This window comes from Pelagivirga sediminicola (assembly GCF_003072125.1).
Classification (GTDB): domain Bacteria; phylum Pseudomonadota; class Alphaproteobacteria; order Rhodobacterales; family Rhodobacteraceae; genus Roseovarius; species Roseovarius sediminicola.
Genome location: NZ_QCYH01000011.1, coordinates 1 through 57,479, shown reverse-complemented (window position 1 = coordinate 57,479; position 57,479 = coordinate 1). Strand labels below are relative to the sequence as shown.

The following is a 57,479-nucleotide window of genomic DNA, read 5'->3' as shown; positions in this document are numbered from 1 at the left end:
GTCGTTCCTTCATCCGCGCAGGTGCCCTCGGCACCGCCGCCACGGCACTGGCCGCGCCGGCCATCGCGCAGGGCAACATCACATGGCGCATGGTCACCACATGGCCGAAAAACTTCCCCGGTCTGGGCGTCGGCGCGCAGCGTCTGGCCGACCGGATCACCGCCGCATCCGGCGGGCGCCTGACGGTGCAGGTCTATTCCGCGGGCGAGCTGGTGCCGCCCCTGCAAAGCCTTGACGCCGTGATCGACGGCACCGCCGAGATGAGCCACGGCGCCGCCTATTACTGGCAGAACAAATCCCCTGCCCTGTCGTTTTTCACCGGCGTTCCCTACGGCATGACCACGGGCGAGCTGACGGCGTGGGTCCGGTTCATGGGCGGTCAGGAAATCTGGGACGAGATTTACGACCAGTTCGGCGTGCAGGGTTTCCTGTCCGGCAACACCGGCAACCAGACCGGCGGCTGGTTCCGCGACGAGCTGACCAGTCTCGAGTCGGTCAAGGGCCTGCGCTTCCGCACGCCCGGTCTGGGTGGTCAGGTCTGGGAAAAACTGGGCGCGACCGTCACCAACATGGCGGCGGGCGAGATTTTCCAGGCGCTGCAATCGGGCACGCTGGACGCCGCCGAATTTGTCGGCCCCTATAACGATCTGGCGCTCGGTTTCCATCAGGTCGCGAAAAACTACTACATGCCCAGCTTTGTGGAGCCGGGTCTGGCGACCGAGCTGGTCGTTGACAAGACCAAGTATCAGGAGCTGCCCGCCGATCTTCAGGCGATCATCCGCGATGTGTCACAGGCCGAATACGATCAGGTCTCCGCCGATTTCATCGCCAACGATCCCCGCGCGCTGAAAACGCTGGTGGAGGATCACGGCGTGCAGGTGCGCGATTTCCCCGCCGACATCATGGAAGCGGGCGCCAAAGCCTCCAAGGAGGTTCTGGACGGTCTGCTGGGCAGCGACGATCCGCTGGTGAAGAAAACCGCCGAAAGCTTTGTCGACTCGCTGAAAATCACCCGCGTGCGGACCGAGCGGATCGACAGCAAGTTCCAGGAAGCGCGCGAGCTTTACCTGGATCTCTAAGCAGCGTCAGATGGTTAAGCGAAAGGCCCGGCAGTGATGCCGGGCCTCTTCCGCGGGCGACGGTTCTGGATGGCCGGACATTGCACTGCTTGGAAAAACAAAATGCCCCGGCCGCGATGGCCGGGGCATTGTTCCGGATCGTCCGGATCAGGCCTTTTTGCGTCTCACAAATGCCAAGCTGCCGAGACCAAGCAGAAGCAGCGGAAGGCCAGCCGGCAGCGGCACCGGCGACACCTCGATGCTCACGCCGCCGCGGTTGTCCTTGATGTAATCATCATAGATGAAAAAGCCGACATCCTGATCGGTGTCCAGCGTGAACTTGGCCAGAATCGTGTTCTTCACATCATCGAACGCCAGCGCGCCGGTGCCGAAGAACGTGCCATCAGTCGCCCGTGACTGATTCACAAGGTTGACCGCAGAGGGGTTGATCGGACCGTAGGACGAGATTCCGACCTTGCCCGTGTCCGTAATGCTTTCAGGCAGGAAGAACGCAAAGGAGAACTCGAACCCTTTGGTGCAGTTCGCGCCATCCGCGTCGCATCCGCTGCTTGTCCGCCAGCGCGACCAGGAGTTGAAGAAATCCTCGGTTGGCTTGATCACGTAGGAACCCGCGGAAAACGACTGCGAGACATATGTCGCGTCGGTCGTTTGCGTATCTTTTCCGTCCAGTTAAAAGCCGGAGCCGGTGCTGTAAAGCATGCCGGCGTTGCTGCCTGGGCCAAACGTCGAATCAAGCTCGATCGTCACGGCCGACGCCGCCATCGGCATAACCGCCACTGCCGCGGCCAGAACGTAATTTTTCATCTAAACTTCCCCAATACTGATAAGGTGACTCGGAAACATCAACGCCTCTTAACATAAGCCAATTGTTAACAAAAGATTAATAACGATCCCTGCGAACCATTGTTTGCCGCGCGTCATCCTATCCTGCAATCAGCCTTGGCAGCCATGTGACGATGCCGGGGAACGCGAACAAAAGCGCGATGGCAAGGATTTGCAGCCCCACAAACGGGATGATGCCGCGGTAGATCGCCCATGTCGGCAGGTCCGGCGGCGCCACTCCGCGCAGGTAGAACAGCGCGAAGCCGAAGGGCGGGGTCAGGAAGGATGTCTGCAGGTTCACCCCCACCAGCACGCCCAGCCAGATCGGATCGACATCCATCATCAGCAGCACCGGCGCGGTGATCGGGATGACGATGAAGATGATCTCGAACGTGTCGAGGATGAAGCCGAGCAGGAACATGATCGCCATGACCATCGCCACCGCCATCAGGCGGCCGCCGGGCAGCGTGCTGAGGAACTCGTGCACCAGGTTGTCGCCGCCCATCAGGCGGAACACGACCGAGAATACCGACGCGCCCAGGAGCACGATGAACACCATCGAGGTGATCGTCGCGGTCGCGATCACCGTCTCGCGCAGGATGGTGAATGACAGCCGCCAGCGCAGCGCCGCCAGCACCATCGCGCCCACGGCGCCCACCGATGCCGCCTCGGTCGGGGTGGCGATACCGCCGAGGATCGACCCTAGCACGGCCAGGATCAGCAACAGTGGCGGGATCAGGGCCGAGAATACCTCGCGCAGCAGATTGGCCTTTTCCTCGGCCGGGACGGGCGTCGCGGGGCAGGATTCGGGGTCGGTGATCGCCTTGAAGATGGTATAGGCGAGGTAGAGCCCCACCAGCATGAAGCCCGGCAGCAGCGCCCCGGCAAAGAGATCCCCGACAGACACCGGCACGGGCGCATAATTGCCCTTGGCCATCTGCACCTGGCTGTTGATGCCCGACAGCATGTCGCCCATGAAGATGAGGACAGTGGAGGGCGGCACGATTTGCCCCAAGGTTCCGCTGGCGCAGATCACGCCCGTCGACAGCTTGGGATCATAGCCCGCGCGCAGCATCGCGGGCAGCGAGATCAGGCCCATCGTCACCACCGTCGCGCCGACAACCCCGGTCGAGGCGGCCAGCATCGCACCGACGAGGATCACCGAAATCCCCAGACCCCCGCGCAGGTTGCCAAAGAGCTTGCCCATGGTCAGCAGGAGTTGCTCGGCAATGCGCGAGCGCTCCAGCATGACGCCCATGAAGATGAAGAGCGGCACGGCGACCAGCACCTCGCTGGTCATGAAGCCGATATAGCGGTTCGGCAGCGCGCCGAAATTGCTGGGATCGAACACGCCGAAAAACCAGCCGACGGCGCCGAACATCAGCGACACACCCGCCAGCGTGAACGCCACCGGATAGCCCAGCAGCAGAAAGCCGATGATGCCGAAGAACATCAGTCCGGCGAGGATTTCGCCGATCAGGACGGGATCCATCAATGCATTCCTTCGATGGCTGCAGCCTCGGCATCGGCGCCCGTCTCGGGATAGCGTATCGCGGCCGGCACCAGATCGCGCCGCCCGGCCAGCACCAGAACGGACCGGCAGATCAGCGCGACACCCTGCAGCGCCAGCAGCGCGGCAAAGGCGATGATGAAGGATTTCAGGATATAAAGCCCCGGCATCCCGCCGACATTCGCCGACCCTTCGGCATAGGACCACGAGCGGCGCACGAAGGGCAGCGAATAGATCAGCACGACGCCCGTGAACGGCAGCAGGAACAGCACCGTGCCGAACAGGTCCACCAGCGCGCGGGTGCGTATCCGCGCCGGGCGATAGAAGATGTCCACGCGCACATGATCGTCGCGCATCAGCGCAAATCCGGCGACGGCGGTGAACATCGCGCCGCTCAGCCAGATGTAAAGGTCCTGCATCCACAGGAAGCTGACGCCGAAGACATAACGCTGAACAACGACCGTGAAGCACACCAGAACGATGCCCAGCGACAGCCACGAGAACACCTGACCGATCAGCCAGTTGATCCGGCAGATGCCGGAGGCGAGCAGCGCGATCAGTCGCAACATGTCATCAGGCCCTCCGGGTTATGTCGCAAGCCTTGTGCCGCAACCCTGCGCCGCGTTTAAACGGGTCGGGCGGGTTTCGTCAACTCTGCGCGCGGCGGGGGCGGTTTTGGAACATCGTCACGCGCGGGCGGCGTTTCGGCGCCGGAATGTCACGAAGTTGCAGCCATTTGCGGTCAGTTTTGCCGATCTTCGGCAGGGCGCTTTCCAAGCGGCGCGTAATTTGGCAAATACCATGCAAGCGACGCAGGAAGGCTGAAAACATGGCAGTGCACGAGACGCAAGGTTCGGACAGGGTGCTGACGCATCTGCAACGTCTTGAGGCCGAAAGCATCCACATCATGCGCGAGGTAGTGGCGAATGCCGACAATCCCGTCATGCTGTATTCCGTGGGCAAGGATTCCGCCTGCATGCTGCATCTGGCGAAAAAGGCGTTCTATCCCTCGCCCCCGCCCTTCCCCTTGCTGCATGTCGACACCACGTGGAAATTCCGCGACATGTATGCGCTGCGCGAGCGTGCCGCCGAGGATGCGGGCATGAAGCTTTTGGTGCATCAGAACCCCGAGGCGGTGGAGAAGGGCATCAACCCCTTCGATCATGGCGGGCTGCACACCGACATGTGGAAAACCGACGGGCTGAAACAGGCTCTGACAAAGTATGATTTCGACGTCGCCTTCGGCGGCGCCCGCCGGGACGAGGAGAAATCCCGCGCCAAGGAGCGGGTTTTTTCCTTCCGCACCGCCAATCACCGCTGGGATCCGAAAAACCAGCGGCCGGAGCTTTGGAAGCTGTATAACACCCGCAAATCCAAGGGCGAGAGCATCCGTGTCTTCCCCCTGTCCAACTGGACGGAGCTGGACATCTGGCAGTACATCCACCTTGAGCAGATCGAGATTGTGCCGCTCTATTACTCCGCCCCGCGCCCGACTGTGATCCGCGACGGGATGCTGCTGATGGTCGATGACGAGCGTTTCCCCCTGAACGGGGAGGAGCCGGTGACGCGCTCGATCCGGTTCCGCACGCTGGGCTGTTACCCTCTGACCGGCGCTGTCGAAAGCACGGCGGCCACCCTGCCCGAGATCATCCAGGAAATGCTGCTGACCACCACGTCCGAGCGGCAGGGCCGCGCCATCGACCACGATCAGGCCGCGTCGATGGAGAAGAAAAAGCAAGAGGGGTATTTCTGATGTGCGCCGCCGCCAAGGATGCCGTCTACGTCACCGAGGATCTGATTGCCTCGGACATCGACGCCTATCTGGACAAACACCAGCACAAGACGATGCTGCGCTTCATCACCTGCGGGTCGGTCGATGATGGTAAATCGACGCTGATCGGTCGGCTGCTCTATGACAGCAAGATGATCTTCGAGGATCAGCTGGCCTCGCTGGAAAACGACAGCAAGGTTAGCGGGACGCAGGGACAAAACATCGACTTTGCCCTGCTGGTCGATGGTCTGGCGGCCGAGCGCGAGCAGGGCATCACCATCGACGTCGCCTATCGCTTTTTCTCGACCGACAAGCGCAAATTCATCGTCGCCGACACGCCGGGGCACGAGCAGTACACCCGAAACATGGTGACTGGCGCCTCGACCGCCGATCTGGCCGTGATCCTGATCGACGCGCGGCAGGGCGTGCTGACCCAGACGCGGCGCCATTCCTATCTGGTTAATCTCTTGGGCATCAAGAACGTCGTTCTGGCGGTCAACAAGATGGATCTGGTCGACTACAGCCAGGAACGGTTTTACGAGATCGTCAAGGAATACTCGCATTTTGCCGAACAGATCGGCCTGACCACCTTCCTGCCGATCCCGATTTCCGGGCTGGCGGGCGACAATATCGTCACCCAGTCGGAAAATACGCCGTGGTATCAGGGCCCGCCCCTGCTGACCCATCTGGAGGAGGCGCCGCTGAACGTGGCGCAGATGCAGGACCGCCCGCTGCGCATGGCGGTGCAATGGGTCAACCGGCCCAACCTCGATTTTCGGGGATTTTCGGGGCAGATCGGCTCGGGCACCGTGCGCCCCGGCGACGGCATCCGCGTGCTGCCCTCAGGCAAGACAAGCCGCGTGAAATCCATCGTCACTTATGATGGCGAGCTGGACAGGGCGGTTGCCGGGCAATCGGTGACGTTAACCTTTACGGACGAAATCGACTGCTCGCGCGGCGACGTGATCGTGCAGGCCGATGCGCCTTGCGAGGTGGCCGATCAGTTCGAGGCGACATTGGTCTGGATGGGCGAGGCGGAAATGCTGCCGGGCCGTCCCTACCTGCTGAAAATCGGGACCCAGACGATGACGGCGACCGTGACCGAGCCGAAATACGAGGTGAACGTCAACACGCTGGAACATCTGGCCTCCAGCACGCTCAGCCTGAACGCGATCGGCGTGGTGAATATCTCGACCGACCGCGCGATCCCGTTCGAGGCCTATAGCGACAACCCCGACCTTGGCGGATTCATCCTGATTGACCGGATCAGCAACGCGACCGTTGCTGCCGGCATGGTGCATTTCGCCCTGCGCCGCAGCCAGAACATCCATTGGCAGGCGCTGGACGTCGACCGCGAGGCGCATGCCAGTGCCAAAAACCAGACGGCCAAGGTGGTGTGGTTCACCGGCCTGTCAGGCTCCGGCAAATCCACGATTGCCAATATCGTGGAGAAGAAACTTCACGCGATGGGCAAGCATACGTTCCTTCTGGACGGTGACAACGTGCGCCACGGGCTGAACCGCGATCTGGGCTTTACCGATGCAGACCGGGTGGAAAACATCCGCCGCGTCGGCGAGGTGGCGCGCCTGATGACCGATGCGGGGCTGATCGTGCTGACCGCCTTCATCTCGCCCTTCCGCTCCGAGCGGCGCATGGTGCGCGACATGATGGAAGAGGGCGAGTTTATCGAGGTGTTCGTCGATACGCCCTTGGAAGTGGCCGAGGCGCGCGACGTCAAGGGCCTTTATAAAAAGGCGCGGGCGGGCAATCTGAAGAACTTTACCGGCATCGACAGCCCGTATGAGACGCCCGAGACGGCGGAACTGACCGTCAACACCGTCGATCTGACCGCCGAGGAGGCCGCCGAGCGGGTCGTCGCGGCGCTGATCGGGCAGTAGGGCGAGACAGCGTCAGGACGGCAGGGGAAACTTCAGCTTCAGGTGCAGCCCGCCTGACGCGAAATCGACGTCCACCTCGCCGTCCAGCTGCTGTTCGGCCTGCCCGCGGATCAGGACGAAGCCAAAGCCGGTCTCGCCCGGCGGCTCGACGGCGGGTCCGCCGGTCTCGGCCCAGTCCAGCAGCACATGGCCGTCCTCTTGCGCCCATGTCACCTTGACCCGGCCGGCGCGGCGGGACAGCGCGCCGTATTTGGCCGCATTGGTGGCCAGCTCGTGCATGATCATGCCCACGGCCAGCGCCTGCGCCGGCTGAAGCTGCACGGCGGGGCCCTCCATGGTGCTGCTTTCGGCGCCGAAGGGGGACAGCTCCTGCGCCGCGATGTCGCGCAGGCCGACGGCGGTCCATGCGGTTTCCGACAGCAGCCCATAGGCGCGCGCCATTCCGTGCAGACGGTTCGTCAGCGTCTCGACCACGTCGGTCGGCACGTTCTTGCCGCGCAGCGACGTGCGCACGATCGACGACACCACCGCAAGCATGTTGCGCACGCGGTGGTTCAGCTCCTCGATCAGCACCTTTTGCTGGGCCTCCGCCTCGGCCAGGTGGGTGATGTCCACCAGCGTGACGACCGCGCCCTCCACCTTGTCCTGCGCGCCGGACAGATAGGGCGTGATGCGCACCAGATAGCTGGACTTGCCCTCGTACCGGTGCAGCCGATGGGTCAGCACCGTGCCGGTCTGAAGCACCTGATCGATATGCGTGTTCAGTTCGGGATAATCGCTGACGCTGGCCAGCTCGGACAGGGGGCGCCCCACATCGGCGGCGCGCAGCGCGAACAGCGCGGCGGCGGCGGGGGTGAAGCTGCGGATCGACAGGTTGGCATCCAGAAACACGGTGGCGATCTGCGTGGCCTCGAACAGGTTGCGCATGTCGGTGTTGGCGCGGTCCAGCTCCTCGATCTTGCCGCTCAGCTCGGCGTTGATGGTGTTCAGCTCCTCGTTGAGCGATTGCATCTCTTCGCGGGAGGCTTCCAGCTCTTCGTTGGTGGATTGCGCCTCTTCGTTGACGGAAACCAGCTCCTCGTTGGAGGATTTCAGCTCTTCCAGCGCGGTCTCGTATTCCTCGACGGTAGATTGCAGCCGCTCGCGCATCTCGCGAACCTCGTCCTCGGCGGCCTCGGTGCTGCGGTCGGCATCGGCGCCGCCGTGCTGTGCGCCCGTGTCATCCGTGATCTGGAACAGCACCATGAACAGACGCTCGCCCAGACCATGGCCGCGCAGCGGCTCGACCTTGACGGTCAGGCGCTGGCGCTGACCGGTGGGCGCCGTGACGGTGATGTTGGCGCGCTGCGCCGGACGCTCGTTTTCGACCACCTGCCGCAGCAGCGCGCGCAGCTCAAGGCGCATGTTCTTGGGCACCATGTCCAGCAGATGATTGGTCGGCTCTCCGCGCGGCAGTTCCAGCAGGCCACCCGTGCCGCCCGAGGCAAAGACGATCTCGCCGGTCTGGCGGACGACGGCATGGGCGGGGGTGTGGCGGTCCAGGATATGCCGCTCGACCTTGTGGCGCAGCTGGATGCCCGACAATCCCTCGGGGCGGTCATTGCCCGCGCTGCCCGATGTGCTGCGCTGCGTCAGCTCGCCGGGGGACCAGTGCCGGCTGGGATGGTCCTTGGCCTGAAAGATGCGGTGCTTCTTGTCGATGGTGTCGAACAGGTTGCTGTAATGGCTGATGCTTTCGGACGTGCCGAGGAACAGGTAGCCGCCGGGTTTCAGCGCATAATGAAAGGTGGGGATGATCTGTTGCTGCAGTTCGGGGCCGAAATAGATCAGCAGGTTGCGGCAGGACACCATGTCCATCCGCGAAAAGGGCGGATCGCCGATCACGTTATGCGGCGAGAAGATGCACATCTCGCGCACCTTCTTGCAGACCATGTAGCTGGCCCCGTCGCGCACGAAATACCGCTCCAGCCGCTCGGCGCTGACACCGCGCAGCAGTTGCTCGGGATAGCGCGCCTGGCGGGCGATGGACAGGGCCGGATCGTCGATGTCGGTGCCGAAGATCTGCACGGGGGGCGCCTCGGTATCGGTGCCCATATGCTCGTGCAGCAGGATCGCCAGCGAATAGACCTCCTCGCCGGTGGTGCAGGCAGGCACCCAGATGCGCACGGGCGCGGCGGCGCTGCGGTCCTTGCAGATCTCGGGGATGACGGCGGTCTCCAGCGCGGCGAAGGCATCGGCATCGCGAAAGAAGTTGGTCACGCTGATCAGCAGATCGCGGAACAGCGCCGTCACCTCCTCGGTATCGCTGTCCAGCAGATCGCAATAGGCGGCCAGATCGGGGATGCGCCGCACCTGCATGCGCCGCGCGACCCGGCGAAAGAAGGTCTTGCTCTTGTAGCCCGAGAAATCATGCCCCGACACCTCGCGCAGTTTGCGGCTGATGCGGGCCTGCACGTCGCGCGGGCGCGCCGTGCCGTCCTTTCCCGCCGCCAGAACCAGCGCATCCAGCGTGGCGCGGCCCTCGCGGATCTCGATCAGCTTGGCGGGCATGTCGGCGGGGGGCAGGGCAAAATCGACAAGCCCCGTGGCGATGGCGCTTTGCGGCATTTCGGGGTTCAGCGGCGCATGGCCGTTCTCGACCTGCGCCATGGTGATGCCGCCGTTTTCCTTGATCACCTTGACGCCCAGCGTGCCGTCACCGGCGCCGCCCGACAGCACGATGGCGACGGCGTTTTCCTTCTGATCCTCGGCCAGCGCGGCAAAGAACAGATCGATCGGCTTGCGCTCGCGCGAATTGGGATCGTCGCCGGTCAGCTTCAGGCGGCCATCCTCGACCGTCAGCAAGACCGCTTCGGGCATGACATAGACGGTGCCGACCTCGATCGCGGCGCCATCCTCGGCGATCCTGATGGTCATCTCGGTCTTTTGGGCCAGCACCGTCTGCAGCAGGCTTTCGCGGTCCGGGTTCAGGTGGGTGACGACGATGAACGCCATGCCGCTGTCCTTCGGCACCGCGTTCAGCAGCTGTGACACCGCCGCGATCCCGCCGGCCGACGCGCCGATGCCGACGATGAGGGGCATATCGTTATCCATCGGGCCAGACTAGGGACAAGCGGTTGTGAACGCCATAGGGATTCTACCCCCGCGCAAGCAGCCCCGCACGGATGCGCGCGGCGCGCCGGACGCTGGTCAGCGCGGCGCCGAGCGCGACGATCCACAGCGCGGCGGTCAACACGGTGCCGGGCGCCGCGAAAAGCGGCTCGAACAGGGCGATCAGGGCCGCAATCGTGATGGCCGCCATGCGCTGCGGCTTGGCCATGGGGCCGGTGAAATCGGGCGCAAGGCCTATACTCGCGCCCAGCTCGCGGGTATAGGCGGCCAGCACCGCCATCGCACCCGCCGCCAGCCCCAGCGCCGGATGCCCCGCGCCGATCCCCGCCCCGAAAAGGATCAGCAGATCCGACACCCGGTCCGGCCACTCGTTCCACAAGGGGCCGTCAGGCGCGCTTTGCCCCGCCTCGACGGCGACCATGCCGTCAAAGAGGTTGCAAAGCAGCCGGATCTGGCACCCCAGCGCGCCTAGGATCAGCAGCGCGGCGTCCGCCCCTGCCCCGCCCGTCCGGGCGGTGCCGGCAAAGGCGAGCGCGGCCACCAGCGCCGCGACCATGCTGGCCTGCGATATGGCGTTGGGCGCCGCGCCGCGCGCGGCCAGCAGGGCGGCGCCGCGGGCGGCCCATTTCGTGTCCCGGCTGCCCAGAGGGCGGCGGTTTTTCAGATCAGCCATTCCAGGTCCTTCCCGCGCGGTGCTGCCGCAAGATGTTGTAGGCAAAGATATAACACAGCGACACCGCCAGCGGCACCGCCACCGTGTGCCCCACCTCGGGCGTGCCCGCCGCCAGATGCGCCGTGACCAGCAGCAGCGCCGAGCCGCAGATCGCCGCCAGCGGCGGCACCCAATAGCCCAGCAAACGCCTCAGACGCGGGCGCATCCAGTCGACCGAGCGTTTCAGCCCCAGCGTCAGCAGCCCCGAGATCGCGCCCTGCACCAGCGCGGCCAGCAGCATCGCGCGCGGCCCGTGCGCGGCATTGGCGAAGGCGGCCCAGCCCCCCATTGCCGCGACCCCCACCGCGACATGCAGCGGCGTCGAGGCCATGAGCCGCGCGAGGGTCAATGCACGTCCCAGTAAAAGCGCACGATGTGGAAAAAGATCGGCGCCGAGAAGATCACCGAATCCAGCCGGTCGATGAACCCGCCATGCCCGGCAATCAGGTGGCCCCAATCCTTGACCCCCCGGTCGCGTTTGATCGCCGACATGACGAGTCCGCCGAAGAACCCCATCAGCGTGATCACCAGCGACAGGCCGAACGCCTGCACCACCGTGAACGGCGTGATCCAGAACAGCGCCGCGCCCAGCACGCTGGCGCTGAGCACGCCGCCCACCAGCCCCTCCAGAGTCTTGGAGGGCGACAGGTTCGGCGCGATCTTGCGCCGGCCCAGCAGCTTGCCCCAGACATATTGCAGCACGTCCGACGATTGCACCACGACGATCAGGAAAAAGATCAGGAAGAGGTTGCGCCCCTCGTATCCGGGGATCTGGAGGCTCAGCAGCGCGGGCACGTGGCTGACGCAGAAGACGGCGATCATCAGCGCCCATTGCGCCTCGGATACGGCGATCAGGAAGTTCTCGGTCTGCCCGCGCAGCGCCGACAGGATCGGCATGAAGAGGAACGCATAGACCGGGATCATGATGGAGTAGAGCCCATACCAGCCGATTCCGACCAGTATGTATTGCAGCGGCAGCACGACGAACACGGCCGCCACCAGCGCCCAGTGATCGGCGGCGCGCGTGTTGGTCAGCGTCAGGAATTCGCGCAGCGCCGCGAAGGAGCAGAGCGCGAACAGGATCACCACCCCCGCGGCGCCGAAGGCGAAGGCCAGCGCGATGACCGCCACCATGACCCACCACGCATTGATGCGCGCCGTCAGGTTCTGGATCGTCAGATCGCCGGGCGCGGCGCGGCGCTTCAGCACTTGCGCCGCCGCCGTGGCGATCAGCAGCACGGCCAGAACGCAGGCCAGAAGGATGATGAAATGCGTGTCCATGGTCAGCCCTTTTCACTTGGCGCGAGTGCGGTCAGCGCCGCCTCGGCGCGGCGCAGGAAATCTGCCTTGTCCTCGCCGCCGCTCAGCCGCATCGGCGCGCCGAAGGTGACGGTGCAGATCAGCGGCACAGGCACCAGCGCGCCCTTGGGCATCACCCGGTTGAGGTTGTCGATCCAGACCGGCACCATGTCGATGTCGGGGTTCTGCGCGGCAAGGTGATAAAGGCCCGACTTGAACGGCAAAAGCCGCTCGCCTCCCATGTTGCGCGTGCCTTCGGGAAACAGGATCAGGCTGTCGCCCGCGGCCAGCGCATTGCCCATCTGCAGCACCGGATCGGCGGTGCGCGTATCGGGGTTGCGGTCGATCAGGACGGCGTTGAACACGTCGCGCCCGATGAACCGGCGCAGCGGCGAGGCCAGCCAGTAATCGGCCCCCGCCACGGGGCGCGTGCGGCGGCGCAGGGCGCGCGGCAGGACGGTCCAGACCAGCACGAAATCACCGTGGCTGTTGTGGTTGGCGAAATAGATGCGCTGGCCCGGCACCGGCGCGACGCCCTGCCAGATGCCGCGCACGGCGGTGACGGCGCGGGCGAACCCGGCGATCAGCATCGCGGCGGCGCGCGCGGCGACGCTCATCCGGCGGCCAGCGCCGCGGCGACCGCATCGAGCAGCATCTGCGCCTCGGCCTGCCGCATCACCAGCGGCGGGCGGATCTTCAGCATGTTGCCCGCGGGCCCTGTCGCGCTGATCAGCACGCCGTTCTGGCGCATGTGGTTCACGACCTGCCGCGCGCGGGCGCCGTCAGGCTGGCCGTCGCGGGTGAAATCGGCCGCAACGAACAGCCCGCAGCCGCGCAGGTTGCCGAAATCCTCGCGCCCCTCCGCCAGATCCTGCAGACCGGCCTTCAGCCATCCGCCGACGACGCGCGAATTTTCCTGCAGGCCCTCATCCTCGATCACGTCCAGCACGGCCATGCCGGCGGCGCAGGCCACCGGATTGCCGCCGAAGGTGTTGAAATAGCGCGCCTTCTCGCCGAAATCCTGCACCAGTTCGGGGCGCATCGCGACGCCGGAGACGGGAAAGCCGTTGCCCATCGGCTTGCCCATCGTCACCATGTCCGGCACCACACCGTGCCGCTGAAAGCCCCAGAACGCATCGCCGGTGCGCGCGAAACCCGGCTGCACCTCGTCGGCGATGAAGATGCCGCCCTCGGCGCGGATCAGCTCCACCGCGGGGGCAAGGAACCCTGCGGGATCTGGAAACAGCCCATCGCTGGAAAACACCGTGTCGCAGATGAAGGCCGCAGGCTCGGTCCCGCCTGCGCGCATCTCCGCGATCGCGCGCGCCAGATCGGCGGCCATCCGCGCGCCCTGATCGGGGCCGCCATCGGGCGCGTCGATCAGCCGGACGCGCGCGCCGCGCGGGACATAGTCGCCCAGCGAGGGCGACAGCTCGGACACCGCCTCGGTCACGCCGTGATAGGCGTTGCGCGTGGCGATGATACCCTGCCGCCCCAGATGCGCGCGCGTGATGCGCAGCGCCAGGTCGTTCGCCTCGGACCCGGTGCAGGTGAACATCACATGCCCCAGCGCGTCCGGCATCGTGGCGAGCAGCCGCTCGGCATAGTCCACCGGCGCATCGTGCAGATAACGCGTATGGGTGTTCAGCACGCCCGCCTGCGCGGCGATGGCGGCGGTCACATGCGGGTGGCAATGGCCGACCGACACGACGTTGTTATAGGCATCCAGATACCGCTTGCCGCCCTTGTCCCACAGCCAGACGCCCTCGCCGCGCACGGGATGCAGCGGCTGCTCGTAAAAGAGGCGGTAGGCCGGGCCGAGGGCCTTCTGGCGGCGGGCGATCAGCGCGGCCTCCGCCTCGCTCAGACCGTCGGCGCTGCCATCATAGGCATTGACCATCGTCATGACGTTGCTCTCCTTTTCAGGCACGCACGCGCGCGGCTTCGCGCAGGGCGGCGGCGGGCGCGCCCGGCGCCATGGCGTCCAGCGCGCTGAGGCCGCGCCGCGATGCGGCGGTGTTGCGCAGGATATAGTCCGCATTCTGGGGATAGCGCCGCGCGCGCCAGGCGCCCAGTGTCAGGGTCGTCAGGTGGCGCAGGCGGATCAGGTCGGGCAAAAGCGCGATCTCTTCCTCCTCCAGCGGCATGATGCGGCTATAGCCGCGGATCATCCGGGTGATATGCGCCAGCGGGTCCGGCCCCGCGACAATCTGATACGAGCAGGCAACCGCCAGATCGCAGGCGACCGGCGTGTGCACCATGTCGCCGAAATCGATGATGCCGGTCGGCCGTGTGGCGCGGGCCGCATCGACCAGCAGGTTGTGCGGGTTGAAGTCATTATGCACCACCTGCGCGCGCAGATGCGGCAGCTGCGGCGCAATGTCGGCATCGAACCGGTCCAGAAGCGCGGTCAGGCGGGCGCGCAGATCGTCCTCTGCCACCGCCTCCAGCATGGGGCGCAGGCGGTGGGCCTGCTTGATGTCCCATTGCAGCTCGTGCCCCGCGGCGGGGTGAAAGAACCCGCGCATCGCCCGCGTCAGCCGGCCCAGCAGAACGCCCAGATCCTCGTGCATGGCGGGCGCCGCCTCGGCCCCGGCCAGAACCGTGCCGGGCAGATAGCCCAGCAGGCGCACGACATGCGACTGCCCCGCCGCGCCGCTGATGATCTCGCTCGCCGCGCCCGACAGGGACGCATGAACGCGCGGCACCGGCAGGGTGGGATCGACGGCGGCCAGATGGATCAGCACCTGCGTCTGCATGTCCGTCACGGCGCGATCCTCGGCGGCGTTCGTGATCTTGAGCAGCGCCTCTTCGCCGCCGTCCAGACGGATGCGGAAATTGGCGTCCTTCTCGGCGCTCAGCTGGCGGATGTCGCCGGTGATGCCATAAAGATCGCGCGCCAGATCCGCCGCGCCCGCCAGCGTGATGGCCGGAGCGTCCTGAGCCAGCAGATCGGCATCCCCCATGGGGGATGCGGGCGGCGCCAGGTCGATGACGGGGGGCAGGGCCGTGCCAAGGGACGCGGCGCGCATCACGCGTCTGCCGCCTCCGTGCCGCACCACTCGGCGATGAACAGCGCCATGGCGGCTGTGATCCGCTTGACCGATTCAAGGCTGACACATTCGTCGATGCCGTGGATGTTGCGCGATTTCGGCCCATAGCACAGCGCCGGGATCTTGTTGTAGAGCGCATAGACCCGCGTATCCAGATACCCCGCCGTCATGAACGATTCCAGCGGCGCGCCGATCGCGCTCTCATGCGCGCGGCCCAGCACCGCCTCGGCCTCGGTCCCCGGCTCCAGCACATAGCCCTCGGCGTGAAAGCCGTTGAAGACCACCTTGGGCGGGTTGTTGGACAGGAAGCTGTCCTTTTGCGCAAAGGCGGCGATGCGCTCGGTGATCTCGCGGGCCGCGTCATCGGCGCTGCGCCCCGGATAGATCGAAACGCGGCAGTCGATGTTGCACCACGACGGCACGGACGAGGCCCAGTCGCCGCCCTCGATCTTGCCGATATTGAGGTTGATGGGATGCGCCTCGTCCTCGAAATGGGGATGCTCGCCCTTCTCGGCGTTCCAGTCCTCCTCCATCTCGCGCAGCACGGCCATGATGCGGGTGGCGCCGTCGATGGCATTCGCGCCCTCGCCCATCTCGCGCACATGCACGGGCACACCGCGCACTTGCACCTGAAACCACAGAACGCCGGTATTGGCGCGCACCAGCATTTCCTCTTCGGGCTCGGGGATGAAGACGGCATCGGCGGTATAGCCTTGCAGGAAGGTCTGCAGCGCGCCGTTGCCGGTGCTTTCCTCCTCGACGACCGATTGCACATAGACCGTCGCGGCAGGTTGCAGCCCGATCCGGCGCAGCGCATCCAGCGCAAATATGTTGGCGGCGGCCCCTGCCTTCATGTCGCCGGCGCCGCGGCCATACATCCAGTCGCCCTCGATCCTGGCGGAAAAGGGCGCGTCCGACCACATGTCGTGCAGCCCTTCGGGCACCACGTCCAGATGCGATTGCAGGATCAGCGAGCGGCCCTTTTCCTCGCGCGGGCGGTGGATGCCGACGACGATGGGCGCGTCGGAATGATCGTCCGAGAACTTGGAGCCGCCGGGATGGGCCGCGATCGCCTCGCGGTCCATGTAAAAGCGGTCCATCGCATAGCCGCGCGATTGCAGCGCGCGATGCACGAAATCCTGAATGGGGTGCTCGTGCCCGCGCAGCGAGGGCATGCGCACCAGCTCCTGGGTAAAGGCGATCTGATCATCAAAACCGTCGGCGACGGCCTGAATGATCTTGTCTTGCAGGTCTGCTTGCAGTGCCATTTTCTGTCCTTTCGCCGGTTACAGCATCGCTTCGATCAGGTAGGGGCCGGGCTCCTTCGCGGCGTCCTCGATGGCCTGCATCAGCTCGGCCACATCCTCGACCCGGCGGCCCGGCACGCCCATGCCCTTGGCCATCGCCACGAAATCCAAGTGAGGCCGGTCAAGGTTCAGCATCGACAGCGCATCGGGGCCCGGCTGCGCGCCGACATTGTGCAGCTCGCCCTTGAGGATCTCATAGGCGCGGTTGGCCAGGATGATCGTGGTCACGTTGGACCCTTCGCGCGCCTGCGTCCAGAGGCCCTGAATGGTGTACATCGCCGAGCCGTCGGCCTGTATCGTGATCACCGGGCGGTCCGGGCAGGCAATGGCCGCGCCCGCCGACAGCGGGATGCCGATGCCGATGGACCCGCCGGTCAGCGACAGCCACGAATTGGGCCGCGCCGCGTCGCCCGCGGGATAGGTATCGCCGCCGGACGACACGGCCTCGTCGATGATGATCGCATCCTCGGGCAGCGCGTTGGCCAGCGCGGCCCCGATGTTCTTCAGCGTGATCGCCCCCCCTTGGGGCCGCGCGGGCACGAGCCTGTCCTGCACCTTGGCGGGCGCCGCGCCGAGGCGGTCCGCCAGCGCGGCGATTGTGGCGGGGCCATCGCCATCGACACTGCACAGCGTAACAGTGTCGCAATTTTCGGGCAGCAGCAGGCTGGGCCGGCCGGGATAGGCAAAGAACGCGACGGGCGGCACCGTCTCGATCAGGATGGCGCGGGCGTAGGGCGCGAGCGTCTCCAGCGCCATGTTGATCGGATAGGGGATCTTGGCCAGTGCCGCGCGGCCCTGCCCCCGCTCGATCCGCCGGTTCGACGTGGGCGCCAGCAGATCCGCGCCCGTCTTGTCCGCGATGCCGCGCAGCTGCGCCAGCGCGCTCGTGTCCTCCAGCACCGAATTTCCGGCAATGATGAGGGTCCGCTGGCCCGACTCCAGTGCCGCGACGGCGGCGCTCAGCGCGTCCTCGTCCAGCGGCGCGGGGCCGTCCGGGGCAATCGCCCCGGCCATCTGCCCGCCCTCGTCCCAGCCGATATCGGCCGGCGCGATCAGCGAGGCAACGCGCCCCGGCCGGCCCTTGGTCACGGCCAGCGCCTGCATCGCGTCGGCGGCGAAACTGCCCGCATCAGTGCCCGATTTCACCCAGTCCGAGAAGGGCGCACAGGCCGCCTCGACATCCGCCGAGAGCGGCGCGTCATATTGCTGGTGGCGCAGCGCGTGATCGCCCACGAGGTTCAGCACCGGCACGCGCCCCTTGCGCGCGTTGTGCAGGTTCGCGGCGGCGTTGGCGAAACCGGGCGCAAGATGCAGCAGCGTCACCGCAGGCTTGCCCGCCATGCGCGCATAACCGTCGGCGGCGCCGGTCACGACCCCCTCGAACAGGCCCAGAACGCAATGCATCAGCTTGGTGCGGTCCAGCGCATCGACGAACTGCATCTCGGAGGTGCCGGGATTGGCGAAACACACATCGACGCCGCCCTTGTGCAGGCTGCGCACGACGCTTTCGGCGCCATTCATCGTCTTGGGTGTATCGGTCATCTTGTCGCCTCGCGAAAACTGGTCAGGAAGGATCGGGCATTGTCGGCCAGCGACGGGCCCAGATACCCCCCTTCCTGCACCAGCACGGTGGGCAGGTCCAGCGCGGCGAGGCGGCGCGCCATTTCGGCAAAGCCTTCGGGATAGACCTGCACCGCCGCCAGCGGATCGTCGGCGGCCATGTCGAAGCCCAGCGAGACAACCAGCGCCTCGGCGCCGAAACCGCGGATCGCCTCCAGCGCGCGGTCCAGCGCGGCCAGCACATCGTCCTGGCTGGCGCCCTGCTCCAGCAGGATGTTCAGCGACGCGCCTTCGCCCTCGCCCTCGCCGGTCTCATCGGCATGGCCCAGATAGAAGGTGGGATAGGTCGCCGGATCGGGATGCAGCGAGACAAAGAAGATGTCGCCGCGCGCGTAGAGGATATCGAGCGAGCCGTTGCCGGTATGCACATCGACATCGATCAGCGCGACCTTGCCATAGGTCTTGCGCAGCCGCTCGGCCGCGATGCAGGCGTTGTTGAAGAAACAGAACCCGTTGGCGCAATCGCGCATCGCATGGTGGCCCGGCGGCCGGCACAGCGCATAGGACGCGCGCGCGTCCTGCGCCACCGCATCGGCGGCGCTGATCGCCGACTGCGCAGACCAATAGGCCGCATCCCACGTCCCGGCGGTCAGCGGCGTCGAGGTGTCGGTCATCCACCAGCCCAGCTGGCCGTGAATATCCTTCGGCTCCTTGCCGCGGCGCAGACCGGGATGCATCGTCGGGATCGCCAGCGCATCCGGCCCGGCGCTTTCGACGAAACGCGCATGGGCGTCCGGCAGGAAATCGACATAGTCCGGATTGTGCACCGCCTTGATCGGGTCCAGCCCGTTATCGGCGGGGGCGGTTATGGCGAAATCATTCGCCAGCAGCATGTCGCGCAGGATCTCGGCGCGCTGCGGCTGTTCCTGATGCGGCATCGCGGCGCCGCGGCGAAAATAGGTTGTCGGCGCATGGCCCAGCTGGCGCGCGTCAAAGAAGACTTTCATCACTTCGGTCCTTTCGCAACCACCCCTTCGGGCGGGATCGACACAGTAATCGCAGGTTTGATTTCGCCGTTCAATCACAATGATGCATCATGCGTCAAAATCTGAAGGCCCCCCGGAATTGGTTAAGGAAAAGGGTGGAAGTCGGCAAAGAAAACGGTATTCTGCGGGACACAAAGAAGAAACTGCCAACCATAACCGACAGGGAAGACAGATGTTCAAACCAATGAAACTTGCCGTTGCGGCGCTGGCGCTGGTGCTGGCCGGACCGCTGGCGGCGCAGGACGGCGAGCCGCAATCGGGCGGCACGCTCAACGTCGTGGTGCAGCCTGAGCCGCCCAGCCTGATGATCGGTCTCATCCAGAACGGCCCGACCCAGATGGTCGCCGGCGACATCTACGAGAGCTTTCTGCGCTACAATTTCGACCTGACGCCCGAACCGCAGCTGGCCGAATCGTGGGAGATTTCCGACGACGGCAAGACCTACACCTTCCATCTGCGCGAAGGCGTGGTTTTCCATGACGGCGAGCCGTTCACCTCCGAGGATGCGAAATTCTCGATCGACGTGTTCCTGCGCGAGACGCACAGCCGCATGCGCACCTATCTGGAGCATGTCGAAAGCATCGAAACCCCCGACGATCACACCATCGTCTTCAACCTCAAGAACCCCTTCGGCCCCTTCCTCGGCATCTTCGAGACCGGCACGGCCCCGATGCTGCCGAAGCATATCTACGAGGGCACCGATTTCGCCAACAACCCGGCCAACAACACGCCCATCGGCACCGGCCCCTTCAAGTTCGATGAGTGGGTCAAGGGCAGCTATATCCACTTCGTCAAGAACGAAGACTATTACATGGACGGCTTGCCCTACGTGGACGAGGTCTATTACCACATCATCCCCGACGCGGCCTCGCGCGCGGTGGCCTATGAAACCGGCAAGGTCGATGTGCTGTCCGGCGGCTCGATCGAGAATTTCGACGTGCCGCGCGTGCGCGAGATGGACAATACCTGCGTCACCGAAAAGGGTTTCGAGTATTTCGGCCCCCATTCGTGGATCTGGATCAACCTGAACAACAAGCCGCTGGATGACCTGAAGGTGCGTCAGGCGATGATGCACGCGCTGGACCGCCAGTTCGCGCGCGATGCGCTGTGGAACGGTCTGGGCAAGGTCGCGACCGGCCCCGTGTCCTCGGCGACCAAGTTCTATGCCGAGGATACGCCCGACATCGGCTATGATCCCGAAAAGGCCAAGGCGCTGCTGGAGGAATCCAGCTATGATGGCGAGACGATCCGCCTTCTGGGCCTGCCCTACGGCGAGACGTGGCAGCGTTGGGCCGAAGCGGTCAAGCAGAACCTGACCGAGATCGGCATGAGTGTCGAGATCGTCCCCTCGGACGTGGCGGGCTGGAACCAGAAGGTGTCGGACCGCGATTTCGATCTGGCCTTCACCTATCTCTACCAGTACGGCGATCCGGCGCTTGGCGTCTCGCGCTCCTACATGGGCGACAATGCCGAGCCGGGCAGCCCGTGGAACAACGTCGCCAACTACCAGAACCCCGAGCTGGACAAGCTCTGGGACGAGGCCGCGCTGATGGCCGACCCCGAAGAGCGCCGCGCGGCCTACAAGACCATCCAGGATCAGATCGTCTCGGACGTGCCGAACCTGTGGCTGCTGGAGCTGGGCTTTCCGACCATCTATCGCTGCAACATCAAGAACCCGGTCAACACCGCGTTCGGCGTGAATGACGGCTTCCGGTTCGTCTGGATCGACCAGAAATAAGGGTTTCGGCCCTCCGGTCCGGGGCGCTGCGGTGTCCCGGACCCATCTGACACTCAACGAACGGGGCAGCAAGCGTGGTACGTTTCATCCTGGGCAGGTTGGTCAAGGCGGTCTTCATCCTTCTGGCCATTCTTGTCTTCAACTTCCTGCTGATCCATGCCGCCCCCGGCGATCCCGCCGCCGTCATGGCAGGCGAGGCCGGCGCCGCGGACGAGAAATTCCTCGCCGATCTGCGCCAGCGCTTCGGCCTTGACCAGCCGCTTTATGTGCAGCTTTGGATCTATATCAAGGGCGCGGTGCAGCTCGACCTTGGCTATTCCTTCCGCCAGCAGATGCCGGTGGCCGAGCTGATCGGCGACCGCCTGCCGGCCACCCTGCTGCTGACCGGTGTCGCCTTCGTTCTGTCGCTGGTGCTGGGCGTCGTGGCGGGCGTTGCCGCCTCCGCCCGTCAGGGCAGCTGGGGCGACACGATCATTTCCACCCTCGCGCTGCTCTTCTATGCCACCCCGCTCTTCTGGGTCGCGCTGATGGCGGCGCTGGTGTTCTCGGTCTGGCTGGGCTGGCTGCCCGGCTTTGGCTATTCCACCATCGGCGCGGGCTATACCGGCCTCGCGCATGTGCTGGACGTGGCCAAGCATCTGGTGCTGCCCGCCACCACGCTGGGCCTGTTTTTCACCGCGATCTACATGCGCATGACCCGCGCCTCGATGCTGGAGGTCAGCCGCCTCGATTTCGTGAAAACCGCCCGCGCCAAGGGCCTCAAGCGCCGCGTGATCCAGCGCCGGCACATCCTGCGCAACGCGCTGCTGCCGGTGATTACCCTCGCGGGACTGCAAGCGGGCCAGATTTTCGGCGGCGCGATCCTGACCGAGACGGTGTTTGCATGGCCCGGCATCGGCCGCCTGATGTTCGAGGCGATCAACCAGCGCGACTATAACGTCATCCTCGGCGTCTTCTACATATCGGCGGCCATGGTGCTGCTGTTCAACCTGATCACCGATGTCGTCTATGTCATCATCGACCCGCGCATAAGGCTGACGGCATGAGGGATTTCTGGAAACGCTTCCGCTATAACCGCGGCGCCGTCATCGGCCTGTTCATTCTGGCCCTTGTCATCATTACCGCCATCCTCGCGCCCATCGTCTTTCCGCAAAGCCCGTGGAAGATGGTGCAGCGCCCGTTCCTGCCCCCGTTCGAGCAGGAAGGATTGCTGCTGGGCACCGATGCGCTGGGGCGCGACGTGCTGGCCGGGCTGGCGCATGGCGCCTATGTCAGCCTTCTGGTCGGGCTGGTGTCCACCATCGTGGCGCTGGCCATCGGCGTGCCGGTGGGCGCCTGCGCCGGGTATTTCGCCGGGCGCATCGACGACGCGCTGATGCGCTTTACCGAGTTCTTCCAGACGATCCCCAGCTTCGCGCTGGCCATCGTGCTTCTGGCGATCTTCCAGCCCAGCCTGACCTTCGTCATCATCGCCATCGCGGTCGTCTCATGGCCCCCCGTCGCGCGCCTCGTGCGCGGCGAGGTCCTGAGCCTTCGCACCCGCGAATTCGTCGAGGCGGCAACGCTCTCGGGCCTTGGCAACACGCAGATCATCCTGCGCCACATCCTGCCGAACGCCCTGCCCCCGATCATCGTGCTGGCCTCGCTGATGATCGCCCAGGCGATCCTGCTGGAAAGCTCGCTGTCCTTCCTCGGGCTGGGTGATCCCAACATCATGTCATGGGGTTACATGATCGGCGCCGCGCGCACCGTCATCCGCACCGCATGGTGGCTGTCCTTCCTGCCCGGCATGGCGATCCTCTTGACCGTGCTGGCGCTGAACCTGATCGGCGAGGGCCTGAATGACGCGCTCAACCCCCGTTTGACGAGGAAATCCGAATGAGCCTGCTGCAAATCCGCGACCTTGCCATCGCCCTGCCCGAAGGCGCCGATCGCAAATATGCCGCGCAGAACATCAATTTCGACCTCGATAAGGGCGAGATTCTCTGCATCGTCGGCGAATCCGGGTCCGGTAAATCCATGTCCGCCAACGCGGTCATGGGCCTGCTGCCGCAGGGCGTCAAACCCGTGGATGGCACGATCACCTTTGACGGCAGGCCGATCCTTGGCCTTTCGGAAAAAGAGATGCTGAAACTGCGCGGCAGCCGCATTTCGATGATCTTTCAGGAACCGCTGAGCGCGCTCAATCCCCTGATGCGCGTCGGCGCCCAGATCGCCGAAGTGTTCGAGGCGCATGGCGCCCTTACCGGCACCGAGCGCCGCAAGCGCGCGCTGGAGCTCTTGCACGAGGTCGGCATCCCGGACCCCGATGCGGCGATCCGCGCCTATCCCTTCCAGCTGTCCGGCGGGCAGCGCCAGCGCGTGATGATCGCCATGGCGCTGGCGCTGGAGCCCGATATCCTGATCGCGGACGAGCCGACGACGGCGCTCGACGTGACCACGCAGGCGCAGATCCTGAAACTGATCGAGGATCTGCGCCAAAAGCGCGGCATGGCCGTCATCTTCATCACCCATGATTTCGGCGTGGTTGCCGACATCGCCGACCGCGTCATCGTCATGCAGACCGGCAAGATCGTCGAATCCGGCACCGCGGACGAGGTGCTCTTGAGGCCCCAGCACCCCTATACCCGCGCCCTGATCGACGCGATTCCCCGCCTGACCCAGCGGAAAGAGGCCGAGGAGCAGACGCGCGCGCCCATCCTGACCGTCGAGGGGCTGCAGAAAACCTTCTCCACCGGCTCTGGCAAGCTGTTCGGCAAGCGCCGCGTGGTCAAGGCGGGGCAGGACGTCAGCTTCGAGCTGTTCGCCGGGGAAACCATCGGCATCGTGGGCGAATCCGGCTCGGGCAAATCCACCGTGGGCCGCTGCCTCGTGCGGCTTCTGACGCCCGATGGCGGGCGCGTCATGGTGGACGGCGCCGACATTGCCCATATGTCCGGCACCGAGCTGCGCGAGAGGCGCCGCAACCTTCAGATGATCTTTCAGGATCCCTATTCCTCGCTCAACCCCCGCGCCCGCGTGTCCCGCATCCTGACCGAGGGGCTGATCGCCTACGGCACGCCCAAGCGCGAGGCGCAGGAAAAGGCGCGCGAGCTGCTGGAGCTGGTCGGCCTTGACGCCTCGGCCATGAACCGGTTTCCGCATGAATTCTCCGGCGGCCAGCGCCAGCGCATCGGCATCGCCCGCGCATTGGCGCTGGACCCGAAAATCATCATCGCGGACGAGGCCGTATCGGCGCTGGACGTCTCCATTCAGGCGCAGGTGCTGGACCTTCTGGCCGATCTGAAGACGCGGCTGGACCTGTCGATGCTTTTCATCACCCACGATCTGCGCGTCGCCGCGCGCATCTGCGACCGGATCATCGTCATGCAAAAGGGCAAGATCGTCGAGGCGGGCCCCGCGGGCAAGGTGCTGCACAATCCCGACACCGAATACACCCAGTCGCTGCTGGATGCGATACCGGGGCAGGAATACGAGCGCGCGCTGGAAGGCGCAAGCTGACCGCGCGGCCCGCAATTTTGACCAAAAGTTAAATTTCAGGCCCCGGCGCCGATGTCCTCTGTTGACGGGTGCCGCCAAACTGGGCCTATTGTCCGGGGCCGACACCGAACCGCACATTCAGGGCGGACGGTAGCGCACGCGTCACGAAACCGTTTCATTCACCAGATAAGGACGCGGCGTGGTTTTCCAAACATGCCAAGGGAGAAAGACATGAAAAGCATTTTGTTCAGACTGACCGCAGGCGTCGCAAGCGCCGCGTTGCTGGCCGGCGCCGCGCAGGCCGACACGCTGCGCCTGCTGACATGGGGCGGCTACGCCCCCGACAACGTCATCGCCAAGTTCGAGGAAGAGACCGGCCACAAGGTCGAGGTCACGATGTCCAACAACGAGGAAATGATCGCCAAGCTGCGCGCCACCGGCGGCGGCGGCTTTGACCTCGCCCAGCCCAGCCAGGACCGCATCGAAGGCCCGCAAAAGGAATTCGGCATCTACAAGCCGCTCGACATGAGCCAGATCAAGACCGAGTTGTTCACCCCCTCCATGCTGGAGGCGACCAAGAAGAATTCGACCGTCGATGGCGAAATCTACGCCGTGCCGCATATCTGGGGCACCAGCGGCCTGATCGTGAACACCGCCGAGGCCGACGGCGTCAAGGATTACACCGACCTGTGCGATCCGTCGCTGGAGGGCAAGGTGTCCTACCGGCTCAAGCGGCCGACGCTGATCGGCTTTGCCTTCTCGATGGGTCTCGACCCGTTCGAGGCCTACGGCGACGAGGCCGCCTATACCGAGATCATGGAGCAGGTCGAGCAAAAGCTGATCGAGTGCAAGCCCGTGGTCAAGACCTACTGGTCGGGCGGTGACGAGCTGCTGAACCTCGTGCGCTCGGGCGAGGTTGTCGCCGCGATGGCATGGGATACCGGCGGCTGGAAGCTGAACAGCGACAACGCCGACATCAACTTCGTCGCGCCCACCTCCGGCGCTCTGGGCTGGATCGACACCTTCGTTCTGCCCGCCAAGGGCAAGTCCGATCAGGCGGCCTATGATTACATCAACTTCGTGATGCAGCCCGAAATCGCCGCGATGATCACCGAATCCGCCGGCAATTTCACCGCCTCCAAGGGCGCGGACGAGTTTGCCTCGGACGAGCTGAAGGCGCAGTATCAGGGCAGCTTCCCGGCCGAGGCCGTGGACAACATCAAGTGGTATCCCCCCGTCCCCGCAGGTCTGGAAGCGATCGAGGGCGGCATCCTTGACCGCGTGAAGGCCGCGCAATAAACGATCCCGGCGGGCGGCCCGGTCCGGGCCGCCCGCCCCCTATACGGAAATACCCATGACCTCCGCACCAGATCTGGAATGCACCGCCCTGACGCGCCGCTTTGGCGAAACGCTGGCGGTCGATGATGTCTCCTTCTCGGTGCCTGCCGGGTCTTTTTTCTCGATCCTCGGCCCGTCGGGCTGTGGCAAGACGACGATCATGCGCATGATCGCGGGCTTTCTCGAACCCACCTCCGGCGATATCGCGATCAAGGGCCGCTCGGTTCTGGACGTGCCGCCCAACAAGCGCCCGGTGAACATGGTGTTTCAGCATCTGGCCCTGTTCCCGATGATGAATATCGAAGGCAATATCGGCTATGGCCTGCGCCGCGCAGGCATGTCGAAAGCCGACATCGCCCGCAAGGTCGACGAGGTGCTGGAGCGCATCGGCCTGCCCGGTATCGGCAAGCGCAAGGTGGATGAGCTGTCCGGCGGCCAGCGCCAGCGCATCGCCATCGCCCGCTGCATGGTGCTGGAGCCGGACGTTCTGCTGCTGGACGAGCCGCTTGGCGCGCTGGATCTGAAGCTGCGCGAGCGCATGAAGATTGAGCTGAAATCGCTGCAGGCCGCGTTCGACACCACCTTCGTCTACATCACCCACGACCAGTCCGAGGCGCTGGTGATGTCCGACCGCATCGCCGTCATGAACAAGGGCCGGTTCGAGCAGGTCGGCACCGGGCAGGATCTTTACTACCGGCCCGAGACGTCCTTCGTCGCCAGCTTTGTCGGCGACAGCAACCGCTGGCGCGGCACGGTCGAGCGGGTGGAGGGCGGCACCGCGCAGCTGCGCACCGACACCGGTCTGACCATGCGCGCCGCCGCCAAGGGAGGGGCCGCCAAGGGCGCCGCCGTCGACATCTTCGTGCGCCCCGAGGCGATCCGCATCGGCCGAGATGCCGCCGATCTGGCGCAGTTCGACAACCAGCTTTCGGGCACCGTCGGCAGCCTGCTGTTCAACGGCGCCGCCAGCCGCATCATCGTCACCAGCGACGAGACCGGCGGCGAACTGGAAGTCACCCTGCCACAATCGGGCGAATTCGCCGACCTCACGCGCGGCGCGCCCATCCATATCGGCTGGTCCGCCGCGCAGGCGAACTGCTTTGCCGCGGGCGAGGGCTAGGGCATGGCCGCCAGCGCGCGCCTTGGATTCATCCTGCTGCTGATGCCGCTCCTGCTGTGGCTGACGCTGCTGATCATCATCCCGCATGTCGACATGCTGATGCTGTCCCTGCGCGAACGTGTCGGCGTCGGCGAATATGAAACCAGCATCGCCAATTACAAAACCGTCCTGACCGAGCCGCTCTATATGCGCACCTTCATGCGCACGGCGGTCATGTCGATCCTGGCCACCCTCATCACCCTGCTGATCGCCTTCCCGGTCTCCTACTACATCGCGAAAATGGTGCGCGGGCGCGCCCGCTCGGTCCTGTTCCTGCTCTGCCTCATCCCCTTCTGGGTGTCCGAGCTGGTGCGCACCTTCGGCTGGATGATCCTCCTGCGGGAAACCGGCGTCATCTCGCAATTCCTGCAATGGTCGGGTCTGGTCAGTGGCCCGGTCGAGATGCTCTATAACGACGCCGCCATCATGACCGGCCTTGTCTATACGTCGATGCTGTTCATGGTCGTCCCGCTGGTCACGACGCTGGACAGCCTTGACGACGCGGTGATCGAGGCGGGCTATGACCTCGGCGGTTCCGGCTGGTCGGTGATGCGCGAGATCGTGATTCCCCACGCCGTGCCCGGCATCGTCTCGGGCTGCATCGTGGTGTTCATGCTGTCCTTGGGCAACTACCTGACCCCAACCATGCTGGGCGGCAAGGACAGCCTGTGGTTCACCGAGATGATCTATTCGCAATTCATCGTCCGCTTCAATTGGGAGCTGGGGGCGGCCTTCGGCTTCATGCTGCTCTTCGCCTCAAGCTTCATCATCTGGGCAATGCTGCGCCTGACGGGCCAGACGCTGGAAAGGACGATGGGATGATCCCGACCATCCCCACCCCCCGCGCGCTGCGCGTCATCTGGACCGGCTATGTCGCGCTGTTCTTCGTCTATCTGGTGCTGCCTCTGGCCGTCGTCGCCGTCTTTGCCTTCAACGACAGCCAGTTCCCCTCGCTGCCGTGGCAGGGCTTCACGCTGGACTGGTTCTTCGGCAAAACCGCGCCCAAGATCGGCGTCTTTCACGAGCGCAGCATCCTTGGCGCCATTGCCACATCCGCCATCGTCGGCGCCTGCGTCGCGGTGCTGTCGGTGGCGGTCGGCACGTCCAACGCGTTCCTGTTCAACCGCTACAAGTTCCGCGGGCGCGGCGTGCTTTACGTGCTGATGCTGTTGCCGCTGGTGGTGCCGGGGATCGTGCTGGGCATCTCGATCCTGGTGTTTTCCTCGACCGTGGCCAACGGGCTGTGGGACACCGCCAAAATCGACGCGGTGTTCCTGCGCCCCGGCCTCGTGCTGGTGGTGCTGGGGCAGTTTTCCTTCATCACCACCATCGCGACGCTGGTGATCTCGGCCCGCCTGCAGAAATTCGACCAGTCGCTGGAGGAGGCAGCGCTGAACCTTGGCGCCAATCGCCTGACGGCGGTGCGCACCATCACCATTCCGTTCCTGATGCCCGCCATCGTCGGCGCGGGCGTGGTCGCCTTCCTGATGAGCTTCGAGAATTTCAACACCACGCTGATGCTGGTCGGCTCGGATGCGCCGCTGACGATCGCGATGTTCGACCGGCTCAAGGAAGGCTCGACACCGCTGCTGAACGCGGTGTCGCTGCTTTTGATGCTGGGCTCATCGCTGCTCGCGTTGACCCTTATCGCGTTCCAGAAACGCAGCTGACCTTAAATCAGCCGCACCTGCGTGCCGACGGGGCAGAGCCCGAACAGCTCTTCGATCTTTTCATTATAAAGACCGATGCAGCCGTCCGACGACTTGCGCCCGATCTTGCGGGTGTCATGGGTGCCGTGGATCAGGTAGGCGGGCCAGTCAAAATACATCGCATGTGTGCCCAGCGGGTTGTCGGGACCGGGCGGCATATAGTGATATTCGGGATAGCGCTCCATCATGGATGCCGTGGGCGTCCAGTCGGGGCCGACCTTCTTGCGCACTATCTTGGTATAGCCGCGCTTGGTCAGATCCTCGCTGATCGGGACAGATGTCGGATAGACGCGATAATCGCTGCCGTCGCCGCTCCAGAAATGCAGCGCGCGCGAGGCGGTATCGCACACGATGGTGGCAACGCCCAGATCGTCGAAGTGATCCTGCCAGTTCTGCACCGTAAAGCTGGACGCGTTGCGCCGGCTGGCGCCTTCGGCCCGCAGAATGTTCGGCGTCGCCAGACCGACCGTTGCGGCCAGACCGGACAACAGCGCGGCGCGGCGTGTCACAAGAGGTTTCATCGATCTTTTCCTTTCTGCTCCGTCTTCTCCCGTCCAGACAGATCGCACCAGCCTTAAGCCCAGCTTAAGACCGCCTGACGCACGCCCTTGGAGTGATTTTCAGAGCAAGATGCGGCTCTAATCCGCGACCGAGACACTATATCCCGCCCGCGCCAGCCACTCCGGCGCGATTTCGATGCCCCAGCCCGGCGCATCGCTCACGGTGGCGTGTCCGTCCTCGATTCGGTAGGGGTCGGAGGTGAACAGCCCCTCCTGCCACGGGTAGTAATCCGCGCCCTCGATGCTGAACTCCAGGTATTTCCCGGCATTGGGAATCGCGCGCAAAAGATGCATGGTGAACAGCGTGACCAGCGACAGGTTGGCGCAATGCGGCGTCACCGGCAGCCGCGCCGCCTCGGCCATGCGCACCACGCGCAAGGTGCGCGCGATGCCCCCCAGATAGAGGATATCGGGCTGCACGATATCGACCGCGCGCATGTCGATCATGCGCCGCCATGTCGGCAGATCGCAATCCTGCTCGCCGCCCGTCACGTCGATATCCAGCGCCTCGGTGACCTGCCGCGTCTGCTCCAGCTCCCAATAGGGGCACGGCTCCTCATAATGGGTGAATCCGTGATCCTCCAGCATCCGGCCCACTTCGATGGCGCGCTCGGGCGCATAGCAGCTGTTGGCGTCGATCAGCAGGGCGGCATCCGCGCCCATCTCTCGGCGCATCAGGGGAATGATCTCCTCGGTGCGGCCCGGCCATTCGTCGCGGCCGCCCCACCTCGGCGCCCGCGCGCACCTTGAACGCGTCAAAGCCATGCGCATCGCGCAGCCGCTTCATGCGCTCGGCCTCATCTTTTGGCGTGATGTCGCGCTTCATCGAGCTGGCATAGGCGCGGATGCGCCCCGGCGTGCCGCCCAGCAGCTCCACCACCGGCTTGCCCGCAACGCGCCCGCGCAGATCCCACAGCGCGGTGTCGAACCCCGCCATCGCCCGGCGCAGGTAGGAGCCGGGGAATTTATGCTCGCGCTCGGCCACCAGATCCAGCAGATCGTCCAGATCGGTGCTGTCCTGCCCCAGCACATGGGGCGCCACCTGCCGGTGCAGCACCATGCAGGTGATGTCCGAATGATAGGTCGAAACCTGCCCCCAGCCGATGCTGCCATCCTCGGCCGTCAGCCGCACGAAGCCGACGAATTCGGTGGTGAATGTCTCGATCTTCGTGATTTTCATCTGTCTCTATCCTTGGGTAATCAGGTCAAACGCGCGCTCGCCCACCATCACGGCGGGGGCGTTGGTGTTGCCCGTGGGAATGGTCGGGAAAATCGAGGCATCGGCAACGCGCAGCCCCGCCACCCCATGCACCCGCAGATCCGGCCCGACGACCGACGCGGCGGCGTCCTGCCCCATCCGGCAGGTGCCGCATTGATGGAACACCGTCCATGCCTCTGCCCTTGCGAAATCAAGGATCTCGTCATCGGTGACGCAATCGGGGCCGGGGTCCAGCTCTGTCTCGATGACGTCCTTCAGGGCAGGCATCGACGCGATGCGCCGCACCTCGCGCGTGCCGGCGATCATCAACCGGCGGTCGTGTTCGGTCGCCAGATACCCGCCGCGCATCACCGGCGCCGCCAGCGGATCGCGGCTGCGCAAGGTGACGCTGCCCCGGCTGGTGGGCTTGGCAGGATTGAAGCCGAGCCGCACCGCCGGGAAGGGATCGGGGCTCATCAGGGGCCGCTTGCCCGTGGGCGCGCTGGAATAGCTGAGCGGCGAGAAATAAAGCTGCGTGTCGGGCGGGCCGTCGCCGCCCGCCAGCCGGATGAACCCGCCGCCCTGATTGAGGCTCATCGCCAGCGGGCCGCGCTGCGCCGCGACATATTGCATCCCCGCCAGCGCCTTGCCCCACCACGGGCGCAGCACCTGGTTGAGGCTGGGCACGCGCGTGCGGAACAGGTGATCGCTGCCCAGATGATCCATCAGGTTCCGGCCGACATGGGGCGCGTCCTGCACCACCTCGATGCCATGGTCGCGCAGATGCGCCGCCGGGCCGATCCCCGACAGCATCAGCAGCTGCGGCGAGTTGATCGCGCCGCCGCACAGGATCACTTCGCCCGCGCGGGCGGTCTGCGCCCTGCCCCTCTGCACATAGTCGATGCCGGTGGCACAGCGCCCTTCCATCACGATTCGCGTCGCCATCGCGCCGCAGACGATGCGCAGGTTCGGCAGCTTGCGCGCGGCGCGCAGATACGCTTGCGCGGTCGAGGCGCGCCGCCCGCCCGCCGTGCTGATCTGGTAGAACCCCGCGCCTTCCATGGCGGCGCCGTTGTAATCGGTGTTGGTGGGGATGCCGGCCTGCTCGGCCGCGCGGACATAGGCACGCGTCAGCGGATGCATCGCGCCGCCCATATCCGTCACTGACAAGGGCCCGTCGCCGCCCCGATGCGCGCAGGCTCCGCCTGTCCAGCGCTCGATCCGGCGGAACACCGGCACCACGTCCTCCCAGCCCCAGCCGGGCGCGGCGGCGCCCCATTCGGCGTAATCGGCCGGATGCCCGCGCACCCAGACCATCGCGTTGATCGCCGACGAGCCGCCCAGAACCTTGCCGCGCGGCCAGTAGATGCGCCGCCCGTTCAGCTCCGGCTCGGGCTCGGTCGAGTATTTCCAGTTGAACCGCGCATCATGGAACACCTTGCCATAACCAGCGGGATGGTCACCCAAGGATGCCGCCCCGCGCCGCCGGCCTCCAGCAGCAGGACGGATTTGCCCGCCCCCGCCAGCCTTGCCGCCAGCGCCGCGTCGGCCGATCCCGCGCCGACGATGATGTAATCATGCCGCTCCATCGGGTCAGGACTTGCCGCGGCCAAAGAGCGACGCAAGGACCATCATCAGGGTCGTCACAAGGATCATGAGGGTCGAGATCGCGGCAATCGTCGGGTCGATCTGGTCGCGCAGCGCGTTGAACATGTTGCGCGTCAGCGTCGGATTGTCGCCGCCCGAAATGAACATGGCGATCACCACCTCGTCAAAGGAGGCAAGGAAGGACAGCACCATCGACGTGACCACGGCAAAGCGGATCTGCGGCAGGGTAATCGTCAGGAACGCGCGCCAGCGCGGCGCGCCCAGCGACCGCGCGGCGTTCTCCTGGTTCATGTCATACCCCTTCAGCGCCGAGCCGGTGACGATCACCACCAGCGGGATCGCCAGCAGCGTATGCGCCAGCACAAGGCCGGTGATCGTGTAAAGGATCTGCAATTTGACATAGGCATAGAACGCACCGACCGCGATCAGCACGACAGGCACCATCATCGGCGTGATCAGCATGACGAACGCGGCCCGCACATAGGGCAGCTTCGACGCGTGCAGCGCATAGGCCGCCAGCACGCCGATCGGGGTCGCGACCAGCATGGTCAGCACCGCGGTTTTCACCGATGTGACGGTGGCCAGCATCCATTCGTCCGAGCCGAAATAGTGTCTGTACCAGCGCAGGGACCACGTCTCGGGCGGGAATTCCAGGTATTGCGAATCCGAGAAGGACATCGGGATCACCACCAGCGTGGGCAGCACCAGCAGCACCATGACGATGCCCGCAAACACGTAGAGCCACAGGCGCTGGCCATGGGTGACTTGTGTCTCTGATGCGGGGGATTTCAGCCAGTTCGCCATGTCTTAATGCCCCCCGCCCGTCATCTGCTCCAGCTTCAGGAAGCGCGAGGCGATCCACAGGATCACCGCCGTCATCAGCAGCAGCACCACCCCCAGCGCGCTGGCCGCGCCCCAGTTCACGAACAGCTCGATGTTCGAGACGATCTTCATCGACACCATGATCACGCGCCCGCCCCCCAGCACCGCGGGCGTGACGAAAAACCCGAGGCAGAGCACGAACACCATCAGCGATCCCGCAAACAGGCCCGGCGTGCTGAGCGGGAAGAACACCGTCCAGAACGCCCGGCGCGGGCTGGCGCCGAGGTTCGAGGCGGCCTTCAGGTAATCGCCGTCGATGGCCCGCATCGCGCCGTAGACCGGCAGGATCAGGAAGGGCAGCATGATATGCACCATGCCGATCAGCGTGCCGGTCATGTTATGCACGAATTTCAACGGCTCGTCCCAGAGGCCCAGGGAGATCGCCCACTGGTTCACAAGCCCCTGTTTCTGCAGCAGCACGAGCCACGCGTAGGTCCGCACCAAGAGCGAGGTCCAGAAGGGCAAAAGCACCGTTATCAGGCACAGATTTGCCCATTTCACCGGCAGTTGCGACATGAAATAGGCCAGCGGATAGCCGATGAGGATGCACAGGCCCGTGGTCAGGATGCTCACCTGAAAGGTGGTGACGAAGATGCGCGAATAGGATTTGCGCGCCACCATCCGCTCGTAATTCTCCAATGAGAAATTGCCGTCCGCGCCGATGAAGGAGACGTAGAACAGCCATCCCACCGGGATCACGAGGATCACCAGCACCAGCAGCAAGGCGGGCGAGCTGAGGCCGAAAAGGCGCCAGCGTTCGGCGCGCTCGTCCCGGCGCAGTCCGGCGGCGTTCATGTCCGCGGCGGCCATCTAGGCGTCCTCGCCCGCGATGACGACCGTATCGGCCCGGTGCAGGCCCAGTCGCGCGGTATCCCCGGCGCGCGGCAGGTTCTGATACGTTCCCTCGCGGATCGCGCCGCGCACGGCAATCTCGCTGCCGTCCTTCAGCCGTGCATAAAGCAGGTAACTTTCGCCCTGATAGACCAGCTCGGTCACCGTCGCCTCGAAGATATTGGTATCGTCGGGCGTCTCGCCATTCAGCAGGCGGGCGCGTTCGGGCCGGATCATCAGCAGCAGGGCATCGGCGTCCGGCACCGCGCCGTCCATCCGGATCGCCATATCGCCGAACGTCACCCCTGCCCCGTTTCGCGTCACGGGAAGGAAGCTGGAATCGCCGATGAAATCCGCGACAAACTTGTTCTCGGGCCGGTCATAGAGCTGCTGGGGCGCGGCCAGTTGCATGATGCGGCCATGGTTCACCACGGCGATCCGGTCGGACATGGTCAGCGCCTCGCGCTGGTCGTGGGTGACATAGACGGTGGTCATGCCCAGCTGTTCGTGCAAATGGCGCAGCTCGATCTGCATGCGGTCGCGCAGCTTCTTGTCCAGCGCGCTCAGCGGCTCGTCCATCAGCAGGATCCGCGGCTCGAACACGATGGAGCGGGCCAGCGCGACGCGCTGTTTCTGCCCGCCGGACAGCTGCTCGATCCCGCGTTTGCCGTAGCCGCCCAGTTGCACCAGATCCAGCGCGCGCTCGATCCGGTCGGCCATTTCGGCCTTGGGCGTGCCGCGCAGACGCAGGGGATAGCCGACATTGCCCGCCACGGTCATATGCGGAAACAGCGCGTAGTTCTGGAACACCATGCCGACCCCGCGCAAATGCGGCGCGGTGCGGATCATCTCGTCCTCGCCGAATTTCAGACTGCCCTTGTCGGGCCGGGTAAAGCCCGCCAGCACCATCAGCAGCGTCGTCTTGCCGGACCCGGACGGGCCGAGCAGGGTCAGAAACTCGCCGCTTTTCACATCGAGCGAGACATCGTCCAGCGCGCGCACGCGGCCATAGGTCTTGGTCACGCCGCGCACGGTGATCGGCAGGGCGTCGGGTTTGGTGGTCAAATTCTCGCTCCCTCGTCGGTCATGTGGTCCCGGATGGCCATGGGCGGGCGCGCCGCCCATGGCCGTGATGCCGGCCTATTCGGTCAGCATTTCCTGATACATCTCGGCCGCGATCTGCTCCCACTCGGCATACCATTCCAGCGAGATGGGCAGCTGCATGTCCATATTCGCGGGCGAGGATGGCAGGGTCGCCGCCACCTCTTCGCTGATCTCGCCGGTGTCGTAGGCGTCCGAGTTCGTGGGGCCGTAGGTGATGTATTTCGGCAGATCGTCCTGATACTCCGCCTTGGAGATTTCGGCGATGAACTGCATCGCCAGATCCTTGTTCGGCGCGCCCTTGGGAATCGCGAAACAGTCGTAGTCCAAGAGGCCCTGATCGTAGAAATAGGACACCTTGGCGCCATCGGCGGCGGCATTGTCGAACCGGCCGTTCCAGCCGGTGGTCATGTCCACCTCGCCATCCTTCATCAGCTGCGCGTGCTGCGCGCCCGAGGACCAGAAGACCGCGATATTCGGCTTCAGCTCGCGGATCTTGTCCAGCGCCCGCTCGATCCCCTCCTCGCTGCTCAGCTCGGCATAGACATCCTCGGGGGCGACACCCAGCGCCATCATCGCAGGCTCCAGCGCACCCGAGACGGTGCCGCGATAGGCGCGCGAGCCGGGGAATTTCTCGGTATCCCAGAAATCGGCCCAGCCTTTGGGACCATCCTCGCCGTATTTGTCGGTATTGAACGCGGGCACGACCGAGAAGACATCGCCGCCCACGCAATATTCGCTATAGAACGCGTCGGGGAAGTTGCTGACGTCGATCACGTCGTAATCCAGCGGCTCCAGCAGCCCCTCGGCGCCCGCGCGCGCGGCTGATCCCGATCCGCTGGCGACCACGTCCAGCGTGACCTGGCCCGAGGACACCTGCAGGCGCACATCCGACATGCCACCATAGGTTTCCTGCTTGATCGTGTTGCCGGTCGCGGCCTCATAGGGTTCGAACAGGGCCTTGCTCTGGGCGTCCTGATACGACCCGCCCCAGCTGGCAACGGTCAGTTCCTGGCCTTCTGCCAGCGCGGTGGTGGCCAGCAGCGATGCGGCCAGGGTGAGTGTCGTCCGTTTCATTATAGTCTCCTCCATCTGTTGCAATATGGCCCCGGTTTTCCGGTGGCCGTCCTTAGCCCGCCATCGCACGCTCCCTCTGGCGGGTGTCGTTCCAGCGATACCAGGCGACCGCGGCGGGCAGGAACCAGGGCCGCCCGGTGTAAAAGGGCCGCGTGGGAAAGGGCAGATCGTCGAACGCCGTGCGCCCCTCGGCCAGGCCCAGTATCTTCTGGCCCATGCGCATTCCCAGATAGGTGGCCATCGACACGCCCGAGCCGCAATAGCCCATGGCATAATGCATGCCCTCATGCGTGCCGGTATGGGCCAGCTCGTCAAAGGTATAGGCGACCGTGCCCATCCAGCTGTGGCTGATGCGCGTGCCCGCCAGTTCGGGAAAGATCCGGCACATGTCGGCATGCAGGCGCGGGCCGGAAATGCGCGGATCGGTCTCGGCGGCGGACACCCGCCCGCCGAACAGAACGCGCGTGCGGTCGGGCGAGGCGCGGTAGTAATAGATCACCTTGCAGGTATCGCTGGCGATGCGGTCCGTCGGAAACAGGCGGTCCATCGTCTCGCGGGGCAGCGGCTCGGTCGCGATGACATAGCTGCCGATGGGAATGACGCGGCGTTGCTGCCAGGGCGTCAGCCCGGTGGTATAGCCATTGGTCGCAATCGCCACGTCGCGCGCGCGCACCGTGCCGCGCGGCGTTCGGATCTCGAACCCGCCGGGCGTGCGCGTGATGCCGGTGACCGGCGTCTGTCCCAGCACCTGCGCGCCCGCATCGCTGGCCGTGCGCAACAGCCCGTGATGATAGCGCGCCGGATTGACCGACGCATGCGCCGGAAAGAGCGTTCCGCCATGATAGACATCCGTTCCCAATTCGCGCCGTTGCTCGGCGCGCGGGATCATGTGCGCCTCGATCCCCTCGCGGCGGCTGAGCAGCTCGGCGTCGCGGGCAAGCGTTTCGTAGGCGGCGGGGGTGTGGGCGGCGTGAAAACGGCCCGCGCGGCGAAAATCGCACGCGATCCCTTCGGCGGCGATGCGCTCCTCGATATAGGCCAGCGCGGCCTTGCCCTCGGCGCGGATCGCCGCGCCGCGCTCGGGACCGTGGCGCGCGGTCAGCTTGTCCAGCGACGGCTTGATCGAGGTGCTGATCTGCCCGCCATTGCGCGTGCTGCACCCCCAGCCGGGCGTCTCGGCCTCCAGCACAAGGGTGCTGCGCCCGGCGCGCGCCGTCTCGATCGCGGCATTCAGCCCGGTATAGCCGGAGCCGACGATCGCCACATCCACCTGCCGGGGCAGGACCTGTTGCGCCAGCTTTGGCGCCGCCAGACCGTCCAGCCAGTAAGAGCTGTCGCGCCACCCCTCGGCCCAGACATCGCCGCCCTGATTGTGTTCCGACGCCATATCGCCCCCCTTGCATGGCTGCCCATCCGGGAAGCCTAGAAAGAGCTTTTGAATATATCAATTCAATATAAAATATAGTTTCATTCGATTTCTTTATGCAGCGCCGCCACGGGACACGCCATGAGCCTCAAGATCCGCCATCTGGAAGTCTTCAATGCCCTGTACGAGGCCGGCTCGGTCAGCCAGGCGGCGCTGCGGCTGAACCTGACGCAGCCGGCGGTCAGCATCGCGCTGAGCAATCTGGAGGATCAGCTGGGTTATCGCCTGTTCCACCGCAATCGCGGCTTTTTCGCCCCCACGGCCGAGGCGGCGCAGCTGCGCGGCGAGATCACCCAGGGGCTGATGGCACTGGCCCGGATCGACCGGCGCGCCGACGAGATCCGGCAGGGCTGGGCCGGCGGGGTCAGCATCGCCACCAACGGGGTGATGGCCATGAACCTGCTGCCGCGCGCGATTGCCGCGTTCCAGACCGATCATCCCGGCACCCATATCGAGATGCGCGTCCACTCCTCGCGCCAGATCGCCGACTGGACGGCCAGCGGGCAGATCGACATCGGGCTGATCGACGCGCCCGTTCCCGCCGCCGGCCTGACGGGCGAGACATTCGCGATGGAATGCGTCTGCATCATGCCGCAGGACGATCCGCTGGCCGCGCATGAGGCGATCACGCCCGCCAATCTGGCGGGGCGCGCGATTGTCGGCGTCAACGGCGATCACGTGGTCGACCGGCAGCTGAAACAGCTGATGTTCGATGCCGGGATGCCGCTGGGATACACGTCCTTCAGCTATTATTTCGCCATCGCGCGCAACATGGTCGCGGCGGGCAGCGGGCTGTCCATCATCGATCCGATCAACGGCAAGGCCGATCTGCATGACGGCGTCATCTGGCGCCCCTTCGCGCCGCGCATCGTGCACGAGACGGTGATGATCGCCTCGCGCGATCATGCGCCGGGGCAGGGACGCGCGGAAATGCAGGACCATATCCGCCGCGCCGTGGCGCCGTTCACCCTTCTGCCGGACTGACGCGAAACGCTTCAGGCGGCGGCGCGCATGTCCGACAGGATGTCGGCGGCGATGCGGAAGGATTCCATCCGCGCGTCATGGTCGTGGATCTGGCCGGTCAGGATGATCTCGTCGGGGGCATAGCGCTCGATCATCGCGTTCAGCTGCGCCCGGACGGTGTCGGGCGCGCCCACGGCAGAGACGCGCAGCGCATGATCGACGGCCCGCGTCATATCGGCGCCGATCGCCGCCTCGATATCATCGACCGGCCTTGGCAGCTTGCCGGGCTGGCCCGTGCGCAGCCGCGCGAATGCCTGCTGCATCGAGCTGCGCAGATATGTCCCCTCGGCGTCGGTCGCGGCGGCAAAGACGTTGGCGGCCAGCATGAAGCGCGGGCGGTCCAGATGCTCGGACGGCTCGAATTGCGCACGGTAAAGCTCCAGCGCGCGCTCCAGCGCGTCGGGCGCGAAATGTGACGCAAAGGCATAGGGCAGGCCCAGATGCGCCGCCAGCTGCGCGCCATAAAGGCTGGAGCCGAGGATCCACACCGGCACATGCGTGCCCTGGCCGGGATGCGCCTGCACCGGCGCGCCGGGCCGCGCGGCGCCCAGATAGCCGATCAGCTCCATCACGTCGTCGGGAAAGCTGTCGCTGCCCATGCCGCGCCGCAGCGCGCGCGCCACCGCCATGTCGCCGCCCGGCGCACGCCCCAGCCCCAGGTCGATCCGGCCGGGATGGATCGTCGCCAGCGTGCCGAACTGCTCGGCAATCGTCAGCGGCGCGTGGTTGGGCAGCATGATCCCCCCGGCGCCCACCCGCATGCGGCGCGTCGCGTCGGCGATATGGCCGATCAGAACCGATGTGGCGGCGCTGGCGATGCCGGGCATGTTGTGATGCTCGGCCAGCCAGAACCGGTGATAGCCCCAATCCTCGGCCGCCTGCGCAAGGCTTTTGCTGTTCGCGATCGCGGCGGCAGTGTCCGAGCCTTCGGGCACCGGGGCAAGATCGAGCACGGAATATTTCATGGCGGCACCTTTGTCTGCGTCAGCCCATGATGTGGGGATGACCGGGCAAACGTGCAAGCCGCCCCGACCGCTCAGGCGGCGCCCGTCTGCGCCCGCACCCAGCCGGCGAAGGCGCGCGATGCGGGGGTTGCGTCGGCCTTGGGCGGCGGGATCAGGTAATAGCTCTCCGAAAGCGGCGGCGCATGGCCGAAGGGCTGCACCAGCCGCCCGTCCGCCAGCATGTCCGCCACCAGCGTGTCATGCACCATCGCCACCCCCGCCCCTTCCAGCGCCGCGTTGACCGCGATCCCGAAGGTCGAGCCGCGGTTGACCTCGGCCCAGCGGGCAAAGGGGCGCGCCTGCGACTTGTACCACGCCTCCCACGTGCCGGTCAGGCCCGAGCATTCAAACAGCGTGGCGCTGTCCAGATCGTGGGCGCCGCCCTGATAATCGGGACGGCAGACCGGATAGAACCGGTCCCGCGTCAGACGCTCGGCCCCATGGGGCGCGTCGCCCTCGCGGGCAAAGCGGATTTCCAGCGATGTCGGCTCCGTATTGCGCTCAGGATCCCAGATCGGCGTGACGATGTTCAGCGCAATCCCCGGATGCGCCGCCTGAAACGCCTTCAGCCGCGGCGTCAGCCAGAACAACGCAAAGCCAAGGTTGCATTGCACGATCAGCGATTTGCCCCGCGCCTCGCTGAACACCGACCTTGTGCCGCGCTCCAGCGTGTCGAACGCCTCGCGCACCGTGGGCAGGTAATTGCCGCCCGCCTCCGTCAGGGCCAGCGCGCGGGTGCGCCGGATGAACAGATCGCGGCCCAGATACAGCTCCAGATTGCGCACATGCTGGCTGACCGCGGGCTGGGTCAGGCCCAGCTCCTGCGCGGCAAGGGTAAAGGACAGGTGCCGCGCCGCGGCCTCGAACGCGCGCAGCCATGTCAGATGGGGCAAGGGATTGGGCTGCATGGCGGATCTTTCATTAGCAATCCTTATGCCATGGCGTATTATCCATCATTTGTAAACGCTTGGCCCTTTTGGCATCAGGCGGACCAAACCACCGAGGAGCACAAGATGAGCCAGCCGCACACCACCCCCAACCTCGCCCACTGGGCCGAGCGCGCCGATATGGCCGCCGCCTTTCGCTGGACCGCGCGGCTGGGCCTGCACGAGGCTGTGGCCAACCATTTCAGCCTTGCCGTGAACGAGGACGGCACGCAGTTCCTGATGAACCCCAACCAGATGCATTTCAGCCGCATCCGCGCGTCCGATCTGCTGCTGCTGGATGCCAACGACGCGGGCGCGATGGACCAGCCGAACGCGCCGGATCCGACCGCGTGGGGCCTGCATGGCTCGGTCCACCGGCATGTGCCGCATGCGCGCTGCGTGATGCATGCGCACTCGATCCACGCCACCGTGCTGGCCAGCCTTGCCGACAGCCGCCTGCCCCCGATCGACCAGAACTCGGCCACGTTCTTCAACCGCTACGCCATCGACGATCAATATGGCGGGCTGGCCTTCGAAGAGGAGGGCACGCGCTGCGCCGGGCTGCTGGCCGATCCCAAGGTGCGGGTGCTGATCATGGGCAATCACGGCGTGCTGGTGATCGGTGACGGCGTCGCCGATGCCTTCAACCGGCTCTATTATTTCGAGCGCGCGGCCGAGACCTATATCCGCGCGCTGCAAACCGGCCAGCCGCTTCGCGTGCTGCCGGACGACATCGCCGAAAAGACCGCGCAGGAGCTGGACGCCTATCCCGGCCAGGCCGATGCGCATCTGAGCGAGCTGAAGGCGATCCTGGACGCCGAAGGCTCGGACTACGACACCTGAAGACCTGTTACCGGAGTATTTACCATGACCCAATCCCTGCGCCTGGCCGAAAAGGGCCTTTTCGTGCCGCTGAACGATGGCGAGACCTATTTCAACTATCACTGGCTGCGCGACGCCTGCCCCACCGCGATTGACCCGCAAACGCGCGAGCGTGTGTTCGACATCTCGTCGCTGGAAAGCGGCCCTGTGGCGGCGGCGGCGCAGATCGACGGCGATACGCTGGTGATCGACTGGGCGCATGAGGCGCACCAGACCCGCCTGCCGCTGGCGCAGCTTCAGGATTTCGCCGATCACGGGCGCAAGCCCGACCCCGCCGACCTGCCGCGCAAGCTGTGGTATTCGGACGGCTATGACAGCTTCCGCCGCGTGCGGCAGGCCGATGTCACCGGCACCGACGAGGGCCGCGCCGCGCTGTCCCGCGCGCTGGTCGAGGATGGAGTCGCGCTGGTCACCGACATGGAGAACAGCGACGAAAGCCTGACGCGGCTGGTCAACAGCCTTGGCCCGGTCACGCCCTCGGCCGAGGGCGATCATTTCGAGGTGCGGCTCGAAATCGCGCCGACGAACCTGGCCTTCACCGCCGGCCCTCTGGAGATGCACACCGACCTTCCCGGCGAGGAGACGGCCCCCGGCGTGCAATTCCTGCATTGCCGCGAGAACACCGTCGATGGCGGCCGCAGCCTGTTTCTCGACGGCGCTGCCGTTGCCAAGGCCCTGCGCGAGGAAGACCCGCAGGCGTTCGATCTGCTGGCCAGCCACGACATCCCGTTTTTCTACCGCCATGACGGCTGGGATTACCGCGCCCATCAGCGCGTGATCGAGCTCGACGCGCGCGGCAACGTGGCGGGCGTGACCCTGTCGCAGCATCTTCAGGACGATATCGACCTGCCGCAGGATCTGCTGGACGATTACTATCCGGCGCTGTGCAAGTTCATCCGCATGATGCAGCAGGATCGCTTCCTCTGCCGGTTCCGCCTCAACGCGGGCGAATGCATCGTCTTCGACAACCACCGGATCGTCCACGGACGCGAGGCGTTTTCCGCCGAAAGCGGCGCGCGCCACCTGCGCGGCTGCTACACCGACCGCGGCGCGACATGGAGCACCTATCGCACCTTGGCGGCCAAGGGAATCACCGGCGAACGCATGGACCGCGCCAGGGCCGCCTGAACGAATATCGGAAAAGTTCCCGTTTTTATTTGAAAATCTTTCCCGCCGGAGGTGTTGAACCTTCGGCGGGTTTTTGCTTGGTTGCACCCTGATTTACGGATTGACCGAAGAAAGAGGAGATGACGACATGAAAAAGTATCTGCTGGGAACCGCAATCGCCCTGACCCTGCCCGCCGCCGCGATGGCCGCCGAAGACTGCGGCGAGGTGTCGATGGCCGAGATGAACTGGGCCTCCGCCAAGATCGTGGTCGCAACCTCGAAATTCCTGCTGGAGCAGGGCTATGGCTGCGACGTCAAGGTCGTGCCGTCCGATACCACGCCCGCCGTCACCTCGCTGTCCGAAAACAACGAGCCGGACATCGTGCCGGAAATGTGGCCCAACTCGGCCGGGGACGTCTATGACAAGCTCAAGCAGAACGGCAAGATCGTCGAGCTGACCAGCGTGCTGGATCCCGGCGGCGTCGAAGGCTGGTGGCTGCCCTCCTACCTGGTCGAGGAGCACCCCGAGCTGAAGACCATCGACGGCGTTCTGGCCAATCCCGAACTGGTCGGCGGCATGTTCAACAACTGCCCCGACGGCTGGGGCTGCCGCATCGCCAGCGACAACCTGGCGCGCGCCTTCGATCTGGAAGGCAACGATATCGAGGTGTTCAACCACGGCTCGGGCGAGACGCTGGCAACCTCGATGGCCTCCGCCTTCGAAAGCAAGGAACCGTGGTTCGGCTACTACTGGGCGCCCACCACGCCCCTGGGCAAGTATGACATGGTCAGCGTCGATCTGGGCGAATTCGACGAAGCGGCGCATGAGAACAACCAGAACGCCAATACGCCCGACCCCAAGCCGTCGGCCTTCCCGACCGCGCCGGTCCTGACCATCGTGACCAAGGATTTCAGCGAACAGCATCCCGAAGAGACGCAGCTGATGACCAACATCACCTTCAAGACCGACACGATGAGCAGCCTTCTGGCATGGCAGGATGAAAACAACGCCACCGCCGAAGAGGCTGCCGTCTATTACCTGCAGAACAACAAGGACGAGTGGAGCGGCTGGCTGAACGACAGTGCCACCGAAAAGCTGTCCAAGCTGCTGCAGTAACCGCACGGGTTCCGGGGGCGTCGCCATCACGGCGGCGCCCCTTTTTGCCCTCCGATGACCTGACGAAAGCGTTTCGTATCCCGCGAAACGCTTTCGTGATCACCGGCAACATCTGCACCGGCAACATCTGCACGGACGCGCCGCGTCCCGGACCCGAATGATGGGCGCCCCGCCGCCCGGAAAGGATCTCATGGCAACCTACGATTTTGTTTTTGACAGCCTCGGCCTGCGCGGCTGGTGCGGCGAGGAGCAGGGCGGACTGACCTCGATGGCCGACCTTCTGGGCGAAACCTCGGGCGAGGAGGCGACCGTTTCGGCATGGGACACGCCCTTTCCGTCGCTCGATGCGCTGCACGAGGCCTGCAACACCATCCCCCAGTCGCGCGAATTGACGCTGGGGCTGGAGCAGGGGTTTCTGGGCATCAAGGACAGTCTCAAGGTCGTCGTCGATCCGCTGACCCAACCGCTCAGCTGGGCGCTCAGCAATGCGCTGTGGGTCATGCAGGCGGTGCCGTGGTGGATCATGATCCCGGCGCTGATGCTGATCGTCTATCTGGTCGGCCGCTCGTTCAAGCTGGTCGGTCTGGTGGCGGCTGCGTTCTGTTTCCTCGCCTTCGTGGATTACTATGACTACACCATGCAGACGCTCGCGATCATCTTCGTCTGCGCGATCATATGCGTCCTCTTGGGCGTGCCCATAGGCATCGCCATGTCGCGCAGCGACCGGGTGCAGCGGGTGATGATCCCCATTCTGGACATGCTGCAAACGCTGCCGCCCTTCGTCTACCTGATCCCGCTGATCTTCCTGTTTTCCGTGACCGAGCCAAAGCTCTACGGCATCGCCATCATCCTTTACGCCATCGTTCCGGTCGTGCGCCTGACCGATCTGGGCATCCGCCTTGTCGACAAGGACGTGATCGAGGCGGCGGACGCCTTCGGCATGACCAAGCGGCAAAAGCTCTATGGCGTGCAGATCCCGCTGGCGCTGCCCAACATCATGGCGGGCGTGAACCAGACGATCATGATGAGCCTTGCAATGGTCGTGATCGCGTCGCTCGTATCGGCGCCGGGCCTTGGCGTTCTGGTGCTGCGCGGCATCCGCAATCTGGAACTGGGCGTCGGCCTTCTGTCGGGTCTGGGGATCGTCCTTCTGGCGATCATCCTCGACCGCGTGACCAAGGCCGCGCTGGCGCGCATCAACGCGCAGCAGCCGCAATAAGGGGGACCGGACATGACAGATGACAACGCACCCAAGATCTCGGTCCGCGGCCTTTACAAGATCTTCGGCGACGACCCGCAGACCGCCCTGCAGCGCGTCAAGGACGGCATGGGCAAGACCGAGCTTCTGGCCGAGACGAACCATGTGCTGGGCCTCAATGACATCAACGTGGACATGCCGCGCGGCAAGACCACGGTCATCATGGGCCTGTCTGGCTCGGGCAAATCGACCCTGATCCGCCACCTCAACCGCCTGATCGAGCCGACGGCGGGCGAGGTTCTGGTCGATGGCGACAATATCCTGGACTATGGCGACAAGGCGCTGCGCGATCTGCGCCAGCACCGGATGTCGATGGTGTTCCAGAAATTCGCGCTTTTGCCGCACCGGACGGTTCTGGAAAACGCCGGCATGGCCCCTGCCGTCGATGGCAAGAGCAAGCGCCAATATGCGGACGAGGCCACCAAATGGCTCGACCGTGTCGGGCTGGAGGGTCAGGGCAACCAGTATCCCGCGCAGCTGTCGGGCGGGATGCAGCAGCGGGTGGGCATTGCCCGCGCGCTGACCTCGAATTCCGACATCATGCTGATGGACGAGGCATTCTCGGCGCTCGATCCGCTGATCCGCACGGACATGCAGAACCTGCTGATCGACCTGCAGGGCGAGCTGCAAAAGACCGTGGTGTTCATCACCCACGATCTGGACGAGGCGCTGAAGCTGGCCGATCATCTGGTGATCCTCAAGGACGGCTTCATCGTCCAGCAGGGCGAGCCGCAGGAGATCTTGCTCAATCCCAACGATCCCTACATCGAGGATTTCGTCGCCGACATCAATCGCGCCCGCGTGCTGCGCGTGCGCTCGGTGATGGAGGAAACCACCGAGGATCCCGGCGAAGTCGCGGGCGAGGTGGACCATGACGCCACGCTGGAATCGGTGATCGCGGAATCGGGCGGCGACACGACGCTGCGCTACCGCGTGATGCAGGACGGCCGACAGGTGGGCGTTCTGCACATGCGCGCGCTGGTGCGCGCGCTGGTCCCGTCGGGCGGCGCCGAGGGCGCGGCACTGGCCCGCGCCGAGGCATGATGCCTCACCACATCAGCGGGCCAAATCCGATGATTAGGTAGACGACGATCAGGATGCCAAGATAGGGCAGCACGGCGCGCGTGATCTTCTCGATCGGCAGGCCCGCCGTGGTGGAGGCGACGAAAAGGTTGATCGCAACCGGCGGCGTCACCATCCCGATGGCAAGCCCCACGACGATGATGATGCCGAAATGCACCGTCCCCAGCCCCAGCTGCAGCGCCAGCGGAAGCAGCATCGGCGTCAGGATCACGAGGGCCGAGGCCGTCTCCAGAAAGACGCCGGTGACGAGGATGATCAGCATGATGATCAGCAGCAGCATGTAGAGATTGCCGGTCAGCGCCAGCGCGAAATCGGCAATGGCGCCCGGCACCTGCCAGCTCGACAAGGCCCAGCTCAGCACCGAGGAGGCCGAGATCACGAACATGATCACTGCCGTGGTCACGCCCGCGCGCACCACGATGCGGTAAAGCTGGCCCATCGTCAGGTCGCGGTAGATGAACAGCGACACGAGGATCGCGTAATTCACCGCGACGACGGCGGCCTCGGACGGGGTGAAGATGCCCGAAAAGATGCCGCCAAGGATGATCAGCGGCGCGAACAGCCCCCACATCGCCGACAGCAATGTGCGCCCGATGGTGGACAGGTTGAACGGCGTGCCGCGCGGATAGGCGCGCCGGTGCCCCTGGATCAGCGCCACGATGATCAGGCCGACGCCCATGGCAACGCCCGGGATGAACCCGTTCAGGAACAGCTTCGACACGGATTCCTGCGCGATCACCGCATAGATGATCATCGGGACCGAGGGCGGAATCACCACGCCAATCGTCCCTGATGCCGCGATCAAAGACGCAGCGGCGGCAGGATCATACCCCTTGCGCTTCAGCTCCGGCACAAGGCTGGCGCCGACCGCCGCCGTGGTCGCCGCGCCCGATCCGGAAATCGCGGCAAAGAACATGCCCGCCAGCACCGACACGATGCTGAGCCCGCCCTTGATGAAGCCGAACATCGCATCGGCAAAGGCCACCAGCCGCTTGGAAATCTCGCCCTGCGCCATCACGTCGCCTGCCAGCACGAACATCGGAACAGCGACCAGCGCAAAGCTGTTGATGCCGGAAAACATCTGCTGCGGCACCACCATCAGCGGCACGCCCGACAGGTTCAGCGCGCTCATCGTGGCCGCGCCCAGCACCACGGCGATGGGCAATCCCATCAGCAGGAAAAGGATGAACAGACCGGCAAGGACGAGGCTCATATCACATCTCGCCTTCCGCATCGCCGCCGCGCGGCCCCTGCCCCGCGATCAGCCGGGCAAGGTCGATAACCGACAGCGCCGCCATCAACGCCGCCGCGATCGGCATGACCGCATAGACATAGCTCATCGGCACGCGCAGCGACGGGGATTTCTGGAAACTCTGCACGTTCATATAGCGCACACCGATCACCGCCAGCGCCACCATGAAGGCGATGCTGACAAGGATCGCGGCCCCCGTGACAATCCGGCGCGGCCCGTCAGGCAGGCTGTCACGCAAGAGCGCCACGGCCAGATGCCGCCCCTCCTGCCACGCCAGCGCGGCGCCGAGAAAGGTGATCCAGATCAGCAGAAACCGCGCCACTTCCTCGGTCCAGGACACCGAGGTGAACAGCACGCGGCTGACGATCTGCAAGGTGATGACCGCCGTCAGGGCGGCCATCCCGGCAAAGATGACGGGCCTCAGGACCGCGCCCAGAAGGCTGTCAAGCCTCTCAAGGCCCGCCAGCATTTACTGCGCCGCGCCCGCGCGGATCTGCTCCTGAATGCGGGGCAGGTAATCGCCGAACTTTGCGCCGTATTTCTCGTAAACCGGCTTGACCGCCTCGGCAAAGGCCGACAGGTCGGCGTCATCGACGATGGTCATGCCCGCATCACTCAGCGCCTGCAATTGCTCGCCCTGCTGGCTGGCGTTCAGGGCGCGCTCGTATTCGGCGGCCTCCTGCGCGGCATCCGCCAGGATCGTCTGCGCCTCTTCGCCCAGCCCGTTCCAGACCGGCAGGCCCATGACGAAAATCGCGGGCGCGTAGGAGTGCCGCGTCATCGTCATGTTGGTCTGCGTCTCGTTCAGCTTGAAGGAATGGACCACGTTCACCGGGTTTTCCTGCCCGTCGATGGTGCCCTGCTGCATCGCGGTCAGCGCCTCGGTCCAGGCCATGGGGATGGCATCGGCGCCCAGCTCGCGGAAGGTATCGATATAGACGGGGTTTTCCATCACGCGGATGCGCAGCCCGCCCATGTCGGCCGGCGTGTTCACCGCCCGCTCGGAGTTGGTCAGGTTGCGAAAGCCGCGCTCGGCATAGGCCAGACCCTTGAGGTTGACCTCCGACAGCCGGTCCAGCAGCTCCTGCCCGATCTCGCCATCCAGCACCGCATAGGCGGCCTCGGACGACGGGAAGAGGAACGGCAGTTCGAACACCGCCATATCCTCAAGGAAATTGGACACCGGCCCGTTGGTGATCAGCCCCATGTCGATGGTGCCGATCTGCATCCCCTCCAGCAGCGTGCGCTCGTCGCCCAGCGTGGCGTTGGGGAAAACCTCGACCGTGATCGCGCCGCCCGAACGCTCGTCCACCAGATCGCGGAACTTGGTCGCGGCGGCGTGAAATGCGTCCTGCTCGTTCACGACATGCGCAAGGCGCAAGGTCACGGGCTCGATCTCGGCCAGGGCAGGCAGCGGGGCGGCAAGGGCGGCCAGCGCGGCGGCGGCCTTGAACAGGGTTTTCATCGGGATCCTCCCAAATAACAAAGATGCGCGCATATGGCGCGAAGGGATTGCCGGATGCAAGGGTCCGCCCGGTTCCGCGTGGCGCTACAGCCCCCCGCCCAGCCACCTGCGCGCCAGACCTTCGGTGCCGCGGGCGAAATGCGGGGCCAGCGACTGCGGCTCGGGCGCGTCCCTGCGGCTGCCGATCCACGCCAGCAGCGCCATGCGCCGCAGCATGATGAAACTGTCCATCTCGGCCTTGTCCTCCGGCGCCAGCGGGCAGATCCGCTCGTATCCGCGCAGCCATGCGGCCTTGAGCGCGGGCAGGCGCGGATCATCCTCGACAAAGCTGACGGCGGCGGCAAAATCATACAAAAACCAGCCAAAGCCGCAATCGTCGAAATCTATCAGCCGCGGACCCTCCGGCCCGATCAGCACATTGGCCAGCCGCATATCCGAATGGATCAGCCCATAGCGCCCTGCCCCCCGGCCGAACCGCGCCAGCCGCGCCTCCAGCCGCTCCTGCACCTCTTCCAGCAGATCCCGAATGCCCGGCGTCACATGCGGCGCCGCGCGCCAGTCCCCCCAAGGCGCAGCTGGCCCGAAGACGGCCTCCAGATCCCAGGCGGGTCGCTCAAACCCGGCCGGGCGCCGCCACCCGCGCGCATGGATGTGACAGCGCGCGGCAATTGCGCCCAACTGCTCGAACCCCGGCGCCAGATCGCCGCCCTCCTCGGGGTGCCGTCCCGGCACGAAATCGAACAGCACCATCCGCCGCCGGGGCCCCTGCCCCGCAATGCGCGCGCTCTGGATCAACTGCCCGTCGCGCCCCGGATGCATCCCCGGCACGGCAATCGCGCGGTCGCGGTCCAGCGCGGCGATCCAGTCCAGCTCGGAGGTAATGGCCGCGCGGCTGTGATATCCCGCCCGGTGGATCCGCAGGATCGCCCGCCGCCCCGGCGCGTCAACGCGGTAAGTCGTGTTCTCGGACACGTTGATGCGCCGCGCGATCGCCCCCTCGGGCAGATCCCACAGCGCCAGCGCATCTTGCGCCAGCCGGTCCAGATGCGGCAAAAGCTGCGCCAGTGGCATGTCGGTTTGCGGCAAATCTCACCTATCGCGGTTCGGGATCCGCCAACGCCTATCGCGCCCCGCGCCCCTTGCGCAAGGCATCACAGCCGCCCCTCGTCGTCAATCACGCGCAGCCGCGCGGCGCTGCCCTCGCCCCAGTGCCACAAAACGACGTTCAGCGCCGCCTCACGCGCGCCCCGCGCATAGCTGGGCACCGCCATGCCGCAATGTCCCGCCGCGCTCAGCGCCGCGGCCAGATCCTGCGTCGGAACCCCCTCGCCGCGCTGCATCTTCAGCAGCCACGCCGGATCGGCCAGCGCCCCGCGCGTCATCCCGAACCGGCCGAGCGCCGCCTCGTCCCGCGCATCGAACAGCCCGGCGATGCGCGCGTCATATTCCACGATGACCGAGGGCTGAAAGCTGCCGCCGCGCGCGATCTCGTGGCGCAGCGTGTCGAAATCCCGCGCCAGATACAGCGCGGGCGTGCCGCGCGCGTTGAACCGCCCGCCATAGCGGCGCGCGCCCTCCCCCGATAGCGGGCTGGCCGCGTGATAGGGGTGCAGCGCGCGAAAAAGGGGGCCTTGATACTCCAATTCAGGCGAAAACGCCGGCATCCAGCGCGGCGATATAGTCACGCACCCAATCGGCGTGCCCCTCCTGCACCAGGTCCATCGCCGTCATCCCGCCCAAACCGTCCAGCGGCTCCGAGCGGTACCAGGCATAGGCCATCGCCGCCGTGCCAAAGCGCGGCGTGACCAGGTTGACGATCTCGATCATCTCGCGCAGCCGACGCTGCGTGCGAGGCTGGCGCACCCGCTCGCTGCGGGCGATGGCGTCGCGGCCAAGGCCGACAGTGCGCGCGATCTCGTCCCGCGTGGTCATCAGGATCCGGGCGATGCGGTCCGGCTTGAAAAACCCGTCCGCCTGATAGTCAAGAATGGTCATTGCGATACCTCACGTTGAATGACATATAATGCGTCAATATACGTGCGTCAAGCCGACCCTGCCCTATCGAAGCCCCAGCAACAGACTCTAATCCGCGGCGATCCCGTCATAAATGCCCGGGTCCATCTCCTCCCAGAAGGTCAGGATGGCCCGCGCGTTCAGCGCCGACATCCAGCCGAAGCGCTCGAAATCCGCGCGCGCGGCGGCATCCTCGATGCGTGATGCGAACAATCGCTTGTCGGCATCGCGCTGCGTCGGCGTGCGCGCCTGCGCCGCCGCCTGCATCCGGCCCAGACGCTGCGCGCGCGCGCTGCCGGGCGGCGGCGCCTCGCGCGGGGCGCCGAAATCACCCGACAGCGCTGCGCTCAGATAGCCGACCATGCTGCTGACATTCTTGCGCCCCGCGACATATTCCAGCTTGGCCGAGACCTGATCCTCGCCATGGGTGGTCAGCCATTGCCGCGCCAGACGGTCACTGACGCCCAGCTCGCGCAGCCGCGCATAGACCGGCCCATGCCGCGCCGCCGTGCCGTCATCCAGATCCAGGATCGCCAGCTGAGGATTTTCCTTTATCAGAAACCGGATATCCGTGACCGCCCTGCCCCGCTTGCGGGTTTCGGGCGTGATCACGATGTTGCTGGTCTTGTTCACCTCGGCGACCGCAGGCTTGATCACCTTGGCGTTGAGATGTTTGAAACTCTCGTAATAGCTGGACCCGTCCAGCCCCATCAGGCGGCGAAAGATTTCCATCGACCACCAGCCGGTGCTGCCCGTCCGGATGAAACGATAGCAGTTTTCATAAAGCGCCAGCGCGTGCCCGCTGGTAAACCGGCGCTGGATATTCAGGTTGATCAGCGCGAAAACCTTGGGATCGTGCAATTTCTCGGCCAAGGCCGGGGAATAGGCATATTCGCACACCCCGCCTTTCAGCGTCGCATAGCTCAGCAGGCTGCTGACGCCCCATTCTGGCCGCCCGCTGGCATCGAGCATGTCCCACTCGGCAACAGTCTCTGCAAGGCCCTTTAGTGACTGTTTCAGCGTTGCCATATCGTTGGAATTATAGCCGATCATCAGGCAAAGCGTGCCTGCGTCAATCTGGTGACTGCGCTGCGTGGTGAGAGTGTCATAGGCGTTGAGGAGCAGAACATTCGACAGCTTGCGCTGCAAAAGGGACAATTTGCCCGACACATGGATCGCCGCGACGTGTTTTTTCACCGCCGCCCGGCGCAATGAGCCTGTCAGACGCTCACGGGGAATCTCTGTCATTGCTCGCTCTCGTTTTTTGGTCAGTATGCCGCGACAGGCACCTGACATCAATCCTTAACCGGGTGCTTCATGCAGCGAAGATGCGCGCCGCGATCCTCCCGCAAACGGGTTCCTGACGCCGCGATCCCTTGAAGTTCCGAGCCTCTCGGTACCCATCTACGGGATGCCCTTTAAGGATTGGTAACCCCTGCGCGCGGTGATTGAGCCGAAACAGGGTCTAACAGTGCACTGGTGCCCCTGTTCCCGCGAATCGGCGCCCCTGCCCCCGCAAATGGGGCCTTGGCATCCCGCAAACAGGCACCCATGATCCTGCATAGGGGTGCCCATATGGAGCTACTTCATTGTAATCGCTGATGTATCGGAGGATAAAGACTCTATAGAGTCCTAAAGATTCTACAGCTTTATGTCGTTGCTTTCTCGATTTATTGATTATTTCACGGCATCCGCGATCTAATCTTTCATCAGGCGCGACGGATGTGCGATAGATAGGGTGAAATCCTGTATAACTCCGCACATCCCGAAGGATACGAGATGACATCTCCCAAAGATCCCTTGCCGCCTTATTTCAACATCGACCCCGCCGCCGCCGCCGCCAAACTCTCGGACCCCATCGACACCGCGCGATTCGCCAAGGCGGCCGCATTTGCCGCCAAGGGCCGCCAGGATCTGGCGCGGCGCGGCTATGCGCCTGACGGAAAGAAACGCCTTCGCCGATTCTCGACCTGGGAGATTTGCAAATACCTGATCCCGGTCGCCCCGGCCCATTTCCGGCGGGTGCTGAAGAAGAACCCCGATTTGCCGCAGGGCACCGGCGAAGGCAACTCCAAGTGGTTCTCGCTCGACGATGTCCTGCGCCTGCGCCGCCACTTCGCCGCAGAGGGGGCCGCAGGCCGCGAATACCTGCCCTACCGGCCCGAGGGTCTGCCCGCGAAGATCGTCGCGGTATCGAATTTCAAGGGCGGGACGTCGAAGACCACCACGACAGCGCATCTGGCAATGTCCGCCGCGCTGGATGGCTACAAGGTTTTGGTCATCGACCTCGACAGTCAGGGATCCTTAACCTCGATCATGGGTGGCGAGGTGCCGGACGAGTGGTCGACAGCGTTTCCGCTTTTGGCCAAAGACTATGCGAAAGCCCTGCAGGCCGAAAACCTAGTGCGCGAGGCCGCCGGCACTCCACCCTTGCCGTTCGACGAAACGCTGACAGAGGCGTTGAGGGTTTCGCCGCGAAACGTGATTCAGGAGACGCACTGGCCAAATATCGACCTGCTGGGCGCCCAGTTGAACCTGTATTGGGCCGAATTCCAAATTCCGGTGTGGAGAATGGGCCTGCGCAGTTGGCCATTGTGGGATGCGCTGACAAATGCGTTGGTCGGTGAAGGAATCGTTAACGATTATGATATCATCTTTATCGATACGCCTCCAGCACTGGGATATTTGACGATCAACGCGCTTGCGGCGGCTGATATTCTGCTGGTCCCCCTTGGTGCGTCCTTTCTGGAGTTCGATAGTACGGGACGGTTTTTCGATATGCTGTATTCGACCTTTGCGAGTGTTGAAGAAGGCGAAAACGCGGTTCGGCGGCGGGATGGGCTGCCTGAAATCGGCTTTCAGTGGGACGCGGTGCGGGCATTGATAACCCGGTTTGATGCCAACCAGCAAACCGATCTCGCCAACGTTATCCAGGCCTATTTTGGTGATTTCATGACGACGTATCGTCAGGAATTGACCGCGATGGTTGGGCAGGCCGGCGAGCAGGTTAATGGGATTTATGAGGCGGATTATCGGGAGTTCAACCGTGACACCTATGTGCGGGGGCGCGAGACATTTGACCGGACCTGGGCCGAAGTTAAGGAACTGATAATCGGGACGTGGTATCGTGACCAGGCCAACTTGGATCTGGAGGCTGAAAATGGCGAAGCGTAAAAAGCTGGAGGCTCCCAGCGCAGCAGACATAACCAAACTCGAAGAAGAGTTTCGCCGCGAAACCTCCACGCGTTCAGGCCTTGGGGCAGGGGTGCCGATTGCCCAGGTCGCGGGAGAGGCGGCGCAGCAGATGGAAATCGTCGGCGCGGAGATTCGCGCAGGGCAGGCACGCATCGCAGCAGATGCACAAATGCTTAAGGATGCGCGCGCTGCCGGATTGCTGATGGCGGAGTTGCCGCTGGAGCAGATCGATGCGGATGCAATGGTCCGCGACCGGATGGATCTGGACGAAGACGAGATGCTGGAGCTGCGGCAATCGATTGCCGCGAGTGGTCTGCGGCTGCCGATCGAGGTGTTTGAGCTGCCTTCGCCGGGTGCGGGCGGGGTCAGGTTCGCCTTGGTGTCTGGGTATCGCCGTTATATGGCGGTCAGGGCACTGCGTGATCTTACGGGTCAGGCGAAATATGATCAAATCCGCGCGATCGTGCGCCCGCTGGCCGAGGCCGATGCGGCCTTCGCCGCGATGGTCGAGGAAAACGAGGTGCGCGCCCAGCTGACGCCGTTCGAGCGGGGGCGTATTGCCGTGATTTCAACGCAGCAGGGCGCGTTCGCGAATGTCGAAGATGCGGTTAACAGGCTGTACGCAACGGCATCGAAATCGAAACGCAGCAAGGTAAGGTCGTTCGCGGTGATCTTCGAGGAGCTGGGCGACATGCTGACCTTTCCCGAGGCGCTGAGCGAAAAGCGCGGTCTGCGGCTGGCGCAGGCGGTGCGCAATGGCGATGGCGGGGCGCTGCGGGATGCGTTGGCGCGCCGGATACCCGACAACCCGGAGCAGGAATGGGCGACGGTCGAATCGGTGATCGCCATGTCCGACGATGCGCCCCGCGACAAGACGCGCGGCGGGCGGCCGGCGCGATCCGGTGGCGCGGGCTGGCAGAATGCGGACGTGCTGGAAACCACGTCGGGCATAACGATTCGGAAGATCAGGGATGAAAAAGGATATGTCCTGCGCCTCGAAGGCCGCCTTGATGCGGATCTGATGGACTCGCTGATGCTTGAGATCAAAGCGCTGCTCGATGCGCCGTAAGGGTTTGGCCGCCAAACCGCATTTCGACGCAAGGCAGCCGGGCAGGGGGCATGTCATCAATTCGATTATAACATAATAAAAACAACGGATTAGATCGGATCGACGCTTGCATAAACGCGCGCACATCCCCTCCCGGATCTGACCCCCGCATCAACAATACCACGGGTCCGCATATCAAACCGAGCTAAAGCGTTTCGCGAAAAACCTGACTCACAGATTTTCGCGAAACGCCCGCGACATCCGGGCGTGGCGCGCGTTTCGCCTTTGGCTGACGACTCGGGTCAAAAGCGAAACGCTTTAGCTTGAGCTTGCCCCATGAACCGGCGACAATAGGCGCAGATGACACGCGCGCAGAATCTTTCAGACAATCACGAGACCGATGCGCTCGACGGGCTCATCGCCTGTCCGCATTGTGACCTTGTCTATTCCACACCCGAAGTGGCGCGGAACGAGCGTGCCTTTTGCCAGCGTTGCCACACGGTGCTGATCGCGCCGCGCCGCAGGGCCGGCAAGCGGCTGATCGCGCTGGCCAGCACGATCCTGATCCTGATCACCGGCGCGATGTTCTTTCCGTTCCTGTCGATCGGGGCAGGGGGGCTGCATCACGGGACGTCCATCGTGCAGACCAGCCTGGCCTTCACGGGGATGCTGGCGGTGCTGACCCCCGCGATCCTGGCGTTCATCGTCATCATCCCGATGACGCGGCTGATCCTTCTGATCTATGTGCTGGTCCCGATCATTCAGGACAAACCGCCAGCGCCCCTGGCCCGGCATGCCTTTCGCCTGGCCGAGGATCTGACGCCATGGTCGATGGCCGAGATCTTTGCCATCGGCTGCGCCGTCGCGCTGGTCAAGCTGAGCGATCTGGCCGAGGTCAGCCTGGGCCCTGCCGCATGGATGTTCGCGGTGCTGATGATCATCGTCGTGCTGACCGACAGCATGATGTGCCGCTATTCCATATGGAAGTCACTGCAACCATGAAAACAGCCCGCGAAATGGGCCTGATCGGCTGTCAGCGCTGCACGCGCGTGTCTCCGGCAGGGACCGAGATTTGCCCGCGTTGCGGTGGCAAGGTCCGGTCGCGCGATCCGATGTCGCTGCAAAAGGTGATGGCGTGGTGGGTGCTGGGCGTGGCCTGCTATATTCCCGGCAACCTTTACCCCATGCTGGAGACCAAAACGCTGGTGTCCAGCCAGAGCAACACGATCATCGGCGGCGCCGTGGAACTGGCGCAGCATGGCTCTTGGGGGGTTGCGATCATCATCCTTGCGGCAAGCGCGCTGATCCCGATCGCCAAGTTCGTGATCATCCTCGGGCTGGTGATTGGCGTGCAGCGGGGCCCGCAGATCTCGGACGGGCTGCGCCAGCGCTTGTATGAGATCGTCGAATATATCGGGCGCTGGTCGATGATCGACGTGTTCGTCGTGGCGGTCCTGTCCTCGCTGGTCCAGCTTCAGACACTGGTAAATATAACACCCGGCCGCGCGAGCATCTTTTTCGCCTTGTCCGTCATCTTTACCATGATATCTGCACAAAACTTCGACAGCAGGCTGATCTGGGACACAGGGAATACGCCCAAACCCGGCGAAATCCCTGACGGACATGCATCAAAGGAGCGCTCGGCGTGACACATGGCAACGATACACCGCCCCCGCCGCCGGTCAAACCCGCGGGGCGCAGCCCGTTCCGGCGGCTGTCGGTGGTGTGGATCGTGCCCGCCATCGCGCTGATCGCAGTGATCGGCGTGGCGCTCAAGACCTATGTGGACAAGGGGCCACTGATCCGGATCGCGTTCGACAATGCCGCGGGGATCGCCGCGGGCGAGACCGAACTGCGCTATCGCGACGTGACGGTCGGCATGGTCGAAAAGCTGGGCTTCACCGACGGGCTGGACCGCGTGATGGTGTCGGTGCGCGTTCACAAGGACGTGGCCGAGTTCGTGGATTCGGAGGCGCGGTTCTGGGTCGTGCGCCCGCAAGTGACGGCGCAGGGAGTGTCGGGGCTGGATACGGTTCTGTCGGGTGTGTTCATCGAAGGCATCTGGGACAGCACGCCCGGCGGTTTGCAGGAGGAATTCGATGGGCTGGTCGATCCGCCGCTGGAGCGGCTGAACCAGAAGGGTCTGATACTGACGCTGCGGGCGGCGGGCGATGCATCGCTGACGCAGGGCGCGCCGGTGGTCTATCAGGGCATCACCGTGGGCCAGGTCGGCCAGACCTCGATCAGCGAGGACGGCACCACCGCCGAGGCGGAGGCGATCATCTATGCGCCGCATGACCAGCTGATCGACAGCGCGACGCGGTTCTGGGACACGTCGGGGTTTTCCTTTTCGCTGGGGCCGAACGGCGCGGCGCTGGATTTCTCGTCCATCGCGTCGCTGATTTCGGGCGGCGTCACCTTTGCCACGTTGGTCTCCGGCGGCGAGCCGTTGGAGCCGGGCGCGACGGTGCCGATCTATGTCGACGAGGCGTCGGCGCGGGCGGCCGTGTTCGCGGGCGACGAGGGCGAGACGCTGACCCTGTCGGCGGTGTTCGAGGAGAATATTGCCGGTCTGGCCGTCGATGCCCCGGTCGAGATGGCGGGCCTGAAGATCGGGCGTATCAGCGCGCTGAACGGGTTGGTCGATCCCGACCGGTTCGGCGACAACCGCGTGCGGCTGGTTGCGTCGCTGGCGATCCAGCCGGGCCGTCTGGGTCTGGAGGAGGGCGCGCAGGACGAGGGCGCGGCGCTGGAGTTTCTCAGCGCGCGGGTCAAGGAGGGCTTGCGCGCGCGGCTGGCGACGACGTCGATCCTGACGGGGGGTCTGAAGG

The 57,479-nt window shown here is 64.9% G+C and carries 51 protein-coding genes and 2 pseudogenes (1 of these 53 running past the window's edge); 22 read left to right on the top strand and 31 right to left on the bottom strand.

Annotated elements, in window-relative coordinates:
- Positions 1-1,079 carry the 3' portion of a TRAP transporter substrate-binding protein gene (locus DC366_RS15550; protein WP_108693142.1) on the top strand. Its footprint begins 7 nt before the window's first position, so 1,079 of the gene's 1,086 nt are visible here — the last part of the coding sequence; the start codon falls outside the window, past its left edge; the stop codon is at positions 1,077-1,079.
- Between the two features lie 147 nt (positions 1,080-1,226).
- On the opposite strand, the gene DC366_RS15545 is transcribed toward DC366_RS15550, so the two are convergent.
- The 4 genes from DC366_RS15545 to DC366_RS15535 all read right to left on the bottom strand — a co-directional run bounded on the left by DC366_RS15545 (position 1,227) and on the right by DC366_RS15535 (position 3,977).
- Positions 1,227-1,679: a VPLPA-CTERM sorting domain-containing protein gene (locus DC366_RS15545; protein WP_243405163.1), complete on the bottom strand. Its 453-nt coding sequence runs from the start codon at positions 1,677-1,679 to the stop codon at positions 1,227-1,229.
- 69 nt (positions 1,680-1,748) lie between these two features.
- Positions 1,749-1,883: a hypothetical protein gene (locus DC366_RS20480; protein ID WP_279305765.1), complete on the bottom strand. Its 135-nt coding sequence runs from the start codon at positions 1,881-1,883 to the stop codon at positions 1,749-1,751.
- A gap of 118 nt (positions 1,884-2,001) precedes the next feature.
- Positions 2,002-3,393 carry a TRAP transporter large permease gene (locus DC366_RS15540; protein WP_108693140.1) on the bottom strand — a complete coding sequence of 464 codons (1,392 nt, stop codon included), beginning with the start codon at positions 3,391-3,393 and terminating at the stop codon, positions 2,002-2,004.
- Positions 3,393-3,977: a TRAP transporter small permease subunit gene (locus DC366_RS15535; protein ID WP_243405166.1), complete on the bottom strand. Its 585-nt coding sequence runs from the start codon at positions 3,975-3,977 to the stop codon at positions 3,393-3,395. Before DC366_RS15535 ends, DC366_RS15540 begins: the two co-directional genes overlap by 1 nt.
- 263 nt (positions 3,978-4,240) lie before the next feature.
- Between DC366_RS15535 and cysD the strand changes: the two genes are divergently transcribed.
- Positions 4,241-5,164 carry a sulfate adenylyltransferase subunit CysD gene (cysD, locus tag DC366_RS15530; RefSeq protein ID WP_108693138.1) on the top strand — a complete coding sequence of 308 codons (924 nt, stop codon included), beginning with the start codon at positions 4,241-4,243 and terminating at the stop codon, positions 5,162-5,164.
- On the top strand, positions 5,164-7,080 hold the full coding sequence (cysN, locus tag DC366_RS15525; protein ID WP_108693137.1) for a sulfate adenylyltransferase subunit CysN: 1,917 nt from the start codon (positions 5,164-5,166) through the stop codon (positions 7,078-7,080). Before cysD ends, cysN begins: the two co-directional genes overlap by 1 nt.
- A 12-nt stretch (positions 7,081-7,092) precedes the next feature.
- On the opposite strand, the gene DC366_RS15520 is transcribed toward cysN, so the two are convergent.
- The 10 genes from DC366_RS15520 to DC366_RS15475 are packed head-to-tail and all read right to left on the bottom strand — an operon-like array spanning position 7,093 to position 19,129.
- Positions 7,093-10,161, bottom strand: coding sequence for a CheR family methyltransferase (locus DC366_RS15520; protein WP_207768736.1), 3,069 nt, complete (start codon positions 10,159-10,161; stop codon positions 7,093-7,095).
- A 55-nt stretch (positions 10,162-10,216) separates the two neighbouring features.
- Positions 10,217-10,864 carry a CDP-alcohol phosphatidyltransferase family protein gene (locus tag DC366_RS15515; protein ID WP_108693135.1) on the bottom strand — a complete coding sequence of 216 codons (648 nt, stop codon included), beginning with the start codon at positions 10,862-10,864 and terminating at the stop codon, positions 10,217-10,219.
- The gene (locus DC366_RS15510; RefSeq protein WP_207768735.1) at positions 10,857-11,252 is read right to left on the bottom strand and encodes a hypothetical protein; all 396 of its coding nucleotides are present in this window, start codon (positions 11,250-11,252) and stop codon (positions 10,857-10,859) included. The genes DC366_RS15515 and DC366_RS15510 overlap by 8 nt, the downstream gene beginning before the upstream one ends.
- Positions 11,249-12,184, bottom strand: coding sequence for a phosphatidate cytidylyltransferase (locus tag DC366_RS15505; RefSeq protein ID WP_108693134.1), 936 nt, complete (start codon positions 12,182-12,184; stop codon positions 11,249-11,251). Before DC366_RS15505 ends, DC366_RS15510 begins: the two co-directional genes overlap by 4 nt.
- A 2-nt stretch (positions 12,185-12,186) precedes the next feature.
- The gene (locus DC366_RS15500; RefSeq protein WP_108693133.1) at positions 12,187-12,819 is read right to left on the bottom strand and encodes a lysophospholipid acyltransferase family protein; all 633 of its coding nucleotides are present in this window, start codon (positions 12,817-12,819) and stop codon (positions 12,187-12,189) included.
- Entirely contained in the window at positions 12,816-14,108 is a 1,293-nt protein-coding gene (locus tag DC366_RS15495; protein ID WP_108693171.1) for an aspartate aminotransferase family protein, read from the bottom strand. Before DC366_RS15495 ends, DC366_RS15500 begins: the two co-directional genes overlap by 4 nt.
- A 16-nt stretch (positions 14,109-14,124) precedes the next feature.
- Positions 14,125-15,234, bottom strand: coding sequence for a phosphotransferase (locus DC366_RS15490; RefSeq protein ID WP_108693132.1), 1,110 nt, complete (start codon positions 15,232-15,234; stop codon positions 14,125-14,127).
- Positions 15,234-16,523 (bottom strand): ArgE/DapE family deacylase, encoded by a 1,290-nt coding sequence (locus tag DC366_RS15485; protein WP_108693131.1) that lies wholly within the window; start codon positions 16,521-16,523, stop codon positions 15,234-15,236. The genes DC366_RS15490 and DC366_RS15485 overlap by 1 nt, the downstream gene beginning before the upstream one ends.
- An 18-nt stretch (positions 16,524-16,541) precedes the next feature.
- Positions 16,542-18,104, bottom strand: coding sequence for an acetolactate synthase large subunit (locus DC366_RS15480; RefSeq protein ID WP_108693130.1), 1,563 nt, complete (start codon positions 18,102-18,104; stop codon positions 16,542-16,544).
- A complete protein-coding gene (locus DC366_RS15475) occupies positions 18,101-19,129 on the bottom strand; it encodes a histone deacetylase family protein (protein WP_108693129.1) in 1,029 nt (342 codons plus the stop codon). The genes DC366_RS15480 and DC366_RS15475 overlap by 4 nt, the downstream gene beginning before the upstream one ends.
- Before the next feature lie 211 nt (positions 19,130-19,340).
- Here DC366_RS15475 and DC366_RS15470 point away from each other — a divergent pair, with 211 nt between their 5' ends.
- The 8 genes from DC366_RS15470 to DC366_RS15435 all read left to right on the top strand — a co-directional run bounded on the left by DC366_RS15470 (position 19,341) and on the right by DC366_RS15435 (position 28,553).
- On the top strand, positions 19,341-20,906 hold the full coding sequence (locus DC366_RS15470; protein ID WP_243405162.1) for an ABC transporter substrate-binding protein: 1,566 nt from the start codon (positions 19,341-19,343) through the stop codon (positions 20,904-20,906).
- Between the two features lie 74 nt (positions 20,907-20,980).
- The gene (locus tag DC366_RS15465; RefSeq protein WP_108693127.1) at positions 20,981-21,952 is read left to right on the top strand and encodes an ABC transporter permease; all 972 of its coding nucleotides are present in this window, start codon (positions 20,981-20,983) and stop codon (positions 21,950-21,952) included.
- Positions 21,949-22,788, top strand: a complete 840-nt coding sequence (locus tag DC366_RS15460; protein WP_108693126.1) for an ABC transporter permease — start codon at positions 21,949-21,951, stop codon at positions 22,786-22,788. The genes DC366_RS15465 and DC366_RS15460 overlap by 4 nt, the downstream gene beginning before the upstream one ends.
- Complete coding sequence (locus DC366_RS15455) at positions 22,785-24,407, top strand: ABC transporter ATP-binding protein (RefSeq protein ID WP_108693125.1); 1,623 nt, start codon at positions 22,785-22,787, stop codon at positions 24,405-24,407. The genes DC366_RS15460 and DC366_RS15455 overlap by 4 nt, the downstream gene beginning before the upstream one ends.
- Before the next feature lie 210 nt (positions 24,408-24,617).
- A complete protein-coding gene (locus tag DC366_RS15450) occupies positions 24,618-25,685 on the top strand; it encodes an extracellular solute-binding protein (RefSeq protein WP_108693124.1) in 1,068 nt (355 codons plus the stop codon).
- 55 nt (positions 25,686-25,740) lie between these two features.
- The gene (locus tag DC366_RS15445) at positions 25,741-26,844 is read left to right on the top strand and encodes an ABC transporter ATP-binding protein (RefSeq protein WP_108693123.1); all 1,104 of its coding nucleotides are present in this window, start codon (positions 25,741-25,743) and stop codon (positions 26,842-26,844) included.
- A gap of 3 nt (positions 26,845-26,847) precedes the next feature.
- The gene (locus DC366_RS15440) at positions 26,848-27,705 is read left to right on the top strand and encodes an ABC transporter permease (RefSeq protein WP_108693122.1); all 858 of its coding nucleotides are present in this window, start codon (positions 26,848-26,850) and stop codon (positions 27,703-27,705) included.
- The gene (locus DC366_RS15435) at positions 27,702-28,553 is read left to right on the top strand and encodes an ABC transporter permease (protein ID WP_108693121.1); all 852 of its coding nucleotides are present in this window, start codon (positions 27,702-27,704) and stop codon (positions 28,551-28,553) included. The genes DC366_RS15440 and DC366_RS15435 overlap by 4 nt, the downstream gene beginning before the upstream one ends.
- A gap of 2 nt (positions 28,554-28,555) precedes the next feature.
- Here the strand turns inward: DC366_RS15435 and DC366_RS15430 are convergent, their stop codons facing one another.
- From DC366_RS15430 to DC366_RS15395, 8 genes and pseudogenes are all read right to left on the bottom strand, one after another.
- A complete protein-coding gene (locus DC366_RS15430) occupies positions 28,556-29,113 on the bottom strand; it encodes a L,D-transpeptidase (RefSeq protein ID WP_108693120.1) in 558 nt (185 codons plus the stop codon).
- A 117-nt stretch (positions 29,114-29,230) separates the two neighbouring features.
- Positions 29,231-30,332: pseudogene (locus DC366_RS15425) on the bottom strand (mandelate racemase/muconate lactonizing enzyme family protein).
- 6 nt (positions 30,333-30,338) lie between these two features.
- Positions 30,339-31,939 (bottom strand): annotated as a pseudogene (locus DC366_RS15420) (GMC family oxidoreductase).
- Between the two features lie 4 nt (positions 31,940-31,943).
- Positions 31,944-32,762, bottom strand: coding sequence for an ABC transporter permease (locus DC366_RS15415; RefSeq protein WP_108693119.1), 819 nt, complete (start codon positions 32,760-32,762; stop codon positions 31,944-31,946).
- 3 nt (positions 32,763-32,765) lie between these two features.
- Positions 32,766-33,650: an ABC transporter permease gene (locus DC366_RS15410; protein WP_108693118.1), complete on the bottom strand. Its 885-nt coding sequence runs from the start codon at positions 33,648-33,650 to the stop codon at positions 32,766-32,768.
- Positions 33,651-34,736: an ABC transporter ATP-binding protein gene (locus DC366_RS15405; RefSeq protein ID WP_243405161.1), complete on the bottom strand. Its 1,086-nt coding sequence runs from the start codon at positions 34,734-34,736 to the stop codon at positions 33,651-33,653.
- Positions 34,737-34,811: 75 nt separating this feature from the next.
- Positions 34,812-35,849, bottom strand: a complete 1,038-nt coding sequence (locus DC366_RS15400) for an ABC transporter substrate-binding protein (RefSeq protein ID WP_108693116.1) — start codon at positions 35,847-35,849, stop codon at positions 34,812-34,814.
- Positions 35,850-35,901: 52 nt separating this feature from the next.
- Positions 35,902-37,236 carry an NAD(P)/FAD-dependent oxidoreductase gene (locus tag DC366_RS15395; protein WP_108693115.1) on the bottom strand — a complete coding sequence of 445 codons (1,335 nt, stop codon included), beginning with the start codon at positions 37,234-37,236 and terminating at the stop codon, positions 35,902-35,904.
- 120 nt (positions 37,237-37,356) lie between these two features.
- Between DC366_RS15395 and DC366_RS15390 the strand changes: the two genes are divergently transcribed.
- Positions 37,357-38,259: a LysR family transcriptional regulator gene (locus DC366_RS15390; RefSeq protein ID WP_108693114.1), complete on the top strand. Its 903-nt coding sequence runs from the start codon at positions 37,357-37,359 to the stop codon at positions 38,257-38,259.
- An 11-nt stretch (positions 38,260-38,270) separates the two neighbouring features.
- Here the strand turns inward: DC366_RS15390 and DC366_RS15385 are convergent, their stop codons facing one another.
- Positions 38,271-39,263 carry an LLM class flavin-dependent oxidoreductase gene (locus DC366_RS15385; protein WP_108693113.1) on the bottom strand — a complete coding sequence of 331 codons (993 nt, stop codon included), beginning with the start codon at positions 39,261-39,263 and terminating at the stop codon, positions 38,271-38,273.
- A 71-nt stretch (positions 39,264-39,334) separates the two neighbouring features.
- Positions 39,335-40,210: a LysR family transcriptional regulator gene (locus tag DC366_RS15380; RefSeq protein WP_108693112.1), complete on the bottom strand. Its 876-nt coding sequence runs from the start codon at positions 40,208-40,210 to the stop codon at positions 39,335-39,337.
- Between the two features lie 105 nt (positions 40,211-40,315).
- Here DC366_RS15380 and DC366_RS15375 point away from each other — a divergent pair, with 105 nt between their 5' ends.
- The 5 genes from DC366_RS15375 (at position 40,316) to DC366_RS15355 (ending at position 45,636) form a co-directional block, all read left to right on the top strand.
- Positions 40,316-41,071: a class II aldolase and adducin N-terminal domain-containing protein gene (locus tag DC366_RS15375; RefSeq protein ID WP_108693170.1), complete on the top strand. Its 756-nt coding sequence runs from the start codon at positions 40,316-40,318 to the stop codon at positions 41,069-41,071.
- A 24-nt stretch (positions 41,072-41,095) separates the two neighbouring features.
- Positions 41,096-42,238, top strand: a complete 1,143-nt coding sequence (locus DC366_RS15370; RefSeq protein WP_108693111.1) for a TauD/TfdA family dioxygenase — start codon at positions 41,096-41,098, stop codon at positions 42,236-42,238.
- 127 nt (positions 42,239-42,365) lie between these two features.
- Complete coding sequence (locus DC366_RS15365; protein WP_108693110.1) at positions 42,366-43,334, top strand: ABC transporter substrate-binding protein; 969 nt, start codon at positions 42,366-42,368, stop codon at positions 43,332-43,334.
- Between the two features lie 190 nt (positions 43,335-43,524).
- Positions 43,525-44,553, top strand: a complete 1,029-nt coding sequence (locus tag DC366_RS15360) for an ABC transporter permease (RefSeq protein ID WP_108693169.1) — start codon at positions 43,525-43,527, stop codon at positions 44,551-44,553.
- 12 nt (positions 44,554-44,565) lie between these two features.
- Entirely contained in the window at positions 44,566-45,636 is a 1,071-nt protein-coding gene (locus DC366_RS15355; protein WP_108693109.1) for a quaternary amine ABC transporter ATP-binding protein, read from the top strand.
- 4 nt (positions 45,637-45,640) lie between these two features.
- On the opposite strand, the gene DC366_RS15350 is transcribed toward DC366_RS15355, so the two are convergent.
- From DC366_RS15350 to DC366_RS15320, 7 genes are all read right to left on the bottom strand, one after another.
- Positions 45,641-46,888 carry a TRAP transporter large permease gene (locus DC366_RS15350; RefSeq protein WP_108693108.1) on the bottom strand — a complete coding sequence of 416 codons (1,248 nt, stop codon included), beginning with the start codon at positions 46,886-46,888 and terminating at the stop codon, positions 45,641-45,643.
- A 1-nt stretch (position 46,889) separates the two neighbouring features.
- Positions 46,890-47,396: a TRAP transporter small permease gene (locus DC366_RS15345; protein WP_108693107.1), complete on the bottom strand. Its 507-nt coding sequence runs from the start codon at positions 47,394-47,396 to the stop codon at positions 46,890-46,892.
- Positions 47,397-48,392, bottom strand: a complete 996-nt coding sequence (locus tag DC366_RS15340; protein WP_108693106.1) for a TRAP transporter substrate-binding protein — start codon at positions 48,390-48,392, stop codon at positions 47,397-47,399.
- Between the two features lie 84 nt (positions 48,393-48,476).
- The gene (locus DC366_RS15335; protein WP_133176220.1) at positions 48,477-49,478 is read right to left on the bottom strand and encodes a phosphotransferase enzyme family protein; all 1,002 of its coding nucleotides are present in this window, start codon (positions 49,476-49,478) and stop codon (positions 48,477-48,479) included.
- Between the two features lie 65 nt (positions 49,479-49,543).
- Positions 49,544-50,056, bottom strand: coding sequence for an RES family NAD+ phosphorylase (locus DC366_RS15330; protein WP_108693104.1), 513 nt, complete (start codon positions 50,054-50,056; stop codon positions 49,544-49,546).
- The gene (locus DC366_RS15325) at positions 50,037-50,387 is read right to left on the bottom strand and encodes an antitoxin Xre/MbcA/ParS toxin-binding domain-containing protein (protein ID WP_108693103.1); all 351 of its coding nucleotides are present in this window, start codon (positions 50,385-50,387) and stop codon (positions 50,037-50,039) included. Before DC366_RS15325 ends, DC366_RS15330 begins: the two co-directional genes overlap by 20 nt.
- Before the next feature lie 87 nt (positions 50,388-50,474).
- Positions 50,475-51,653 (bottom strand): replication initiation protein, encoded by a 1,179-nt coding sequence (locus DC366_RS15320; RefSeq protein ID WP_108693102.1) that lies wholly within the window; start codon positions 51,651-51,653, stop codon positions 50,475-50,477.
- A 531-nt stretch (positions 51,654-52,184) separates the two neighbouring features.
- On the opposite strand from DC366_RS15320, the gene DC366_RS15315 reads away from it, so the two are divergent.
- From DC366_RS15315 to DC366_RS15295, 5 genes are all read left to right on the top strand, one after another.
- On the top strand, positions 52,185-53,579 hold the full coding sequence (locus tag DC366_RS15315; protein WP_108693101.1) for an AAA family ATPase: 1,395 nt from the start codon (positions 52,185-52,187) through the stop codon (positions 53,577-53,579).
- Complete coding sequence (locus DC366_RS15310) at positions 53,566-54,669, top strand: ParB/RepB/Spo0J family partition protein (protein WP_108693100.1); 1,104 nt, start codon at positions 53,566-53,568, stop codon at positions 54,667-54,669. Before DC366_RS15315 ends, DC366_RS15310 begins: the two co-directional genes overlap by 14 nt.
- A 339-nt stretch (positions 54,670-55,008) precedes the next feature.
- A complete protein-coding gene (locus tag DC366_RS15305) occupies positions 55,009-55,650 on the top strand; it encodes a paraquat-inducible protein A (RefSeq protein ID WP_108693099.1) in 642 nt (213 codons plus the stop codon).
- A complete protein-coding gene (locus tag DC366_RS15300; protein ID WP_243405160.1) occupies positions 55,647-56,297 on the top strand; it encodes a paraquat-inducible protein A in 651 nt (216 codons plus the stop codon). The genes DC366_RS15305 and DC366_RS15300 overlap by 4 nt, the downstream gene beginning before the upstream one ends.
- On the top strand, positions 56,294-57,479 hold a 1,186-nt coding region (locus DC366_RS15295; protein ID WP_119851597.1), incomplete at its 3' end, for a PqiB family protein. The genes DC366_RS15300 and DC366_RS15295, both read left to right, overlap by 4 nt.

Coding starts and splice junctions, on each gene's coding strand:
- DC366_RS20480 (WP_279305765.1), bottom strand. CDS start 1,883: ATGAAAAATTACGTTCTGGCCGCGGCAGTGGCGGTTATGCCGATGGCG.
- DC366_RS15540 (WP_108693140.1), bottom strand. CDS start 3,393: ATGGATCCCGTCCTGATCGGCGAAATCCTCGCCGGACTGATGTTCTTC.
- cysD (WP_108693138.1), top strand. CDS start 4,241: ATGGCAGTGCACGAGACGCAAGGTTCGGACAGGGTGCTGACGCATCTG.
- cysN (WP_108693137.1), top strand. CDS start 5,164: ATGTGCGCCGCCGCCAAGGATGCCGTCTACGTCACCGAGGATCTGATT.
- DC366_RS15520 (WP_207768736.1), bottom strand. CDS start 10,161: ATGCCCCTCATCGTCGGCATCGGCGCGTCGGCCGGCGGGATCGCGGCG.
- DC366_RS15515 (WP_108693135.1), bottom strand. CDS start 10,864: ATGGCTGATCTGAAAAACCGCCGCCCTCTGGGCAGCCGGGACACGAAA.
- DC366_RS15505 (WP_108693134.1), bottom strand. CDS start 12,184: ATGGACACGCATTTCATCATCCTTCTGGCCTGCGTTCTGGCCGTGCTG.
- DC366_RS15500 (WP_108693133.1), bottom strand. CDS start 12,819: ATGAGCGTCGCCGCGCGCGCCGCCGCGATGCTGATCGCCGGGTTCGCC.
- DC366_RS15495 (WP_108693171.1), bottom strand. CDS start 14,108: ATGACGATGGTCAATGCCTATGATGGCAGCGCCGACGGTCTGAGCGAG.
- DC366_RS15490 (WP_108693132.1), bottom strand. CDS start 15,234: ATGCGCGCCGCGTCCCTTGGCACGGCCCTGCCCCCCGTCATCGACCTG.
- DC366_RS15485 (WP_108693131.1), bottom strand. CDS start 16,523: ATGGCACTGCAAGCAGACCTGCAAGACAAGATCATTCAGGCCGTCGCC.
- DC366_RS15480 (WP_108693130.1), bottom strand. CDS start 18,104: ATGACCGATACACCCAAGACGATGAATGGCGCCGAAAGCGTCGTGCGC.
- DC366_RS15475 (WP_108693129.1), bottom strand. CDS start 19,129: ATGAAAGTCTTCTTTGACGCGCGCCAGCTGGGCCATGCGCCGACAACC.
- DC366_RS15470 (WP_243405162.1), top strand. CDS start 19,341: ATGTTCAAACCAATGAAACTTGCCGTTGCGGCGCTGGCGCTGGTGCTG.
- DC366_RS15460 (WP_108693126.1), top strand. CDS start 21,949: ATGAGGGATTTCTGGAAACGCTTCCGCTATAACCGCGGCGCCGTCATC.
- DC366_RS15455 (WP_108693125.1), top strand. CDS start 22,785: ATGAGCCTGCTGCAAATCCGCGACCTTGCCATCGCCCTGCCCGAAGGC.
- DC366_RS15450 (WP_108693124.1), top strand. CDS start 24,618: ATGAAAAGCATTTTGTTCAGACTGACCGCAGGCGTCGCAAGCGCCGCG.
- DC366_RS15445 (WP_108693123.1), top strand. CDS start 25,741: ATGACCTCCGCACCAGATCTGGAATGCACCGCCCTGACGCGCCGCTTT.
- DC366_RS15440 (WP_108693122.1), top strand. CDS start 26,848: ATGGCCGCCAGCGCGCGCCTTGGATTCATCCTGCTGCTGATGCCGCTC.
- DC366_RS15435 (WP_108693121.1), top strand. CDS start 27,702: ATGATCCCGACCATCCCCACCCCCCGCGCGCTGCGCGTCATCTGGACC.
- DC366_RS15430 (WP_108693120.1), bottom strand. CDS start 29,113: ATGAAACCTCTTGTGACACGCCGCGCCGCGCTGTTGTCCGGTCTGGCC.
- DC366_RS15415 (WP_108693119.1), bottom strand. CDS start 32,762: ATGGCGAACTGGCTGAAATCCCCCGCATCAGAGACACAAGTCACCCAT.
- DC366_RS15410 (WP_108693118.1), bottom strand. CDS start 33,650: ATGGCCGCCGCGGACATGAACGCCGCCGGACTGCGCCGGGACGAGCGC.
- DC366_RS15400 (WP_108693116.1), bottom strand. CDS start 35,849: ATGAAACGGACGACACTCACCCTGGCCGCATCGCTGCTGGCCACCACC.
- DC366_RS15395 (WP_108693115.1), bottom strand. CDS start 37,236: ATGGCGTCGGAACACAATCAGGGCGGCGATGTCTGGGCCGAGGGGTGG.
- DC366_RS15390 (WP_108693114.1), top strand. CDS start 37,357: ATGAGCCTCAAGATCCGCCATCTGGAAGTCTTCAATGCCCTGTACGAG.
- DC366_RS15385 (WP_108693113.1), bottom strand. CDS start 39,263: ATGAAATATTCCGTGCTCGATCTTGCCCCGGTGCCCGAAGGCTCGGAC.
- DC366_RS15380 (WP_108693112.1), bottom strand. CDS start 40,210: ATGCAGCCCAATCCCTTGCCCCATCTGACATGGCTGCGCGCGTTCGAG.
- DC366_RS15375 (WP_108693170.1), top strand. CDS start 40,316: ATGAGCCAGCCGCACACCACCCCCAACCTCGCCCACTGGGCCGAGCGC.
- DC366_RS15370 (WP_108693111.1), top strand. CDS start 41,096: ATGACCCAATCCCTGCGCCTGGCCGAAAAGGGCCTTTTCGTGCCGCTG.
- DC366_RS15365 (WP_108693110.1), top strand. CDS start 42,366: ATGAAAAAGTATCTGCTGGGAACCGCAATCGCCCTGACCCTGCCCGCC.
- DC366_RS15360 (WP_108693169.1), top strand. CDS start 43,525: ATGGCAACCTACGATTTTGTTTTTGACAGCCTCGGCCTGCGCGGCTGG.
- DC366_RS15355 (WP_108693109.1), top strand. CDS start 44,566: ATGACAGATGACAACGCACCCAAGATCTCGGTCCGCGGCCTTTACAAG.
- DC366_RS15350 (WP_108693108.1), bottom strand. CDS start 46,888: ATGAGCCTCGTCCTTGCCGGTCTGTTCATCCTTTTCCTGCTGATGGGA.
- DC366_RS15345 (WP_108693107.1), bottom strand. CDS start 47,396: ATGCTGGCGGGCCTTGAGAGGCTTGACAGCCTTCTGGGCGCGGTCCTG.
- DC366_RS15340 (WP_108693106.1), bottom strand. CDS start 48,392: ATGAAAACCCTGTTCAAGGCCGCCGCCGCGCTGGCCGCCCTTGCCGCC.
- DC366_RS15330 (WP_108693104.1), bottom strand. CDS start 50,056: ATGCCGGCGTTTTCGCCTGAATTGGAGTATCAAGGCCCCCTTTTTCGC.
- DC366_RS15325 (WP_108693103.1), bottom strand. CDS start 50,387: ATGACCATTCTTGACTATCAGGCGGACGGGTTTTTCAAGCCGGACCGC.
- DC366_RS15320 (WP_108693102.1), bottom strand. CDS start 51,653: ATGACAGAGATTCCCCGTGAGCGTCTGACAGGCTCATTGCGCCGGGCG.
- DC366_RS15315 (WP_108693101.1), top strand. CDS start 52,185: ATGACATCTCCCAAAGATCCCTTGCCGCCTTATTTCAACATCGACCCC.
- DC366_RS15310 (WP_108693100.1), top strand. CDS start 53,566: ATGGCGAAGCGTAAAAAGCTGGAGGCTCCCAGCGCAGCAGACATAACC.
- DC366_RS15305 (WP_108693099.1), top strand. CDS start 55,009: ATGACACGCGCGCAGAATCTTTCAGACAATCACGAGACCGATGCGCTC.
- DC366_RS15300 (WP_243405160.1), top strand. CDS start 55,647: ATGAAAACAGCCCGCGAAATGGGCCTGATCGGCTGTCAGCGCTGCACG.